Consider the following 55,393-nt stretch of genomic DNA (forward strand, 5'->3'; position numbering starts at 1 on the left):
CAGACATGCGAACACGCGCCGCTGTTGCCGTTGAGGCAGGCAAGCCGCTTGAAATCATGGACGTGGAGCTTGACGGCCCGCGGGCCGGGGAGGTTCTTGTGGAGGTGAAGGCCACGGGTCTTTGCCACACGGACGAGTTCACGCGTTCGGGCGCGGACCCCGAGGGGATCTTTCCGGCGATCCTGGGTCACGAGGGCGCGGGCGTTGTCGTGGAGGTCGGCCCCGGCGTGACGAGCCTTGCGGTGGGGGACCACGTGATCCCGCTCTACACGCCGGAGTGCCGCGAATGCGAGTACTGCCTGAACCCGAAGACGAACCTGTGCCAGAAGGTGCGCGCGACGCAGGGCCAGGGTCTTCTGCCGGATGGCACGACGCGGTTCTCGATGCTCGACGGCACGCCGATCCACCACTACATGGGCTGCTCGACCTTCGCCAACCACACGGTCGTGCCTGAGATCGCGCTGGCGAAGATCCGCCCGGACGCGCCGTTCGACAAGGTGTGCTACATCGGCTGCGGCGTGACGACGGGGATCGGCGCGGTGATCAACACCGCCAAGGCCGAGATCGGCTGCCGGGGCGTGGTGTTCGGGCTTGGCGGGATCGGTCTGAACGTGATCCAGGGGCTGCGGCTTGCGGGCGCGGACCAGATCGTGGGCGTGGACCTGAACGACGACAAGGCCGAGATGGCGCGGCGCTTCGGGATGACCGATTTCGTGAACCCGTCGAAGGTCGACGGCGACCTGGTGGCGCATCTTGTGGCGCTGACCGGGGGCGGGGCGGACTACACGTTCGACGCGACGGGCAATGTGGGCGTGATGCGCACGGCGCTGGAATGCGCGCACAAGGGCTGGGGCGAGAGCATCATCATCGGGGTGGCGCCTGCGGGTGCCGAGATCGCGACGCGGCCGTTCCAGCTGGTGACGGGGCGTGTGTGGAAGGGCACGGCCTTCGGCGGGGCGCGCGGGCGCACCGACGTGCCGAGGATCGTGGACTGGTACATGGACGGCAAGATCGAGATCGACCCGATGATCACCCACAAGCTGACCCTCGACGAGATCAACCACGGGTTCGACCTGATGCACGAAGGCAAATCCATCCGCGCCGTCGTCGAATTCTGAGGACGCGATGCAAACCATATCGGAAAACCGCAGTTTCGGGGGGGTCCAGGGGGTTTATTCTCATGCCTCTGAAGCTTGCGGCTGCGAGATGACTTTCGCGGTCTACATGCCGCCGCAGGCCAGGCAGATGCCGGTACCCGTCCTTTGGTACCTGTCGGGGCTGACCTGCACCCACGAGAACGCCATGACCAAGGCGGGTCTTCAGGAGCACGCCGCGCTGCACGGCCTTGCCGTCGTGTTCCCCGACACCTCGCCCCGCGGAGAGGGTGTGGCCAACGACGAGGCCTATGATCTGGGACAGGGCGCAGGTTTCTATGTGAACGCGACACGCACCCCGTGGCGGCCGCATTACCGGATGTACGATTATGTCGTATCTGAATTACGGGCGTTGGTGCTGGACGCCTTCGACGTCGAGGACCGGCACGGCATAACCGGCCATTCCATGGGCGGGCATGGTGCGCTGACCATCGCCATGCAGAACCCGGATCTTTACGACTCGTTGTCGGCCTTCGCTCCGATCGCCAACCCGACGCAAAGCGACTGGGGCCGCAAGCAGCTCAGCGCGTATCTGGGTGATGACGAAGCGGCCTGGGGCATCCACGACTCCGTCCTGCTGATGGGCGAGAAGGGCTGGAAAGGCGATGTGCTGGTGGATCAGGGCGCGTCGGACCAGTTTCTCGATCTGCTCAAGCCCGAAACTCTGTCCGAGGCGATGGCGCGCCGTCGTCAGCCCGGGGTGTTCCGGATGCAGGAGGGATACGATCATTCGTATTTCTTCGTGAACTCGTTCGCCGGCGACCATGTCGCCTGGCATGCGGAACGCCTGATCTGAACTGCTACGTAAGGAAAAAGACCACCATGATCAGATATCTTACAGCCGCTGTCCTGGCCGCCATCGTCCCCTGCGCCGCGCTTGCGCAGGATGGAGATGCGGCCGCCGGTGAAAAGGTGTTCCGCAAGTGCCAGGCCTGCCATGCCGTGGGCGAGGGCGCTGAAAACAAGGTCGGCCCGGCACTGAACGGTATTGTTGGCCGGACCATCGCCTCGGGCGAGGGGTTCGACTACTCCGATGTGCTGGCCGAGATGGGAAGCGCGGGAAAGACGTGGACTCCAGAGGAGCTCGGTGCTTTCCTTACAAAACCACGCGACTACGCGAAAGGAACGAAGATGTCCTTCGCCGGTCTGCGCAAGGAGGACGAGCGGGCAGACGTTATTGCCTATCTCGCGACCTTCGCGGGTTCCTGACTTCGGACCCGAAAAGGCCTGCGACATGGGCTTCTACCGCGCGCGAGGGAGGAGAGACCTTGGTGGCGCGGCGATCAATGGCAAGGGGCGGCCCTGTCGGCCCTGTCTTGGCAACCGTGCGGTATGACCCGCACATCTTGGGAGGAACGACATGAAAAGACTGACGATGTTGACATCGGGGATCGCCATTTGCTGCGCCGGAATGGCGATGGCGAACGACGATCTGATCTCGCTGATGGATGACCCGACGCAGTGGGCGATCCAGACCGGCGACTACAAGAACCAGCGGTACTCCGAGCTCGACCAGATCAACAAGGACAACGTTGGCGATCTGCAGGTGGCGTGGACCTTCTCGACCGGCGTTTTGCGCGGGCACGAAGGCTCGCCGCTCGTGATCGGCGACGTGATGTACGTCCATACGCCCTTCCCGAATATCGTCTATGCGCTCGACCTGAAGAACGAGGGCAAGATCATCTGGAAGTACGAGCCGAAGCAGGATCCGGACGTGATCCCAGTGATGTGCTGCGATACCGTGAACCGCGGTGTGGCCTATGCCAACGGTAAGATCTTCCTGCACCAGGCTGACACGAAGGTCGTCGCGCTTGACGCCGAAAGCGGCGCGGTCGTGTGGGAAGCCCAGAATGGCGATCCGTCGATCGGCGAGACGAACACCGCGACGGTCCTGCCGATCAAGGACAAGGTCATCGTCGGCATCTCGGGCGGTGAATTCGGTGTGCGGGGCCATGTTACCGCGTACAACATGGAAACCGGTGAGCAGGAATGGCGTGCCTATTCCATGGGACCGGATTCCGACATCCTGATGGACCCCGAGAACACTACCCATCTTGGAACGCCGGTCGGCGAGAACTCGGGCACCAACACCTGGGAAGGCGACCAGTGGATGATCGGCGGCGGCACCACCTGGGGCTGGTATTCGGCTGACATGGACGAGAACCTGTTCTACTACGGCACAGGCAACCCTTCGACCTGGAACCCCGCGCAGCGCCCCGGTGACAACCGCTGGTCCATGACGATCATGGCCCGTGACATCGACACTGGCGTCGCCAAGTGGGTCTACCAGATGACGCCCCATGACGAATGGGACTATGACGGCGTCAACGAGATGATCCTGACGGAACAGGAGATCGACGGCGAGCAGCGCAAGCTGCTGACCCACTTCGACCGCAACGGCCTTGCCTACACAATGGATCGCGTTTCCGGCGAACTCCTGGTGGCGGAAAAGTACGACCCGGTGGTGAACTGGACCACGGGTGTCGACATGGATCCGAACTCGGAAACCTACGGCCGTCCCGCCGTGGTGGCCCAGTACTCGACCGAGCAGAACGGCGAGGACGTCAACTCCACCGGCATCTGCCCGGCGGCGCTTGGCACCAAGGACCAGCAGCCGGCGGCCTATTCGCCCAAGACGGAGCTGATGTACGTCCCAACCAACCACGTGTGCATGGACTATGAACCGTTCCGCGTGTCCTACACCGCCGGTCAGCCCTACGTTGGCGCAACGCTCGCGATGTATCCGGCACCGGACAGCCACGGCGGCATGGGCAACTTCATCGCCTGGGATAACATCAGCGGCGAGATCAAGTGGTCCATCCCCGAGCAGTTCTCGGTCTGGTCCGGTGCTCTGGCTACTGCGGGTGACGTGGTGTTCTACGGCACGCTCGAAGGTCACCTTAAGGCTGTGGACGCTGCAACCGGCGATGAGCTTTATCGCTTCAAGACACCGTCGGGCGTCATCGGCAACGTGATGACCTACGAATCCGACGGCAAGCAGTATGTCGGCATCCTCTCGGGCATCGGCGGCTGGGCAGGGATCGGTCTTGCGGCCGGTCTGACCAACCCGAACGATGGCCTTGGCGCCGTGGGTGGCTATGCCGCGCTCAGTGACTACACCGCCCTCGGCGGCCAACTGACCGTGTTCGCCCTTCCGGACTGACGACAACGTGCAAGCTGGGGCCGGTGCGGCGTGATCCGCGCCGGCCCCATTTTTCCAGACACAGCCCAAAAGGTGATCCTAGATGATGCGCACCGCATCCCGACTTCTCGCCGCAGCGGCCGCGACCGCGCTGCTTCCCGCCGCTGTCACCGCCAGCAACTGGGACGATCAGCCGGTTAATCCCGCAGAGCATGCCGATGATGTCACCGTAGCCTATGAAGATGGCGGGCGGTACTACAACGAAGAAGATCTGCTGACCTACAACGTGGCCGAGGACGGCACGGTGGACTGGCTTACCTTCTCCGGTTTCCGGCGCTACCATTCGGAATGCCATGTCTGCCACGGGCCCGATGGCGAAGGGTCGTCCTACGCGCCCAAGATCAAGAACTCTGCCGTGCACATGGGCTATTACGACTTCTACGACGTGGTCGTGAACGGCCGCCAGAACGGCAATTCGGTGATGCCCCATTTTGGCGACAACCCGAACGTGATGTGCTACCTTGATGATATCTATGTCTATCTGAAGGCCCGTGGGATGGATGCGGTTCCGCGCGGCCGCCCGGCCAAGAAAGAAGCCAAGTCCGACGTGATCCGCGAGGACGAAGATGCCTGCATGGGCTGATCACGCCGCCCGGGTGCGGGGCGGTGCCGCAGGTGCGCTTGCGGCCTTTGCCCTGGGCCTGATGACGGCGCCGGGTGGCGCGCAGACTTCCGACCTTGTGTCGACCAGCGCGCTGCGCGTCTGCGCCGATCCGGCGAATGATCCGATGTCCAGCGAAGACGGCAGCGGTTACGAGAACGAACTGGCCGAACTTATTGCAGGCAAGCTTGATCTGCCGGTGGAGTACACTTGGTTTCCGATGGCGACAGGATTCGTTCGCCAGACCTTGATGGCCAAGCGCTGCGACGTGATCATGGCCTATGCCCAGGGTCACGAACTGGTGTTGAACACCAATCACTACCTCACGTCAGTGTATGCGCTGATCGTACCGGCGGACGGCCCGCTGGCCGACGTGGAAACCCTGTCTGATCCGCGGCTGAACCCGCTCAGAATCGGGGTGATCGCTGGCAGTCCTCCCGCGACCCACATGGCGCGCAACGGTTTGATCGGGAAGGCCAAGGGATACAACCTGTTCGTCGACAGGCGCCATGAAAGCCCCGCGCCGAACATGCTGGCCGACCTCGAAGCCGGTGAGATCGACGCTGCCATCTTGTGGGGGCCGTTGGGCGGTCCGCTGGTCAAGCGGGACCATCCGAACCTGAAGGTCATCCCGCTGGTCAAGGAAACGCTGCCGCCGAAGCTGCATTACCGTATCACTATGGGTGTGCGGCAGGGCGAGAAGGTCTGGCAACGCCAGCTCAATTCGCTGATTCGCCGCAACCAGGATGAGATCAATGCCTTGCTCCATGACGCCGGAGTGCCGTTGGTCACCGATCTGGGCGATGCCGTGATGGACCTTTCCCAATGATCCGGGCGCTGGCGGTCCTCGTGCTTGCGGGGCTGCCAGCGGGCGGGGTGGCCGAAGAGCGTCCGGTCGAACCAAGTGACTACCGCATGGATCATTACCGCGCGCCCGTGCCGATGACCCTGCGGGGCGGAACCGTGATCGGCCCGGAAGAGGCGCACGCACTCTGGGCGGATGGCGCAGCAGGGTTCATAGACGTGTTGCCGCAGGCACCTCGTCCCGCCAATCTGCCCGAAGGCACGATCTGGCGCGACAAGCCGCGCTTATCAATTCCCGGTGCAATCTGGCTGCCCAATGTCGGGTATGGACGGATCGCGGACGTGACCGCTGATTATTTTCGGCGCGGGCTGGAACTGGCGACCGACGGTGATCCTGCGCAGCCGGTGGTGCTGTTCTGTCTCGAAGACTGCTGGATGAGCTGGAACGCCGCCAAACGCGCCATCGAGTGGGGCTATTCCGCCGTCCATTGGCTGCCCGAGGGTACTGATGGCTGGCAGCTCTGGGACTACCCGCTGGAGCAGATCCTGCCGCAGGAACCGCAACCCGGCACGCCCTGAGCGGGGCGTCAGAACCCGGCCAGCTCCTTGTGCTGCTTGGTGCGGGTGCCGCGTGTATCCGTCATGGTGACATCGACGGAACGGGCTGCGCGCGGTACGGACAGCCCGATGCGCGGGTTCTCCGAAAGTGAAATGGACCCGGTCACATCGACATAGCCTCCGCCATCGAGGTCGATTTCGACCGTTTCGACATACCGCATCGGGATATACAGCAGCGAGATCTGGTCCATCTGCATCCCTGAATGGGACGGGTGCGAAATGTCCACGTCTAGCTTGGAAAGCCGACCGGTCAGCGCGGCTTCCAGCCCGCCCGCAGTGCCGGGCTGGGCGCCAAGCCGACCGACCTCCAGCACCATATCGCCCAGCGTGGCGAGCGCGGCGTCCGGGTCGCTGCCCGGCGGTGCCGCACAGGCGCCTTGGCCCGAGGTCTTCACGAAGCCCTCCGTCACCCAGAGGCGGCCATCCGTCGTCTCGGCGATCACGTGGAGTCCGGTCGGGCCGTTCACCCGCATGGTCACGTCGAAGAAGAAACCCTGCTGCGGCGCATCAAGCGCGAACACCGCCGAGACCGGCATTGGGTTTTCATCCAGCACAAGCGTAACCTTGCCAAGCCACTGCCCCTTTGGGGCGTGGACCATCGCCGCGATCTGTGTGCGCGCGTCGTCGGCGGTTCGGTATGGGGCGTCCAACGCGATCAGGTCGCTGCCGTCCAGAAGCGGGCGGTCGCCGAAAAGCTGCGCGCGCACGCTGTCCCAGGCGTCACCGGCAACAGCGGGCAGGGCGGTGACGCTGCACAGCAGCGCCGCGGCAAGGGCTGAAATTCTCATTTTTCTCCTCCCACGAGAAAGGCACCGAAGGCGCGGGGGCCGTCGCATGTCGCAATCTCTTCTACCACGCCAAGTGACGTTGCGTCGATCACCGACAGGGTGTTGCCGAACCAGTTCGCCACGGCGACGTACCGACCGTCCGCCGTGGCGTCGATGCCTTCGGGGTACTCGCCCACCTCTATCAGCCCGTTCGGGTCCAGCGTGGCAAGGTCGATCACGCTGACCGTGTCGGCGTACTGGTTGCTCACGAAGGCGCGTCCAGCGGCGAAGGCGATGCCGTAGGGCCGTTCGCCCACCGGGACGGTGGCGGTCACTCGGCCCGCCGTCGGGTCGATAACGCTGACATCGTTGCTGCCCACATTGCCGACAAACAGACGGCCGCCGGGGTCGAAGCGCAACCCGAACGGTCGCGTGCCAACTGTGACAGTCCGGTGCAGGGCCAGCGTCGCGGCGTCGAAGATCGTCACTCGGTCCGCGTCCCGGTCGGCGGAGGCAAGCCAGCGCCCGTCCCCTGACAGCGCCAGCCCGGCAGGCGCGGCACCGGTCGCAAGCTCGGCCTGCGTCGCCAGGGCAATATCGTCCAGGACCCAGATCCGGGCATTGTACCAGTCCGACACGAACAGCCGACCGCGCGCAGCGTCATGTGCAACCCCGATAGGGCCGCCGTCGGACAGCACGGTTTGCGCAAGTAGCGTTCCTTGCCGCGACCAGCGCCGCACCGCCTTACTTCCCGCGGACACGGTGAACACCGTTTCCGGCCCGGCGGCCACACCGGCGGGCTGGCCCGGCACGGCCCAGCGGTCGGTTTCCGCAGCCGCAGTCAGGTCGATCACCGACAGCGCATCTCCGTTCTGGCAGGTCACATGGGCGATTTCCGCCTCGGCAGGCACAGCCAGCAGAACCAGCGCGAGTGCCGCGTCAGCTACCCGCCGCACCGAACCGCTCGACCAACGCATCGAGCCCGGCCTGGTACACGCCCGTCACCGCGGCTATCGCGGCTTCGTCGTTCAGATGTTCGGGTGGATCATTGTTCGGATAGCCGCGGTAGAACGCGCCGCGCCATTCCACCAGCGACCCGCCGCCATCAAGCGGCGTCACCGTCAGGTGCGAGGAATAATTGGTGACCGGAAGGACCGCCACGTCGACATCCGTGATCCTGTAGGAATAGCTCATCTTCTCGGCGCTGTATTTGTAGAGCACTTCGGCGATGGTCGGCCCGTCCGGGGCGCCCAGTGACAGAACGCGCGTCGCGTCGATCTCGTTTCCGCCGGTGCCGGTCGTGGCCGCAATTGCCGGATGCCACGACATGTCCTGGAAATCGCCGACAACGGCCCAGACATCGGCGGGCGCAGCTGCCAGCTTCGTGGTCAGCGTCACCTTCTGGCGGGTTGGTCCGTGGGCCAGGGCCAGCGTCGGCACCAGCGCGGCCATGATACCTGTCTGCAGAAAGACACGTCTTTTCATTTTTTCTCCTCCGTGAAAAAGGCCGACTTCAGGATGTAGCGTATCCCGCGCGACCAGGCTTCGTCGGTGTTCGACCGGATATCAACGACCCGGCCCTTCACCGTTTCTCCGTTTTCGGCATCCCGAAGTTGCAGGTTCATCGTCAGGATCAGGTTCGATACTTTCTGCACTTCCCCGACAAGCGCGTAGTCGGCCCCGAGAGCCTTGGCCATGCGGGCATCACAGCCATAGCATTTCGCCGGATTAACGGTGCGCTCCAGATCGGCCTGAACCGGTTCAAGATTGACCAGTTCGAACCCCTCCGCCGCGAACCGCTCGGCCACCATCATTTCGATCATCCGGATCCGTGCCGTCTCCGCCGGGTCCCGGCCCAGCGTCGCGGTCTGCAGCGACTGATCGAGAAACGTTATCCCAAAAAATGCCACTCGGTCTCCGGCACGGGCGGGAGCGACCGTGGCGACCAGCGCTGCGATGATCAGGATCGGAACAAAGGACATGGCATCTCTTAGAAAATAAGAGTCGAACCCAAGTGTGGAGCCAGTAACGTCTTTCGAGCAACCGGCCCAAAAGTATCGGTTGCCACAGCCCCCGGATTTCCGAGGGTTAGCGCGATAAAACCGCCAACAAAGCGCGGTCGTGGGAGGACAACTTGAAACAGATATTGGCTGCGCTTCTGGCGGCGATGATCGGTGCCGTGTGGGCGGGTGGAGCGGTCGCGCTCGACGTTCGGGCGGCGGTGCTGCGCGTGGACTACCAGACCCTGCTACCGATTTCGCGGTACGATTTGATACCGGAAGATCTGGGCTTCGCGGGCGCGTCGGTGGGCGACAGTGACAACGCGACCACCGGTTCGTTTCTTGGTCACACCTACGAGACGCGGACCGTTGCCACCGACCCTGACGGAGCCGAGGCGGCGATGCGGTCTTTGCTGGACGAGGGGATCAGGCTGTTCGTCGTCCTTGCCCGCAGTGCCGAGTTGGCAAGCCTTTCGGATCTGGCGGCGCGGCAAGGGGCACTGGTGATCAACGCACAGTCGCCCGACGTGGCGCTGCGCAGCGACGCGTGCCGGGCGAACCTGCTTCATGTCGCGCCGTCCAGCTACATGCTGGCGGACGCAGTGGCACAGTTCGCGATCTGGAAAAAATGGGATCGCTGGTTCCTCGTGTCCGGGTCCAACGTGGAAGACACCGCGCTGGCTGACGCCTATCGCCGCGCGGCGCGCAAATTCGGCGCGCGCATCGTCGAAGAACGGGTGTTCGTGGATACTGGTGGCTCGCGCCGCACGGACTCCGGCCATGTCTTGGTGCAGCGGCAATTGCCGACCTTCATGCAGGGCGCGCGGGAACATGACGTCGTGATCGCAGCGGACGGGACTGACTATTTCGGCCGTTATCTGACCTATCATCTTTGGACGCCGCGCCCCGTCATGGGGTCGGCCGGGCTTGAACCGACATCTTTTCACGCTGCGCACGAGGCCTGGGGCGCGACCCAGTTCCAGACCCGGTTCGAAGAACTGACCGGCCGCTATGCCCGCCCGGAGGACTACAATACCTGGCTGGCCCTGCGGGTGATCGGCGAAGGGGTGACCCGTGCAAACACGGTCGATCCCGAGGAGCTGCGCGCCTACGCGCTGTCCGACGCATTCGAACTGGCCGCCTTTAAGGGCCAAAAGGTGACCTTCCGCGACTGGAACGGTCAGCTGCGCCAGCCCGTGCTGCTGTATGACGGGTCGATAACGGTCAGTGTCAGCCCGCAGGACGGCTTCCTGCACCAGTTCTCGCCGCTCGACACGCTGGGGCTGGACCGCCCCGAAACCGAATGCACCGCTTTCAACTGAGGAACTAGCCATGACGCAACACACGTTCTCTTCCTTGCTGGCCGGTCTTGTAGTCGGTGTCCTGACACCTTTCGTGGCTGCGGCTCCTGCCCTTGCCGGCAAGGCCTTCGTATCCAATGAGCGGGGCAACACGATCACCGTTCTCGATACGGAAACGTGGGAGGTGCTGGACGAGTTCTTCGGCGGCAACCGTCCGCGCGGCATCACGATAAGCCCAGACGGAACAAAGCTTTATGTCTGTGCGTCCGACGACAACCTCGTGCGCGTGTTCGATACTACCACCTATGAAGAGCTTGAAAGCCTGCCCTCCGGACCCGACCCTGAGTTGTTCATCATCGAACCATCGGGCAAGCGGCTTTACATCGCGAACGAGGACGACAACCTCGTCACCGTGACCGACACCGAAACCCGCACGATCCTTGCCGAGGTTCCGGTCGGCGTTGAACCCGAGGGGATGGGCATGAGCCCCGACGCCAAGTGGGTGGTCAACACGTCCGAAACCACCAACATGGCGCACTTCATCTCGACCGAGGACTACAAGATCAAGCACAACGTGCTGGTCGATCAGCGCCCGCGCTACGCACAGTACACAGCTGACGGAACCCGGCTCTTCGTGTCGTCTGAGATCGGGGGGACGGTGTCGGTCATGGACATCGCCGAGGATGGCACCCCGACGTTGATCAAGAAGATCGGTTTCGAAGTGCCGGGCGTCCTTCCGGAATGGCTTCAGCCGGTGGGCGTGAAGGTGACCGAAGACGGCAGCCGCGTGTTTGTGGCACTCGGACCGGCCAACCGCGTTGCGGTAGTGGACGGCGAAACGCTGGAGGTGCTCGACTACATCATCGTCGGGCAGCGGGTCTGGCAACTCGCCTTCACACCCGGCGAGGAATACCTGCTGACGACCAACGGCAATTCCAACGACATCACCATCATCGACGTGGCCAGTGAACGCGCCATCAAGTCGGTGCAGGTCGGCCAGCAGCCCTGGGGCGTGGTCGTTACACCGGACAGCTAAGACCTCATAAGGAGAGAAGACATGAAATCACCGTTTCTTGCCGTGGCGCTGACATGCGGTCTTGCCGTTCCGGCCATTGCCGCACCGCTTTGCGACGACCTGGGCTTCGCGGGGCTTCTCGCGGCATGCAACCGCGGCGATCCGATCGAGGTAACGCTGGCATCCGGCAAGCCTCTGGGCGAAGACGTGACGCTGCAATCAGGCGCCTACTACAAGATGAACATCACCGCGGACGGCTCCGCCGAACTCGCGCTTGTCGGACCGGAGTTTTTTCGGGCCATCTGGATGAACGAGATCGTCATCAACAAGATCGAAATTCGACCGATGGCTATCGACTCGCTGGAATTCGACGACGCGGGAACGGCCGAGCTTTCGTTCATTGCGATCAAGCCGGGCACGCACGTTCTTCGGATTCCCGGCTCGACCGGCGAAACGCAGCAGATCAAGATTTCAATCCAGTGACATCTAAAAGGGAAGACCAGATGAAACGACTTGCAACCGCGTGCGCGGCGCTCTTGATCGCGGCACCCGCCATGGCGCAGGACATCGCGCAGGAAACCGTCGACCAGATCATGTCTATGCTGACAGACATGAATTGCCAGATGGCTCCCGATGACATCGAACTCGAGGATGACGGCGGATACGAACTGGACGACGTGATTTGCGAGGGCGGCAACCAGTTCGACATTACCCTCGATGCCGACCTGAACGAAACCGGCCGCCGGGCCGAATAGCTCTATACTTAGCTCTGCATGGGGACTGCCGCGCGGGAGAACCCCTGCGCAGATCCCTAGTCGCGGGCGGCGCCGATGCGCTTGCCCGCAACGACATTTGAACGGGAGACCACCATGTTCGACGTCATCGCCCGCCCTGCCGCAGCCGCCCTGCTGGCACTGTTCCTCGTGTTGCCTGCCGCGGCACAGGACCTGCCGGTGATCCGTGCGGCGGTCCTCAAGATCGGCACGGTCAACTGGGAATTGTCCACCATTGCCGAGAACGGATTTGATACGGGACATGGGTTCCGGCTCGAGGTCGTGCCCTATGCCGACAACGGCGCGACACGGGTCGCGGTAGAAGGAGGCGAGGCTGACATGGCCGTCGCGGACTGGATCTGGGTCGCCCGGCAGCGCGCGGCAGGCAAAGACTACGTCTTCGTGCCTTATAGCCGCGCCGTGGGCGGGCTGGTTGCGCCCGCGGACAGCGGCGCAAAAAGCCTGAAAGATCTGGCCGGAGGAAAGATCGGTATAGCGGGCGGACCTCTGGACAAGTCGTGGCTGATCCTGCGCGCCTATGCGCAACAGGAATACGGAATGGACCTGCAGGCCGAAACCGAACAGGTCTTCGGTGCGCCGCCGCTGATCTTCAAGACGGCCCTTGGCGGCGATCTGGATGGGGCGATCAACTTCTGGCACTTTCTGGCGAAAATGAAAGCCGCGGGCATGACCGAGGTGATCTCGGTTGAAGATGCGGGCATGGCGCTTGGCCTCGATACGGACACGCCGCTGCTGGGCTACTACCTGAAGGAAAGCTTCCTTGACGCGCATCCCGGGCTCGCGCAGGCGCTGTACGCCGCCAGCCGCGATGCCAAGGACCTTCTTGCAACGGACCCCGCCGCCTGGGATGCGATCCGCCCACAGATGAATGCCGGTTCGGACGCTCAGTTCGATCAACTCAAGGCGGACTGGTTGGCCGGCACGCCCAACCGCGGTCCCGTCGACATCGACGGTGCCACCCGAATGTTGGAACTGATGAACACACTTGGCGGGGCGGACCTGGTGGGCGAAGCGACATCGGTGCCGGCGGGTCTGTTCGCCGACGTGGAATGAAGCGGAGGCACCGATGACGCAGGCGGCGGCGGGTATGGCTCCAGCCAAGGTGACGGCGCTTTCGCTGCTTTCGCTGCTGGGGCTTTGGGTCGTCGCGGCGGCGCTGAGTGCGGATCCTCAGGTGTTGCCGCAACCTTGGCAGCTTGTCCCGCCGTTCGCGCGCGAGCTTGCATCGGGCACGCTGCCCTATCACCTGGGCGCGACGCTGATGCGCGTGATCTGGGCGTTCACTCTGGCAATGGGCATCGGGCTGGCGCTCGGGTTGGCGATGGGCCGGTCCGAGCGGCTGAACCGCTGGCTTGACCCGTGGCTCGTGATCTTCCTGAACCTGCCCGCTCTTGTGCTGATCGTTTTGTGCTACCTCTGGATCGGACTGAACGAGACTGCCGCGATCCTGGCGGTGACGCTTAACAAGATCCCCAATGTGGCGACGGTGATCCGCGAAGGCGCGCGGGCGCTCTCGCCGGACCTTGACGCAATGGCTCATGTCTATCGGCTGTCGCCAGCTGCGCGTCTGCGCCACGTGGTGCTGCCGCAACTTGCCCCCTTCGTGGCCGGCGCAGCGCGGTCGGGCGTTGCCGTCATCTGGAAGATCGTGCTGGTGGTGGAGTTCCTCGGGCGCTCAAACGGTGTCGGCTTCCAGATCCACTTGTATTTCCAGTTGTTCGACGTGGCGATGGTGCTGGTCTACGCGCTGTCCTTCATAGCTGTCATGCTCGCGGTGGAATGGCTGCTGCTGCAACCCTGGGAACGCCGCGTGCGGCGCTGGAGGACCGCATGATCGAGGTGCGGATCACGGGCAAGCGGTTCGGCGACCGCCATGTGCTTGGCCCGGTCCGCTTCGATGTCGCGGCGGGCGAGACGGTTGCGCTGCTGGGGCCCTCCGGGATCGGCAAGTCCACACTGCTGCGGATCGTTGCCGGGATCGACGCCGATTTCGATGGTTTCGTCAGCCATGCCGACCCGCTGGCGATCGTTTTCCAGGAACCCACATTGCTGCCGTGGCGCAGCGCGCTCGACAACCTGTGCATTCCGCATCCCGCGCTTTGCCGATCGGCCGGCATCGCGGCGCTGGACAAGGTCGGGCTGGAAGGGCGCGGGGATGCGTTTCCCGGGCAGTTGTCGCTGGGCCAGCAGCGGCGGCTTGCGCTGGCGCGCGCCTTCGCGGGAAACCCGGCCGTCCTGGTGATGGACGAGCCTTTCGTTTCGCTGGATGCGGCCCTGACGGCGCAGATGCTCGCGCTGACCGAAGCTCTGATTGCCGAAGCGCGGCCCGCTACACTGTTCGTCACCCATGCCCGCCCCGAAGCGGAGCGACTGGCCGACCGCATCCTCGAATTGCATGGCACGCCGGCAGAGCTGGTGGCGCCGTGACAGGGCCCGGACGCAGCCCCTTGCGCCGCTCGGCGCGGCCCGCCATCCTGACCTTCCGCCGGGGCGCGGGCACAGCGAGGCGTGCGGCATGACGGACGGACTTTCGGTCAGGGACCTGGCCTTCAGCTACGGCAGCAAGGATGCGCTGAAGGGCGTATCGTTCGATCTGCCACGGGGACGGTTCTGCGCGCTGCTGGGGCCGAACGGCGCGGGCAAGTCGACGTTGGTGTCGCTGCTTACGCGGCTGCTTGTCTCGCCAGGTGGTGAGATCAGTATCGCCGGGCAGGACCTGCGGCGGACGCCCGGCCGGGCGCTGGCGCGGCTCGGTGTGGTGTTCCAGCAGCCGACGCTCGATCTCGATCTGACCGTCCGGCAGAACCTTTCCTATTTCGCGGCTTTGCACGGGCTACCCCGAAATGGCCTGCCCGCCCGGATCGAGGCCGCGTTGCGTCGGCTCGATATGGCCGAACGGGCTGACGAGAAGGTGAGGGCGTTGAACGGCGGGCACCGTCGCCGCACCGAACTTGCGCGCGCCCTGCTGCACGAACCACAGGTCTTGTTGCTGGATGAGCCGACTGTCGGGCTGGACGCTGCGTCACGAGCGGGGATCGTTGCACATGTGCACGACCTGGCGGAACAGGGTCTGTGCGTGCTTTGGACCACCCACCTGACCGACGAGGTGCGCGACACCGATCACCTTCTCGTGCTGCACCGGGGCGGCATCCTGGCCGAAGGCAGCACCGGCGACATCCGTGGTGAGCAGTCCCTGTCAGACTGGTTCCTGCAAAAGACGGGGGGCAACGCATGAGCGCTTGGCTGAACGTGCTGCGCGCCATCGTCGGCCGCGAATTCCTGCGCTTCGTGCACCAGCGCGAACGCTTCCTGTCGGCGCTGGTGCGCCCGTTGGTGTGGCTGCTGATCTTCGCGGCGGGATTTCGTGCTGCGCTTGGCGTGTCGATAATCCCGCCCTACCAGACCTACATTACCTACGAGACCTACATCGTTCCCGGCCTATGCGCGATGATCCTGCTGTTCAACGGGATGCAAAGCTCTCTCAGCCTTGTCTACGACCGCGAGATGGGGTCGATGCGGCTGCTGCTGACCAGCCCGTTCCCGCGCTGGTGGCTGTTGCTGTGTCGTCTTCTGGGGTCGAGCGCGATTTCGGTGCTTCAGGTCTATGCATTTCTTGCCATCGCCGCGCTGTTCGACATCACCATGCCGCTTATGGGCTATGTCGCGGCTGTGCCTGGCGTGTTCCTCGGTGGGATCATGCTGGGCGCGCTGGGACTGGTGCTGTCGAGCTTCATCAAGCAGCTGGAGAACTTCGCCGGGGTGATGAACTTCGTCATCTTCCCGATGTTCTTCCTGTCCTCGGCGCTCTACCCGCTGTGGAAAATGGCGGAAAGTTCGGAACTGCTGCACGACATCTGTGCGCTGAACCCTTTCACCTACGTGGTGGAACTGATCCGTTTCCTGCTCTACCTGCAGTTCAACGGTGTCGCGCTGTTGTGGGTTCTCGGTTCCACACTAGTCTTCGGGGCTGCCGCGCTTTGGGGGTATGACCCGTCGCGCGGACTGATGAAGCGCAAGTCGTAACGGCGCGGGCCGAGCTCAGGCCTCGTGTTCAGCGAAGGACACCACCCGGCATTTCCAACTCTTGATGGTCTGACCCGGATGCGTGTTGATCCATTTGGCAAGTTCCGGCTGTGCGCCCATCATGCAGGTCATCGGCGTGATGTCGGTAAACAGGAGGCTGCGTTCGCGGCATGGCCCGTCGTCGGCGGCTGCGGTTGCAAGGCATGTGACAAAGAGAAGTTCGATCATTTTACTTGTCCGATCGGCTGCTTGAGGGAATGAAATGACCATACGGCATAGGAGTCAATTTCGGATAAACCATGCTGCAACGCAGCAAATAGGTCGTGAATACTGCCATTAGATCGAGCATTTTGAGGGCATATGCACATAAAAAATGCGCTGAGTGACTGGGTTGGGCGCCGCGCAGGGCGCAGCCTGTCATTGCGGGCGCGACTCGCCGGCGGCGCCGCACTTCTGGCTGCCGGCACGCTGCTGACCGCGCTGACGCTCTATCTCGGCATGACGCGCGTTGCGGACCGACTCGATACCGCGCTTCAGGCCGAGGCGCGCATGGCCCGCTATGCGACGCTGTCCACACAGGTCTCCACCTTCCTCGTGATCGCCACGGAAGCCGTGCAAAGCGGGCTCGACCCGTTGGCGCGAGCGGATCGTGTGGCCCCTGTGGTGGACGATTTGCGCGACACTTTCCTCGCGCTTCGGGCCGATCTCGAAATTGCGGTGGCGCGGGCCGAGTCGCTGGGGCTCGACGCGCAGTCGCGCCACGCGACCCAGTCGCTGGGTCTCGCGCGGATGGAGGCGCTGCTGAACAGCGCGGTCACCGGCCTGTCGTCGCCCACCGACGACCGCGACCGTCTCAGGGCAGAGATCAACACCTTCGCGTCAAGTTTCGACCCGCTGCTGAACCACGCCGTGAATTCCGAGGCGCTGTTCCGCAATCGCAGCCTTGCGCAGATCGACCAGCTGCGTGGTAGCCTGAGCCGCGCAGCCGTGGCCATCGCGCTGCTATCGCTTGTGCTGGCGCTGGTATTCTATGTCGGTCTGATCCGTCCCCAGTTCGGGCGTCTCGACCGGCTGCGGGCCGCTGCACGACAGATCGGTCACGAAGATTTCTCGGTGTCCTTGCCGGACACCCAGGATGACGAAATCGGGCAGCTTTATACAGAAACCAACCGAATGGCCCGCGCGCTGTCCCTGCGAGAGGCGCGCCTTCGCGAGGATCGGGCGCAACTCAGTCAGACCATAGACACGCGGACTCGCGAGTTGCGCGCCGCAAACAGCGAACTGGCCCGCATCGACGAGAACCGGCGCCGTTTCTTCGCCGATGTGAGCCATGAACTCCGCACCCCGCTGACCGTCATCCTGATGGAGGCGCAACTTGGCCGAAAGGGGATGCCCGACCACGAAGCGGCCTTCGCCACGATCGAAGCGCGCGCGGCGCGGCTGAACCGCCGGATCGACGATCTGCTGCGCGTGTCGCGGTCCGACAGCGGCGTGCTTGAGCTTGACCCTGTGCCGCTCGCGCTTGGCCCACTTCTGGACGAGGTGGTTGAGGACGTCGCCGCTGAGGTCGCCACGGCCGGTCTGAATCTGACCTGTGATCCGGTGCCGAGTTGCACGATGGTGCGGGCCGACCCGAACTGGCTTAGGCAGGTGCTGGCCGGGCTTGTGCGCAATGCCGTCCGCCACGCACGTGCGGGCGGGCAGGTCCGGCTGGCACCGCTACCGGACGGTACTGGCGTCGCGGTGATCGACAATGGGCCCGGCATTCCCGCGGCGGTCCAGCCGCGTATCTTCGACCGGTTCGCGCGGGCTGGCAGCGCCAAGGACAAGGGGTTCGGTATCGGGCTCGCGCTGGCAAAGTGGGTTGTGGAGGAACACGGAGGGTCCATCGCCGTGCAAAGCCCTGTTCCGCGCGACACCGCGCTTGGTCAAGCGCCCGGCACGAAAGTTTCGGTTCGCCTTCCGGTCCCAAACGCATAAGCTCGCGCCATGACACCGCGGCTTCTCATCGTGGACGACGATCCGGGCATCACCTCGGCTCTGGCGCGGGGGCTGGCGCTGCACGGCTATTCCGCCGTGACCGAGAACCGGGCCGACCGCGCGCTTGCCCTGCTGCGGAGTGAGGCCTTTGACGGGGCGATCGTCGACGTGATGCTGGGCGACGACAGCGGGATCGACATGGTGCGCGCGGCGCGCGCGGCGGGGCTGGTCATCCCCGTGCTGATGCTGTCGGCGCTATCGGAAGTCGCGCATCGCACCGCCGGGCTGGAAGCGGGTGCCGATGATTACGTCGTCAAGCCGTTCTCGTTCGATGAACTGGTCGCGCGGCTGCGGGTGCAGGAACAGCGCGCGCGCGCGCATCGACCTGCCCCGGCCCGGCTTTGCGCCGTGGCGCGGCGACTTGAAGGGCGCGACAAGTCGGTTTCTCTGACCGAGAGGGAGTTTGACCTGCTGGCGCTGCTGGCCGAATGTCCCGGTACGCCCCGGCCAAGAGGCGAGATCTTCGATGCCCTCTGGGCGGCGGACGGATCGAGTACCGAGAACGTCGTCGACGTGTACATCGGCTACTTGCGCAAGAAGCTCGCGGGGTGCGATGCTGGCTTCCAGATACGGACGTTGCGCAATCGGGGCTTCTGTCTTGACGGCTTGCCGCCGGTACGTATCTGACGGCGCGCCACTCTCATAAAATAAGAATTCTCATGCCCGCCCCGGTCGGCTTATACCCGGTGCAGGCGGGCCGCGCGTCCGCCCCTCCCGCATCGGTGCCATGCCCGGCGCACACGGCCTCTCTCCGGTTTTCCGGTCGGGCCGGGCTTGGCACCGGCGCGCCCATCCGGCAAGGATCGGGCGGCCGCGCCAAGCCGTGATCAAGCCGCGCGGCGGCGCAGAAACCCTAGCACAGCAAGCCCGCTGAGCGCGAGCGGAAGGCCCGCGGGAAGTGGGACCGGAGTGGTCGGCACTGTGCCAAGCGTCGTGATGCTGTTCGGCAGGCCGCTGTTGCCGTTCGCGTTCCAGAATCCGTAGTTCTGGGAATACCCGTTATATCCATTCCTCACGGGAAAACCTAACTGCGTTTCATTGCACAGCATCTGCAGACGGCGCACCTGATAGGCCGGTGTGCCGTTCGGGCCGGCTCCGTCCACCACCTGGAACCGCACGTTCATGAGGAACGGATAGAGCGTCGCATCGTTGGGGTCGTAATACACCATGTTGGGCGGCTGTGGGCCGAAGCGGGTGTCGAACAGGAACTGTTGGTAGATGTTGAGCAGAACGGCCGTGGCCATGTTGCCGACCCCACCGGACGGGGTCATCGTCAGGCTCGCTGTCGGGCCGGGGTTCGGGTACCCTGCACTGGGATAAAGCGCGGCATAGCCGGTTGGCAGATCGTGTGGCAGGATCACGTCGAGCACGTAGCCCAAGATCACCGGCACTGCCCCGGACAGGTCTAGATCGAGCGTCCCCGGCACATTGGCGACTGTGCCGTTATACGTGCCCGCGCCCGTCCGTCGCCTTGGAAAGCGGTAGAGCTCCCCCCCTCGGCAGGCGCAGTCGCCGACACGTGTCGGGCACGGCAAAGGAATGGCTTGGCACACGGCGCGTGCCATTACGGCAGTCTCGGGATTGTGAGGCAGGGTCCCCGGCGTGTCGATGAGGGCGACGCTGCCGCCCTGCGTGACTGCCACGCGGTTGGCGATGGCCTGCGGCTCAGCTTGGTCGTGGGTCACGAAGATGGCTATAATGGCGAACTGGCGCAGCGGCGGGGCCAGATCGTCGCGGAGTCGGTCGCGCAGCGCAGGCCAGAGTGACGCGCAGCAGCTGACCGCTGGACAGCGATGTGACCGGCTGCGCGACGAACGGTTTCTGTCGGCACGGCGTCAGCACCTCGTCCATGCGGGTCGCTATTCCTGCCTTCGGTGGCGCTGCATCTTCAACCCATCGGCAATGTTGCCGCGCACCGACATGGTCGGGAACAGCCCGAAGGACAGCAACACCATGCCAATCCTGTTCCGTGCGCCGGGGTCGGGTTGTTCAAGCCCCGCCGCGATGCGCAGGAGCTTCGTCTTGCCAAAGCGGGACCAACAGTGTCTTCAGATACGGGGTGTGCGGCATCCAGATCAGGTTGAAATCGCCGTTTGACAGCGTCACCACCGTCAGCGCCCCGGCAAGGATGCCGGGCGGCGCAATGGGCACGATCAGCTCGTTCTCGGCCAGCGTGCTTCAGTGGTCGATGGCCGGATTGAAATTCCCGAGATCGCCGTCATTGGCCAGGTTCCTTGCGGCGGCAACGGCAAAACCCGCGAAGCTCTAGGACTGATCAAGATACCCGGCCATCCCGCAGTATTCCGGCTGTGCAAGGTCGGCGAAGAACTGTGGCACCGGTGCACCGACGAGCTATCACGCCCGAAGTGGCCGAGCGAGCCGTAAGGGATCGCGAACCGGCGGCCTTCGGGTTCTTCAGCAAGCGGGCGATGTCCCCAATGCCCTCGGGATTTTATGTTGCGGCGACGCCTTGTTTGCCGGTCTTGATGCCGGGCAGTCACGCCGTAAGATGCAACATACGCCACAGGGCTTGCTCATTGGGCCAGAGGCTGGCTCAGCGTCCGGCCGTTTCTTGGGTGTCGTGGGACATACAGGTGTCCGGCGTGTCGTCAATGGTGGCCAGCATCGACGCGCATTCGGCCCATTAAGGCGGGCAGTTTTGGCAGCTGGCACCCTCAGCCAGCGCGGAAAGCGCGATCGCGGGTGCGAGAAGCGACAGATGGCATTATGTTCCATGAGAGCATATTTGTTGGGATCGGTCTTGATAGGGTCGGACAGATAGCGGCCCGGCGGCGACCCGGTCGTTGTCAACGGGTTCCGAGCGCGGCAACGCCAGCGTGGCACCAGCACGAAAGTCGAACGGCGGGGCCGGGCGCCGCCCCGCGCACAAGGTCCGGCATGCTGCGCGCGACATTCTTGATGATGATTTTTGACTTGTGCAGCACGCGCACGATCCTTCCGGAACCAATTGCAGCCGTGCGCTACCCGCGATCCCAGAAGCCTTTTGACACCGAGGCGGTTGGTTCAGGGGGTGCGCCGCTGTACCAGCCGCCAGACCCGCAGCCCGATCAGTACCCGGCCCGTCGCCGCAACAGCCAGAAGGCAGAGCGTGGCCTTGCTGAGCGGGCCCATCGTGCCGTCGATCAGCAGCGCATGGCCAGCGCTGGCACCCACCGCGATGCCCACCGCCGTGCTGTGCCCGGCCCGCCACGCGCGCGCGGACAGGCGAGGGCGCAGCAGTGCCAGAAGCCCCGCCGTGCTCAGCGCCCACATGGCGATAACGCCAAGATGGGAAAACGCGGTTGGCGCTGCGAACGTCATCGCATCAATCATGTCGGGCGGACTGGTGATCCATAGCCCGGCGATGTGCAACGCCACAGCACCGATCAACAGCACGCCGACTGCACGGTGCACGCGCCGTCCCCGGCGCGGGGGAAGACCCGGCAGGTATCCACCGGCCAGCAACGGCTGTACCAACAGCAGCGCCAGCGCCGCGACCCCGGACAGGCCTGCCGCGATGTAGACAGGCTGTCGCCATGCGAGAAGAGGGCTTTGCGCGGCAACGACCAGCGGCACGCCCACGGCCGCCGTCAGCATGGCCCAGATCAGGATCGCCCGTGTCCGCGCCATTACTCAGACGGGCTGCAACACGAAATCCGCACTCAGGCGGGTGTCCCGCGGACTCGACATCACCGGACGCAGGAAAACAGTCTCGAAGCCCTCGCTGTCGAAGGCGAGATGTCCATGCGCTTGCCCGAAGGCCGGGACGATCTGCGGCATCTCCATCCGGAAGACGCCGTTCGCGTCAGTCAGTGTCGCACCGTGGCTGTGCGGGTCGCGTTCGTGCCCTTCGGTTGTATGGGCCCAGATCTGGATGCGTTGTCCCGGTAGGGGCGCGCCGTCGCCCGCGCGCCGCACGGTGCCGGTCATCAAGAAACCACCGCTGCCGATGCGCGAGACGATTGGCGCGCCGGGGCGGTAGTTGTTCGAACCACCCCGCATGGACCGGGTGGGGGGAAGCCCCGCTGCCCGGGCCGGAACCACGAGGCCCGCGGCACCGGTTGCAAGCGCGGCACTGCCTGCTGCGAGCAGCAGGCGGCGTGATGGCGTGGCTGTCAGCATGTCGATCCCTCCTGTTGATCCGGCGGGCGGCAACGCGCCGCGCCGCACTTCGCAATATACCTAGATGCGCCCGCTTGAGGAGCGATGCGCGCGCACGGCTTCGTGACCGTGTTTCCGAAAAGGCTTGGCGGTCGGCGGCTTGGCCTGGACCCGCGCCCAGTCAACGCCCAGATCGGGTTCAGGCCGGGCGCAGGCCGGCGCGGCGTGCCCGGCGCAGTACGGTGGACCGGTTAACTCCCAGCCGCCGGGCTGCCAGTGACATGTTGCCGTTGCAGGCCTCCAGCACGTCGGCCAGCGGGGGCGGCGCCCCCGCTGCGATCTCCTTGCCAGCCCCGCAGGGCTGCGGGCCGCAAGCTGCCGGGGCCAGCGCGGGTGCGGGCAGGTCAGGCAGGTCGATCACTGAACCCTCGGCCTGCACCAGCGCCGCTTCCAGCACCCCGGCAAGCTCGCGAAGGTTGCCCGGCCAGTCGCGGCTTTTCAGTTCAGCCCGCGCGGCGGGCGACAGCCGGAAGCTGCCCGGGCGGTGATGCGCCGCCATTCGCAGCACTCGGTCCAGCAACCAGTCGAAATCCGTGCGGCGGCGCAGCGGCGGCACGTCCAGTATGGCAGTGGCGATGCGGAAGAACAGGTCCTGCCGGAACCGCCCGGCCTGCACCGCGACGCCCGGGTCGGCGCTTGCGGCGGCGATGATCCGGGGTCGCTGGCGGGCCGGGCAGGCGGCAATGCGGTCCAGCAGGCACAGCAGCCGGGCCTGGCCCTCGGGATCAAGGTCATGGAGATTGTCCAGGAACAGCGTCCCGCCTTCGGGCAAGGTGTCGAAGCCGGGCGCGCCGATGCAGTTGACCGCCATGAATGGCCGTGGCCGCACATCGCAATCGTGGATCGCGCGGGCCAGCCGGTCCTTGCCGGTACCTGTTTCGCCCCGGATCAGCAGGGGCAGGCGGGTGGGAGCCAGCCGCGCCGCGCGGTCCAGCAGCACCGACATCGCCGGATCGCTCCCCGCCAGCGACCGCAGCGCGGCGGGCAGGCCGCTGTCGGGCAGCGCGCGCGCCTTGCGCGGGCGCTGAGGGGCGATGGCATGGCCGAACGCAGCCTGACCGTCGCGCAGGCCGATCACCCGGTCCTCGGTGGGCACGCCTCGCATGAGGTCGGGCAGGTTGTCGATGCCCAGTTCGAAGAACTGTTCGATCGGGGCGCCGAGCACCGGGCCGCCCTGCCGCGACAGCGCTTCGCCCGCGCCGCGTGTCATGCCTATGATCCGGCCCGACCCGTCCAGCGCAACGGCCGCATCCGGGTCCACGTCCAGAAGTTCGGGGCTGGACGAGAACCGAAGCACCCATTCGCCGCGATGCATCGCCATCAGGTTGGCCATTTCCACCCGCCGCGCGCTGGTCTTGACAAGATTCAGGGCAAGCGTCTGGCTGATCTTCGGCTGGGGCGAGCGCAGCAGCGAGATATCGAGCACCGCAGTCAACTCACCCACCGTGTCGAAGATCGGTGCGGCGGTGCAGGACAGCGGTGTGTGCGTCATGTCGAAATGGTCGGTCTGATGGATCGTGACCGCCTCACGCGTGGTGATGCAACTGCCGACGCCGCAGGTTCCGGCAAGATCTTCGGACCAGTCCGACCCGAGATAGAGCCCGGCCCGGCGCAACTCGTCCTCGAAGCGGGGATCGCCGAAGAAGTCCACGGTGACGCCTTTGGCGTCGGCCAACAACAGCACATAGTTCTGCCCGGCGATCTGGCGGAACAGCGCCTGGAGCCCGCTGCGGGCAATGGCGATCAGTCGTTCGGACTGTTCGCGATGCTCGCGCAGGCGGCTCGCTTCGACGATATGCGCGGGCGACGGCTTGGCCGGATCCAGCCCGTACTGTTCCACGCAGCGCCGCCACGATTGCGCCACGACGGCATCACGTCCGCTGGCGCGGCCGTTCAGGACCTGGTCGATCTCGCGCAGATGCTCCCTGTCGCTCATGCGGACCCTCCCTTCCGCGTGCGGGACAAGCTTGCCGCAGACCGGCCCGCCGCACAAGCGCGGCGGGCCGGTCTGCGGGCGGCGGCCCGGGGCGCGCGGACCCGGGCCGCGACCCCTCAGCCCAGAAGATGGGTTTCGGGCAGTCCGTAGACCGGGGTGTCCAGCCCTTCCATGCGGGCTTTCAACTGCAGCGACAGGAACTGGGAATAGTGCCGCGACTGGTGCAGGTTGCCGCCGTGGAACCACAGCGCTTCCTGCTGCGTGGGTTTCCACATGTTGCGCTGCTCGCCGACCCAGGGGCCGGGGTCCTTAGGGGTGTCGGACCCGAGGCCCCAGCACTTGCCCACCTTGTCGGCCACGTCCTGACCGATCAGGTCGGCCGCCCAGCCGTTCATCGACCCGTAGCCGGTGGCATAGACGATCACGTCCGCCTCCAGCATGGTGCCGTCCTCGAGCTGCACGCCCTCGGGCACGATCCGGTCCACATTGCCATGGGCCAGCTTGATCTTGCCATCGATGATCAGCTGGCTGGCGCCCACGTCGATGTAGTAGCCCGACCCGCGGCGCAGGTACTTCATGAACAGGCCAGACCCGTCGGCGCCCCAGTCCAGCCAGAAGCCCGCCTTTTCAAGCCCTTCATAGAATTCTTTGTCCCGTTCGCGCATCTGCTCGTAGAGCGGGATCTGAAATTCGTGCAGGATTCCATAGGGGATAGAGGCGAAGATCAGGTCGGCCTTCTCGGTCGTCATGCCCGCCCGGACGGCCTCTTCGGAGTAAAGCGCGCCAAGGCCGATTTCCATCAGACTGTCCGAGCGCACGATATGGGTGGAGGACCGCTGGACCATCGTCACGTCGGCGCCGTTCTCCCAGAGCGCGGCACAGATGTCGTGGGCCGAGTTGTTGGACCCGATCACCACGGCCTTCTTGCCCCGGTAGGCATCCGGGCCGGGGTGCTTGCTGGAATGATGCTGGTCGCCCTTGAAGCTGTCCATGCCCGGAAACTCCGGCACGTTGGCCTTGCCCGACATCCCCGTCGCCAGCACGAGCTGCTTCGGACGCAGCGTCACCTCCTGCCCGTCGCGGTCGATGACGACAGTCCATTCCCCTGTATTTTCATCAAATTTCGCGGACTTGCAGGTGGTGCGGGACCAATAGTTCAGTTCCATCACCTTGGTGTACATTTCCAGCCAGTCGCCGATCTTGTCCTTGGGCGCGAAGACCGGCCAGTTTTCGGGAAACTTGATGTAGGGCAGGTGGTCGTACCAGACCGGATCGTGCAGGCAGAGTGATTTGTAGCGGTTGCGCCAACTGTCTCCGGGACGGTCGTTCTTTTCGATGATGATGGTGGGCACGCCCAGTTGGCGCAGCCGCGCGCCAAGCGCGATGCCGCCCTGTCCGCCGCCGACGATCAGCACGTAGGGCTGCCTTTCATAGCCCAGCTCGCGCGCCTCTGCCTCGCGTTCTTCTTTCCAGGTCAACTGGTTGGGGGCGGCGCCATGTTTGGCGCCGAGCGGCCGGTCGAAGCCCTTGGGTTCCTCGAATCCTTTCAGTTCGACAAGGCTGGTCAGCAGCGTCCAGATCTGCCCGTCGCGCAGCCGCACAAGCCCGTAACCGCGCCCAACGGCGGTTTCGAAGCTGATCCAGGCGGTGGTCACGCCGCCGTCTGCGGTGGCGACCTCGCCCTCGGCGAGACGCCAGCCGGTTGGGCGCACGCCGGACAACTGCGCGCCCAGCATGTCCGCGATCTGGTCACGGCCTTCGCTGGTGTGGATGTTCCAGGTGAAGGTGACGAGGTCGCGCCAGTAACACTCCTCGACAAAACATTGGGTCGCGGCTTCGATGTCACCGGCTTCAAGGGCTTGTCCGAAGCGGGACAGGACTTCCGTCACCTCGGCGTCTGCGGTCGTGTCGAGCATTCTCTCCTCCGTTTGTTGTTGTGCTCCTCCGCCCACAGGCTGAACCCGGCGTCATCTTGCTGTCACGCGCTATCCGTGGGTGCGCGGGCGGGCCGGGCAAAAAAGCGCGGCCAGTGTTGCGCCGCGCAACACTGGCGCAACAGCACTGCGCGCGGTGCCTTGATACCGTTGCAGGCCGTACAAAACGCCGTTGGAGAGGTGTCGGAAAATTGTAGGGGTCCTGCAGCAGTCCAGTAAGGTCGCGGCGCTGCGCCGCCAGTGCCTTCAAGCGGCTTGCCCGCGCCCTGACGGATCGGGTAACCGGCACGGAAAAGCGCCCAGTCCTGCGCCATAAACGCGCCAGAACCCCTGTTCGCACACCGCCCGCGTGCCGATCCCGAAAAGGAGCCACCCTGTGCAGCCATGGATCCCCCTCGCCACGGCGACCGCCCCGCAGGGCGGCTTGCTGCGCCTTCTGCGGCGCGGCGACGAATTCTCGATCCGGCTGGAAGGCGGCAACGAGTTGATGAACAGCCGCCTCGGCGGTTCGGAGGAGGCGCTGGCGACGCTGGCGCTGACCCGGTTGGGCGTGCGGCCGTGCCCCGTTCTGCTGATCGGCGGGCTGGGAATGGGCTTCACGCTCCGGGCGGCGCAGTCGGCGCTGACGGGCCCGGCGCGACTGGTGGTGTCGGAGATCGTGCCCGAGCTTGCGGACTGGGCGGCGGGGCTGATGGCGCCGGTGTTCGGGGACTGCCTGTCTGACCCGCGCGCCGAGATCCGGATCGGCGATGTCGCGGCCGAGATCCGGGCGACGCCGGGTGGGTTCGACGCGATCCTGCTGGACGTGGATAACGGGCCGGACGGACTGACCCGCGACGCCAACGGTGCGCTTTATGGAGAGGTCGGGTTGCGGGAGGCGCGGCGCGCGCTGCGGCCGGGAGGCGTGCTAGCGGTTTGGTCGGCTGCGCCTGACGCGGGCTTTACCCGGCGCCTGACCCGCGCCGGGTTCGAAACCGAGACGCACGCGGTGCCCGCCGGGCGCGGCAGACGGGGGCCGAGGCACACCATCTGGACGGCGCGCGCGCCGGGTTCCTGACCAGGCGCCTCGCACACCGCTTTCCCTTGCGGCCGGGAGGCTTGCACGGCTAGATCGGCGGGCGGCCGCCGGCCCCGTGCGCGGGCACGGGAGGGCCGGATCATCCGGGGTGCGCCCCGCAGCCGAAGGACAGTGCCATGCGCAGCACCAAGGTCATTCATGTCGTTTCCTGCCATGCGGAGGGCGAGGTGGGCGATGTCATCACCGGGGGCGTCACGCCGCCGCCGGGCGACACGATCTGGGACCAGCGCGCGTGGATCGCGCAGGACGACGCGCTGCGCAACTTCGTGCTGAACGAGCCGCGCGGCGGTGTCTTTCGCCACGTGAACCTGCTGGTGCCGCCGCGCCACCCCGAGGCGCAGGCCGCCTTCATCATCATGGAACCCGAGGACACGCCGCCGATGTCCGGGTCGAACTCCATCTGCGTGTCCACCGTGCTGCTGGACAGCGGGATCATCCCCATGCAGGAACCGGTCACCCACATGGTGCTGGAGGCGCCCGGCGGACTGGTGCAGGTCCGTGCCGACTGCGCGGGAGGCAAGGCCGAGCGTATCCACGTGGAGAACCTGCCCTCCTTCGCCACCCGCCTGGGCGTGCCGCTGGATGTGCCGGGCCTTGGCCGCCTGACTGTTGATACGGCCTTCGGCGGGGACAGTTTCGTTGTGGTCGACGCGGCGGCGGCGGGGGTCGCGCTGCACCCGGACAACGCACGCGCCATTGCCGAAGCCGGGGTGCGGATTACCAACGCGGCGAACGCGGCTTTCCGGTTCGAGCATCCCGAGCGGCCGGACTGGACGCACCACTCCTTTTGCCTTTTCGCCGGGCCGATCACCCGCGACGGCACGGCTCTGCGGGCACAGTCGGTGGTGGCGATCCAGCCCGGCAAGCTGGACCGCTCGCCCACCGGCACGGCGGTGTCGGCGCGCATGGCGATCCTTGCGGCGCGCGGCGAGATGGGGCCGGAGGACCGGTTCACCGGCGTGTCGATCATTGGGTCCGAATTCGAAGGCCGCATCCTTGGCGCGGCGAAGGTCGGCCCGCTGGACGCGATCCGCCCCGAGATCAGCGGTCGGGCCTGGATCACCGGCACGCACCAGCACATGCTGGACCCGTCCGACCCATGGCCGGGCGGCTACCGGTTGTCGGACACCTGGCCGCGCCTTGGCTGAGGCGCGTCAGAACCGGTTCGGCGCGTAGGGCGCAAGCGGCAGCGCTGGGGTGCGTCCGGCGGCCAGGGCTGCCACCAGTTCGGCGGTGCCCGCCGACTGGGTCAGCCCGAGATGCCCATGCCCGAAGGCATAGATCACCCGGTCCGCACGGGGCGCCTTGCCGATCACCGGCAGGCTGTCGGGCAGTGAGGGGCGAAAGCCCATCCACTGGGAGCCGCCCGTCGTGTTCAGCCCGGGCAGGAAGTCCGCCGCCTTGGCGACCAGCGTTGCGGCGCGCCGCATGTTCGGCGGCAGGTCGAGCCCGCCCAGTTCCACCGCCCCGCCGACGCGCAGCCCGTCGCCGATGCGGCTGACCACGAAGCCGTGTTCGGCAAAGGTCAGATGAGTGCGGACATCGACGCTGGCGGTGGGAAAGGTCGTGTTGTAGCCGCGTTCGGTTTCCAGCGGGATGCGGTCGCCAAGACCGGCGGCCAGCCGGTGCGACCACGCGCCCGCGGCCAGCACGACCTGACTCGCGTGCAGCGGCCCGGTGGCGGTTGCGATCTCGACCCCGTCCGCGGTCTGGCGCAGGCCAAGCACCTCGGAGGTGTCGATCCGCCCGCCCGCCGCGCGCAGCCGCGCGGCCAGATGTTCGGTCCAGCGGGCGGGATCTGTGGTGTTCATCCAGTCGGGGGTGAAGCCAGCGCGCACGAAGCGGGGGCTGAGGCCGGGCTGGATTTCGGCAATGGCGCCCGGGGACTCCAGCAGCTCGAACCGGATGCCGTGCGTGCGGCGCAATTCCCACGCGGGCAGGCTTGCGCGGAAGGCTGCGGTGCCCTGATATAGTTGCAGCTGCCCTTCACGGCGCATCATCGGTTCGCCGTCGACCCGGACGATCAGCCGGTCCAGTGCCGCGCGCGACAGGTGCATCAGCCCGGCCTGCGCGGCGACCGCGGCTTCGTAGCGGGCGGGCCTGCTGGCGCGCCAGAAATGCCACATCCAGGGCGCGATGCGCGGCGCGTAGGCCAGCGGCACCGACAGGGGCCCCAACGGATCGAGCAGCCAGCCCGGCGCCTTGCGCATGACGCCGGGCGTGGCCAGCGGCTCTACGTCGCTGAAGGCGAAGGCGCCGGCGTTCCCGCGCGAGGTTTCTGCGGCCACGCCGCGCCGGTCGATCAGCCGGACCTGCCGACCCTCGGCCTGCAGCGCGAGCGCGGCGGTCACGCCGATGATGCCCGCGCCGATCACGACGATATCCGCCTTGTCGGGGCTGCTGGTCATTGCGGGATGCCGTTGCGGAACGGATCGTCCGCGTCGAACAGCAGCGTCGCCTCTGCCATGACATGAGCCTTTCCGGTGATTGACGGGATCACTCCGCCCTGTGTGCCCGCCTTCCACGACAGGGTGTAGGCGCTGCCGATAATGCTGTGCTGCACGATCTGCGCGCCCTCCGCGAGGCGGCCGTCGGCGGCGAGGCAGGCCAGCATCGCCGAACAGCCGGTGCCGCAGGGTGAGCGGTCATAGGCGTCATCGGGACAAAGCACGAAGTTGCGGCCATGAACGCCAGGCGCGTCCGGGGGACCCTGGAGGATCACGTGGTCGATGTCTGACCCGGCGGCGTGCGCGGCGGTGCGGATCGCAATGGCGGTGTCGGTGAGCGTGCGGATCGCCCCGCGATGCAGCGGCACCGGGCTGGGATCGACGATGAAGAAGCGGTTGCCGCCCCATGCGACGTCACCGGTCACCGGGCCCAGCCCGGGCACCTGCAGTGTCACGGCTGCTTCAAGGCGGTGGCTTTCGACATTGGTGACCGTAACCGTGGCGGCGTCGTGGACCTGCACGCCGACGATGCCGACCGGCGTTTCGATGCGGTGTTCACCGGGGCCGATGCGCCCCATATGCACCAGCGTCGCGGCCAGCCCGATGGTGCCGTGCCCGCACATGCCCAGCACCTCGGCCGCGTCGAAATAGATCACGCCCGCGGCGCAGCCGGGGTCCACCGGTTCGGTCAGCAGCGCACAGACCATGGCCACCTGCCCTCGCGGTTCGGCGCACACCGCTTGGGTGAAGGTGCCGTGTTCGGCAGCCAGCCTGCGGGCCCGGTCGGCCAGCGGCCCGGTGCCGAGGTCTGGTCCGCCCGACAGGATCACGCGGGTCGGCTCCCCCCCGGTGTGGCTGTCGATCACATGCATTCAGCGATCACCCCGCCCTGCTGCGACCACGCCGCGAACCACGCGTTGAACTGGTGGAACTGCGCCTCGCAAAACCGCGCCTGCGACGGCGACAGCATGTCGGTTTCGTAGATATTCAGGCGATACTCTTCCTCGCCCTTCAGAGTCATCATGTGCTTGAAATAGAGTACCAGATCGACGCCTTCGTCGAATTTCGCCAGCACGGCGAAGGCGCTTTCAAGTTCGCGGGCGCGCATGTCGGCCTCGGGGTCGCCCTGCGCCGCGCGGCGCGACAGCGCCACCTGGAGCAGCGTCTCGCGCGGGAAGATCGTGCCCACCCCGGTGATCGCGCCCACCGCGCCGCATTTGACAAATCCGTGGTACACCTCGGTGTCGACGCCGACCATCAGGATCACCTCGTCGTCGCGGGAGGTAATGTGCTCTGCCGCGTAGCTGAGATCAGCCTTGCCGCCGAATTCCTTGAACCCGATCAGGTTCGGGTGCTCGTCGCGCAGGGCGAAGAACAGGTCTGCCTTGGTGGTGTAGCCGTAATAGGGGCTGTTGTAGATGATCGCGGGCACGTCCGGCGCGGCATCGAGGATCGCCTTGAAATGCGCGCGCTGTGCGGCCACTGACAGGCCGCGCGACAGCACGCGTGGGATCACCATGAGCCCGGCTGCGCCGACCTTCTGGGCATGGGCGGCATGAGCTACCGCCGCACGCGAGTTCAGCGCGCCGGTGCCCACGACGACGGGCACGCCCGCCTCGGTCAGCCGTTCCACGCCGGTCATGCGGTCGGCATCGGTCAGCAGCGGCCAGTCCCCGCAGGATCCGCAATAGACCACTCCGGACATACCGGCCGCGACCAGTTCCTGCCCCTTGCGCACCAGCGCGTCGAAATCCGGGCTGCGATCCGCCTTGCAAGGGGTCAGCAGGGCCGGGATGGTGCCGTGAAACACGTCTTTCTTCATGGGGTGGTCCTTTCGGGTGGGTCCGTCGGGGGCGGTGTTGGTGGGAATAGTGGCAGGGGCGGGCTCTAGCGCGCGGCGGCAAGCCAGCCGGGCGGGTCGGAAGGAGCGGTGCCGGTGCGGGCGGCTTCGGAGCAATGGTCGAGCGGGCCGAAGCGCACGGCGCGGTTGCTGAGGCCCGGCGCGTAATGGGCATATTTGCCTGAATTGGTCATCAGCACCCGCGCTGCGGGTGGGAACACCGGTTCCGAGATCGAGCACCAGCACAGGTCCGGTACCAGCGTCACGCCTGCCGCGCGCAGCCTGTCGGCCACGCCGTTTGCGGTGATCGTGTCCAGCGTGCCGCGCCCCAGCGTGACGATCGCGGTCACATCCGGGTGCACGTGTCCGCCATCCATCCGCGCGGCGAAGGCGGCGCATTCGTCGGCCGAGAAATGCGGACTGCCAAGCGCCACAAGATCCACTTGCGCGGGCGCGGTGTTGAACCCGGCCCAGGCGCGCGAAAAATCGGCCGGGCCGATCGCTTTTATATCGGCGTCCGGAGCCGGGGACATGTCCGCCTCGGGCGTGTGCCCGGCGATGTGCAGCATCGGCGCCGCAGAGGTCGTGCCATAGGCCGCGCAGAGCGCCTTGAGATCGTCCTGCGAGGGGGCGAGTCCCTCCAGCCCGCGCAGCAACGGGATGCGGTCCGGCGCGGCTTGCCCTGCAAGCCAGCCCAGCATCGGCCAGAACGCATCGTCGATGGCGTCTGGCACTGCCACATCGAGGATGCGGCGCGGCGCGCGCTGGTCCTGAAGGTAGACGCCTGCCTGCGCCGCGCGCCCGGTCAGCGCGATGCACAGGTCCATGAAATCCGCATGTTTGACTGTGCGTGCGCCCAGCACGGAATTGGCGTATATCACCGCGTTGCTTTCGGCCCAGGCGATATCCTCGCCCCGTTCGGGGCCGTCCGGCAGCAGGTAGGGCGCGCAGGTGAATGACGGGCGCGCGCCCATTTCCACGTAGGCGTCCGCAAGCTGGCTGGCGGGAAGGCCGAATGCGGCATCCACGCCCTGAGTGCGCCAGTTCGCGTGGTCGACCGAGATCGCGTTCATCGTGGTCGGCACGCGCACTCGCGCGCCGGTATCGGCCATCTTGCGGGCGAAGGTCAGGAAGGCGGGACTGGCGTAGATGCAGCCGTCGATATGCACGCGCGTCACGTCGGTCAGGCGGCCCGCGCCCTGCGCGGCGGCCATCGTAGCGATGATGTCCATGGCGATGCGGGCGGCCTCGCCCTTTGCGCCGTCCAGCATGGCGCGGTCGCGGTCCTCCAGCGCGAGCGCGTCGGGATCGACCGCGCGCAGCGGCAAATCGAGCGTGCCCGCGACCAGCCGGTCCGGAGTGATAGCGGCGTGGGGTTCGCGGGCGAGCCGGTCGTAGTCGGCGGGCGCGAGGCGCAGCACCGCGATGGCGTGGCCGAACAGTCGCTGCGCCACCAGCGCGCCGAGGGTCAGAATGTCCTCGGCTTCGCGGAAGACGAGCGCACGGGGAGCGGTCCCGGCGAAGGCGAGACCCAGAAGCACCCCGCTGCCGGTGCACGAGCCGCGGCTGGTGGGCATCAGCACGATACGTCCGGCAAGGTCCTGCCCGCGCTGGGGGTGGTGTGCGTCCATGATCTGCCCGGTGGCCGGATCGACGCCGCCCCACACGCTGAGTCCTTCGGTGCACACGAGCACCGGGCCCTCCACCGTCGCGGGGACGATCACGTCGGACATGCTCGGTCCTTTCGGCCTTTGGCGGGTCGTGGCGGGCTGTGCCGGGAAATTCGCGGGCGCGATATTCCCACTCTACCTGCGCGATCCCGGTTGCTAGTGTTGTGCTTCACGCAAATATGTGCTTAAACAATCATGGTTGGTAAGAAAAGAAAAATATGGCCCGAACAGAAAAAACCTCGCGGCCCGCAGCGGTCGTTCCGGTGGCCGAGGACTGGGATGCGGAGCGGCAGCAATTGCGCGCAGAGCTTGGCGCCCGGATGAAGACGGTGCGCCAAGCCTGCGGTTTCACGCTGGAGGTCGCCGCGCAGCGCACCGGGCTTGCGGTGTCCACGATCCACAAGATCGAGAACGGGCGCGTCTCGCCCAGCTACGAGAATCTCGTGAAGATCGCGCGCGCCTACGAGATCGGGATCGAACGGCTGTTCTCGTCCGATCACGAGCAGGCCCAGACCACGCGGATGACCGTGACGCGGGCCGGGCAGGGGCGCAAGGTACGCAGCAAGAACTTCGAATACGAGGTGCTGTGCAACGCGCTGGCCGAGAAGAAGATCGTACCGCTGGTCACGCGAGTGGAACGCCGCGCGCCGCTGGCCCCGGCCGATCTCGAAGCACATACCGGCGAGGAGACGCTGTTCGTACTGTCCGGCCGGGTGGAGCTGACGGTTGAGCATTACGAACCCGTCGTGCTGGAGCCGGGCGACTGTGCCTATTTCGACAGCACCCTGAAGCACGGACTGCGGGCGATGGACGATACCGATACGCGGGTCTTCTGGGCCTGCACCTATACAGACGTGGCGGGCTGACCCCGCACGCGTTCCGACCTTTCCGACAGGAGGCCCCCGATGCCGGACCAGACCCCCGTTTCCGTGGACGCGCTTCAGGAGCGCGTGACCGCCATCTTCACCCGGTGCGGGGTGCGTGCGCCAAGCGCGGAGGCGGTGGCGAAGGTCATCGTCGCGGGAGAGCGGGACAACTGCAAGTCGCACGGGATCTACCGGATCGAGGGGTGCCTGCGGGTGCTGGCGGCGGGCAAGGTCGAAGGCGGCGCGGTGCCGCGAGTGCATGACAGCGGCAAGGCGGTGATCGAGGTGGACGCGGGCGGCGGCTTTTCCAACCCGGCCTTCGACGCTGCTGTGGACGTGCTGGCCGCGCGGGCGCGCGAGACTGGGCTGGCTGCGCTGGTGATCCGCGACTGCCTTCATTTCTCGGCGCTGTGGCACGACGTGGAGGCGCTGGCGGCTCGGGGGCTGGCGGGGCTGTCGATGTGCCCGAGCTATTCCTTCGTGGCGCCCGCGGGCGGCAAGGACCCGCTGCTGGGCACGAACCCGTTCGCCTTCGGCTGGCCGCGCGCCGGGGCGCATCCCTACGTGTTCGATTTCGCCACCTCGGTCGCGGCGCGCGGCGAGATCGAGTTGCATCGCCGCGCGGGCACACCGATCCCGGAGGACTGGGCGATCGACGCGCAGGGGCAGCCGACGACTGACCCGGAGGCGGCGCTGGCGGGGGCGATGCTGACCTTCGGCGGGCACAAGGGATCGGCGCTGTCCACGATGATCGAGTTGCTGGCCGGCGCGATGCTGGGCGAGTTCATGAGCCGCGAGGCGCTGGATTTCATGGGCCGCACCGATCTGCTGCCGCGCCATGGCGCGTTGGTGGTGGCATTTGACCCGGAAACCTTTTCCGCGCGCAGCGGGCGCGACCCTGTCGCCGAGGGCGAGAAGCTGCTGGACGCGATCGCAGGGCAGGGCGCGCGGCTGCCTTCGCAGCGGCGGTTCCAGGCCCGCGAGGTGGCGCTGGACAGCGGCATACTGCTGAGCGCGGCGGAATTGGAGCAGCTTGCCCGGTTCGAGGCCGAGGGTCTAGCCGCGCTGGACGGCTGATCCGCGACCGGCCTAGTTCCGCGCAGGGATGCTCGCGACAAGCGACGCGGTCACAAGATCGGTCAGCGTGCGCGCCACGCAAGCGCCAGAATGCTGCGCGTCACCCGATGTCGGCACGCGGCCGAGCGCGCGCCGCGCTCGTTGCGTCTCGTGCGCGGCGCTGAGGCGCCGCAGGAACCCGGCATAGGGATCGGTGCCGTCGCGCCTCGGACGGTAGTCGAGAAGCCCCTCCCGCTGGTCGGCCCGGTAGATCGTGCGGCCTTCCTTGATCGTCTCCAGCACCGCGATCGTATCGAGCGCTTCGGGGTCGATCGCGGTCGGATCCTCCGACAGGATCACGAGGTCTGCCAGTTTGCCGGTTTCGAGCGATCCTTTCCGGTCCTCTTCGAAGTGCTGATAGGCGGGCCAGATCGTCAGGGATTTCAGCGCGGTCATCACGTCGACCCGCTGGTCCGGTCCCATGATGTCGCCCGACCGCGATCGCCGTGTCACCGTAGCATCGAGGATGCGCATGCTGTCGGGAAACGCGACCGGCGCGTCGTGGTGGCTGGAAAACATCATACCGCGGGCCCTTACCCAACCGGTCGGAGAGATGTTGTCGGCCAGCGCCGGGCCGACGGTGCGGTCGCGGTGCCAGTCACCCCAGTAGAAGGTGTGCATCGGAAACAGCGAGGGGAACACGTTCAGCCGGTGATAGGCGTCCACCTGGTCCTCGCGCAGGAACTGCCCGTGGATCAGCACCGGGCGCCGGTCGGCGGGGCCATGTGCTCGCGTGGCGGTATCAATGGCGGCGATCAGCATGTCCGACGCGCCTTCGCCATTGGCGTGGGTCAGGATCTGCACGCCATTCGCGAAGGCCCAGTCGATGGCGTCGAACACCTGGGTGCCGGTCGCGGAGGCATAGCCGACGTAGTCGGCGCGCTTGCCTTCGGGCGGCTTGTAGTAAGGCCGGTCGCGCAGCGCGGTAAAGCCCTGCGGCGAGCCGTCGATCGTCAGTTTCGCGCCGCCGACGCGGAACCTGTCGGTGTAGTCACGCGCGGCGGCCTGCAGGATGAAATCGCGGTCCACCAGCACGTCGGGATAGGTTACCACGTCGATGTCCAGACCTTCATCGCTGGCTACCGACTGCATCAGCCGCGCGACCGCTGGGATGGAACGGCCCTCCTGCGCCGTAGTGTAGCCGTAGGATGCGATGAGTTCCGTGCCCGCACGGAACAGCGCGCGGTTTGCCGCCTCGTCCAGACCTCCAAGCAGCTTGCCGATGACGAGGTTGGCAGCGTTCTCCTCGAGCACGCCATCGGGTTCGGACCCGTCCGCCTTGCGGCGGATCACCCCGCCGCTGGGATCGGGCGTGTCCGCCGTGATGTCGGCCAGTTCAAGCGCGCGAGAATTGGCCACGCCGAGATGCCCGGACTGGTGGATCACGTAGACCGGCAGATCGGTGGACACTGCATCGAGTTCGTCGCGCGTCGGGTGGCGCTGTTCGGCCAGTTGCGCGTCGTCATAGCCGAAACCGAGGATCAGCCCCGCGTCGGCAACCCGGTCGGGATGCGTTTCGGCGAAGCTGCGCAGAACCTGCTGAAGGGCGGGAATGTCGTTGACGGGTCCGTCCGGCGCGGGCAGCAGGTTGGCGGACAGCGCCTGGATCCCGATCATGAACACGTGTCCATGCGCGTCCACGAAGCCCGGGACCATCGTGCGTCCGGCAAGGTCGATCACCTCGGTCCTCGGTCCGCGCAGGGCAAGCACCGTTTCCGCGTCGCCCACACGGGCGATCAGCCCGTTCCGCACGGCCAGCGCCTCGGCCCGGATGGCGCCGTCGGCCATCGTCAGGATTGGCCCGCCCAGCCAGATGCGGTCGGCTGGGTCAGTCGCGGGCTGCGGGCCCTCCGCGGTGTGCCCGGCGCGGAAATGGTCCCACGCATCGAGGATGCGTCCGTCCGGCAGGGTGCAGATCCCTCGTCGACCTTCCGGCGAGCTTTCGATGTCGTAGGCGCCGCCTTCGTCCGTGCAGAAGACTGCGGCAGGGTTCGTCTTTTCGGATGCCGTCGCTGTCGCCGTGGTGGGCGCGACGCCAACAAGGCTGGCGATCAGAAGGCAGGCGAGGATTGGCAGGGAACGGGGCATGTCGGTGGCCAGTGCGTTGGGGGCTGCTGCGGACCCCCGGCGCGCCGGGCAAGGTGGCGCGCCCGGAGGCGGGCCGCGTCCGCCGGTCGGTCATGGCCTCATTGAAAGGTGTATCGGGCCACCCTGTCCACGCGACACGGGGCCACCGGTGGCACCACCCCTGCACGGCCGGCCCCCCAAGGGGCCGACCGCCCGCACCGCGTCAGGCCGCGGCCAGTTTCTTGCGTGGGTCGTAGAACGGGCGTTCAACGACGGTTGCGCGAGTTGGGCCCGACGGGGTGACGACCTCGACCTCAGTGCCGATATGGGCGCAGTCCGCTGCCACCATTGCCAGCGCGATGTTCTTGTCCAGCCGTGGCGAGTATACCGCGGAGGTAACCTTGCCTACCGTGGCGCCATCGCGGAGCATCGGCCAGAAGGTCGTGTTCGGCCCGCTCAGTGGGTCGCAGTCGATCACCAGCCCGACCTGGCGGCGCTGCACGCCCGCATCGCGAATGCGCCGCAGCGCCGCCTTGCCGATGAAGTCTGCCTCCATGTCGAGATCGACAAGCCGGTCGAGGCCCAGTTCATAGGGGTTGGTGTGGATGTCGGCGTCGGCGTGATAGGACAGCATCCCGCCCTCGATCCGCCGGATCGAAGAGGTGTGGCCGGGCTTGAGCCCGTATTCCAGCCCGGTCGCCATGATCCGTTCCCACAGCGCGTCGCCATAGGCGCTGTCGCGCAGGTAGATCTCGTAGCCCAGTTCGCTAGACCAACCGGTGCGGGACACGACCAGCGGGATGCCGTCGAGGTCGACCTCGCGGAGCCAATAGTATTTCAGGTCCATGATGTCGTCGCCGAACAGGGCGCGCATGATCTCGCCCGATTTCGGACCCTGAAGCTGGAGCGGCGACACGTCAGGTTCGGTGATCATCACGTCGAGGCCGGAATGCACCGCGACGCCCTGTGCCCAGAGCAGGATGTCGCTGTCTGCCAGCGAGATCCAGAAATGGTTCTCGGCAAGGCGCAGCAGGATCGGGTCGTTCAGGATGCCGCCGTCGGCGTTGGTGATCAGCACGTATTTGCACTGGCCGACCGCCATCGTGGACAGGTTGCGCGGCGTGAGCATCTGCACGAAGCGCGCCGCGTCCGGTCCGGTGATTTCGACCTGCCGTTCAACCGCCACGTCGCACAGGATCGCGTCGTTCACGAGGGTCCAGAAGTTCTGTTCCGGGTCGCCGAAATCGCGCGGGATGTACATGTGGTTGTAGACCGAGAACGCCTTGGCGCCCCAGCGCACGGTGGCGTCGAAATAGGGGGATTTCCGGATCTGGGTGCCGAATCCGAATTCGTCTGCGTGCATTGTTTCCTCCCTTGCCTGTCCCGGTCCGCTTGGCCTTTGGACGATTGAACTGGCGGGCATATTGTGGCCGATCGGGTTTTCATGTGGACCAAAAAAACGGCACGCCAAGTCCGATCGGGCTGATTTATGGGCAGAGGCCGGTCCGTTCGGACGCGTGGGTCAGGGTGCGCCGCGTCCGGCCAGTTTCAGCAGGTTTGGCTGGCTGGTCTTGACGGTGCGCGTGACGATGTAGGTCATGTAGCGATCTACCCCCAGTTCGGCGTCCAGCATCGCTTCCATCAGCGTCTGGAAGGCGGCGAGCGATGGGCAGACGGAACGCAGCACGTAGTCCATGCCGCCGCCCGTTGCGATGCAGTCGGTGAATTCGTCGCGGGCGCGCACGAAGGCTTCGAAGCGGTCGAAATCCGTCTTGCGGTGGTGGGTGAGGGACACGGTGACCACGACCTGCGTGACGTCGCAGACACGGTCCAGCGCGATCTCTGCGCGGTAGCTGCGAATGAACCCCGCTGCCTTCAGCCGGTCGAGCCGGGCCCAGCAGGGAGTGGGCGAAATGTTGACGATCTCGGCAAGCTTGGTCTTGCTGAGTTGCCCATGCTGCTGGACGGCGCTGAGGATACGGATATCCGTCGCATCGAGGCCCGGTCTCTTCACGTGTTCGGCGGTCTTTCTGGGGCGATTGAATAGCGTTGCACACCAAACTAGCGCGTGGCGGCCTGCACGCGAGGCGATGTTTGCGACGCAAGGCGCCCCGTCCGCGGCGCGCGGCGCGCCCGGCGGGAGCTGCGCGTGCCGTCAGAGGCCGCGTTCAGGCGCGGGGGTGTAGGCGTTGGCGCCATGCGCACCCGCCGCCCCGAAATGGTCCAGCGTGGCCGAGAACTGTTCGTATTCGTCCTGCATCTGGCCTGCATCGACGCGGTCATAGACCGACTGCGCCGCGCGCCGTTCGATCTCGAAGTTGCGGAAGCCGCGGTTTAGATAGATGTCGTCGATATAGGATAGGGCGGTCTGGAAGTTCGGATCGTTGATGCCCATGGCGGGGTTCTGCGCCACCGCACGCAGAGCCTGCGCCTGCGCCTGTGTCGGCACGATGGAAATGCCGCGCGACAGCAGGTCCTGTTCCATGCGCTGGCGCACCGGAGCGGGCGGGTTGCCCAGCACCAGGTCGGCGGCCTCGGCAGCGATGCCGCCGGCCTGTCCGCCGGCGTTGCGGAACTGGCCGTCGAAAGCGGGCAGCCGGTCGGCCCGGTCCGACGAGGTCTGGTAATCTCCCGCGATCTCGCGCTGGCCCAAGGCGCGGGCGCGCGCGGCCAGAGCCTGCGCCTGCCGATTGGCCTGCGTGTTCAGCGGAGCCTGGTACTGCCCGCCGCCCTTGCCGCCACCGCCCCCCGCGCCGCCCGGCGGGTGTTTGGGTTTCGGCTTGGATCCGGTCTGTCCGGCATCGACCGGCATCGCGGCCATCAGGCAGGCCAGGAACGCGGTCAGGACAAGTGCAAGGGTCGGTCGGGTCATGCCTGGCCTCCTCTCATCAGGTTTTCGGGCAGATCGGCAGCGGGCGGAACGCGCCGCCATTGCCGGGCATTTGCCAGCCGGTCACCGACCAGGTTCCCTTTATTTCGTCGGTGACCTTGAACGGCCATTCGAAGGTGGTGTGCGTCGGTCCGAGTTGTTCCAGTGGTACGAGGCGCCGTTCATCGATGGACTCGTCGGTCATCAGGCTGTTCTTGAACAGGCCGCGAAACACCTTGGTCATTTTGAGAAAGCCCACGAAGCTCGATTCCGATCCACCGAGATTGCTTGCGGCGCAGAACTCCGCCGCCGTGATGATCTGCGTCTTGGGTGCGACCAGCAGCGGCAGCTTCATCTGCTTGGGCGGGTGCAGCATCGTGGACAGGTCGTCCGGCACGAGGATCGTGGGGTAAGCGCGCGACGAGGCATAGATCGTCACCGGCGTGCGCCTGCCCCAATCATCGAAACCGACCGTCACAGCCGCCGCGTCCAGATCGCTGAGATCGGGCGAGGTGAGGTCGAACACCACCTCGTCGATGCTCAGCCGGTGCACGTATGGCTCCCAGATGTCTGCGGGGTCGTCGTAGCGCGGGGCGGCCGCGGCGACAGCGCCGGTGATCGCGGCGGACAGTTCGCGCTGGACCTGTTGCACCGGCAGCGCGCGCTGGTCGGCGCCGAATACCGCGTCCTCGAAGAACACCACGTCGACAAGATCGCTGAGCGGCCGCAAGTCAAGAAAGATCGGTGCCGGGATCGACGCGCTGCCGATCTCGGTGAACGACTCGACCTGCCGTTCCAGCGAGGCGTTGGCCGACACCGACAGGTTCTCGCTGTCGGTGTATTTGCCCGAGTTTGTCCAACCCTTCACGGTGGCCGAGGCGTGCACATCGACGCTGGAGCCGTTTTCCATCAGCCCGCCGGCGGCTTCCTTGCTGTAGATCAGGCTGTTGCGGCTGCTTTGACCGCTGGTGACCGCATGGGCGTAATGGGTGCCGTAGATGTCGATCACCTCGGTCTGGTAATCGACGGTCTCGCCGCGCTTGCGCCGCATCAGGATCGACAGAAGCGTCTGCTGGAAGTCGGGATCGAGGCTCTGACGGCGCCAGTCCGACACCAGCGCATAGTCGCTCTGGAAGCTTTCGGCGAGCACGATCTGGCTGCCGGTCTCGCCGTTGGTCTTGGCGTCCTTGGTGACCTGGCTGTCGACCCCGAAGCTGAACGCCTTGTCGATGCCGGTGCTGATACCGAGCGAGGAGGCGTGCGCCTCGGAGAATTCGGAGGCGCTGCCGGTGGTCACCGTCGTGGTCGTGCTGCCCGACCTCGACGCCAGCGCGATCAGCAGGCCCTGCGGTACGATCTTCTGGAAGCGCGTGTAATAGTCCACGCTTTTGGGGCCGGGCCGCGCGAAGACGAGGTTGCGTTGTCCGCGGTTTCTGATGATGTCTCGCGGATCGACGTCGGAAATATTGTAGCCGTGGAAGCTGTAGTCGAGAACAGGCGCGGCGCCTTCCTGCGCGAAGACACCGCCAAGCGCAATGAAGTCCTGCTTGCTGCGCAAGTCGGGTCGGGGCAGCACCTTTTTCCAGGGCGTATTGCCCAGCATCATCTCGGTTTCCGACACGAAGCGCAGGATGCCACCGGTCGCGTCGGCGTAGGTGCCGTCGGGTTGCAGGCGCAGGCGGTCGGTGATGTTGCCGTATCCGATCCGGATGGTGCGGCCCCGATCCTCCATCCGCAGGCGCATGACCGAGCGGCTCACGTAGTTGCCGTGCGGGAGCCGCCCGCCACGCGAAAGCACGGTCTCGTCGCTGACCAGGATCGGCGCGTCGTTCTGGGCCTTGGGTTCCCAAAGCCCGTCCGGATTGAGTTCCGGCGGAAACACACGCGGCGTGAAATCCAGCGCATGCACGCCATCATCGTCGGACCACACCACGACAGCGTCCAGCTCGAACGCGGGAAGCGTCGTGCCGTTTGCACCGGGCCTTGGCTGCGTTGCCATTCCAATGCTCTGGAACGATACGCCGCCCGCCGTCGCCGGGTCGAAATCCGCGTTGCCGAAGCGCGGCGACACACGGCCCTCCGAAGTGGTGAAGGTCAGGTACTCCAGCGCGGCGACGTTGGTCGCGCTGATGCTGTTCGCATCCTCCTGGACCATGACGACCTTCGAGGACACCAGGGCCCTCACTTCGGCGATGGTTTCACCGTCCGCAAGTTCGAAGCTGGTCAGCGTCTGTGTGCCCGTGGCGGGCTGGGCACCGTGCCGCGCCGCGCCCGCCCGTTCTCCGAACCGGTCCTCGGTCACGAAGGTCAGCGCGTGCAGCCGGTCGCCGCCGATGCCAACGATCTTGCTGATCCGGCCGTCCTTGGGCAACAACGACACGACTGGCTCTCCCCGCTGCACGCCGATTGGCTGGCGCAGGGAGGACACGTCGTCCAGTGTCAGCGCTTCGGTGTAGAAGGCGCTGGCGCTTTCATCGGTGAATTCGCTGTACAGCCGTACGAAGGGGGCGAGATCAGGCTCATCGTCCGGAAATCCGTATTCCGACAGTGTCAGCGCCAGCGTCTGCGGATCAAGTGGCTTGTCCCAGATGCGGATGTAATGCACCTCGCCGATCAAGGGGGTGTCGCCGCGCGCGCCGCCCCCGATCTGGAGCGGTAGCCGTTCCACCGGGCCGTAGCCGATCCGCACTTCACCCAGCAGGTCCTCGCCGTCGAAGATGCGGCTGACCCCGCCGACCGTGCTGACGGCCAACTGGTAGTATCCTGGCACCGTCATATCCAGCTCCACGCGCGCCGCGCCGTCCGCGTTGCGCAATTCCAGCTGGCGGCCCTTGTCCACGATATCGAGCCGGAAGTGCGTGCGGGTGATGTCTTCGAAGGCGAAGACGGTCATGCGTTCGGGCAGGTCCTGCAGGCTCTGTTCGTCGAGATGGACCATGATTTCCACCGCGCCAACGCTTTGCGGGGTCAGGCGATCGTCGGACTCGAGCCGGATCGGCTTGCTGGCTGGTCCGAACACGACCGGCGCCCAGTCCGCCGCGCGTGCGGATGTCGCGCACAGGGCCAGCAGAAACGCGAGATAGATTGCCGTCGCTCTGGCGGGGAGACGGCCCGTCCCGCCTGCTAGATCGCGCATCAAGATCCCCTTCCCAGACGTTTGTCGCTTTGGTTAATCAAGGTCAGCATGCAGCCTGGCGCCCGGTCAACCGTTCATTGTATGGTGCCGGGTGGGAAAACCCGCCCCAGATCGGCGCGTGGTCGGCGCGCGCGGACAGGGGCGGGACGTCTTCGGCAGCCGCGCGCGCGGGCCGCCGGGGGCCATTACAGGCTGGGAAGCGGGGGCAGCGCCTGGCCCAGCCATTTCTGCGAAAGTGCGTCCAGCTCGCCGCCGAGCGTCTTGTGCAGGATGAACGTATTGGTCCAGAACAGCAGGTCGAGATTGCCCTTCTTGATCCCGATGAAGGCCGGCGATTCCTTCAGGATGAATTTGGTTTCAATGTCCATGTCGGCATCTGCCTCGCTGATCGCCGCGGCCAGCGTGTTGCCGCTGACCAGAACGTCCACTTGCCCGGATTCGAATGCCGCCCGCGTTGCGGCGTTGTCGCCGAAGCGCACGATCTCGGTTGTTTCGGGAGCCATGGCGGTCAGTTCGAGATCCTCCAGCGTGCCGCCGGTCAGGCCGACCGACATGCCGGCCAGATCCTCGACCGATGCGATGGCCTTGTCGGACGCCGCAAAGGCCCCGGAGAAGAAGGGCGCGTAGGCAGAGGAGAACCAGATCGACTTGGCGCGTTCAGGGTTCGCGCCCATCGTGGCGATCACGAGGTCAACACGGTCGGTTTCCAGGAACGGGATGCGCTGGTTGGAGGTCACTGGCACCAACTCCAGCTCGACGCCGAGATCCTCGGCGATCAATTTTGCCACGTCCACGTCGTAGCCTTCGTATTCCCCGCTTGCGCCGAGCGCGCCGAATGGCGCGAAGGATTCCGGCACGGCGATGCGTACGGTGCCGCTTTCGAGGATGTCGGACAGGTCTGCGGCGGCGGGTCCGGCAGTCAGAGGCAGCGCAAGCAGCGCGGCGGTGGCAAGGGTCTTGAAATTGAACATCGTGGTCTCCCGTTTTCTGGACATCATGCGGCTATGGGCGGTGTTTTCCTGACCGTTCCCAGCCGCTTCTCCAGGCCCAGCGAGAGCCTGGAAAGCGGAAAGCACAGCGCGAAGTAGATCAGCGCCATGAGCGGATAAATGATGAAGGGCTCCGTGCCTTCGACAGGGGCGTTGGCCCAGCGTTTGCCGACGCTCATCAGGTCGGAGAACCCGATGATATAGGCCAGCGAGGTTCCCTTTATGATCTGCACGAGGAAGCCAACGGTAGGCGCCAGCGACACACGTACGGCCTGCGGCAGCACAACAAGGCGCAATGTCTGCCAGAACCGCAGCCCCAGTGCCTCGGCGCCTTCCCACTGTCCGGTGGGGATGCTCTGCACCGCGCTGCGCCAAACCTCGGCAAGGTAAGCGCTGGTGTAGAGCGTCAGCGCCGCGCTGGCGGCGAGCCAGACATTGACGTTCACGCCCAGAAGGCGCGGCACGCCAAGGCCGAACAGGAACAGCAGCATCAGAAGCGGCGCGGACTGGAAGAACCAGATATAGGCGGTGGCGAGGCTTCGGGCGCTGCGCGCGGGCGCAATGCGCAGCAGCGTCACCAGCGCGCCGACGGTCCCGCCGCCCGCAAAGGCGATGGCCGACAGGTAGATTGTGAACTGCGTGGCGAACAGCAACTGGTAGAGGACTACACCCTCGGGCGCGCCGAGAAGTCCGGTCAGCAGGTCCTTCATCGCGCCACCTGCCAGCGGAACAGGCGGCGCTGCAGCACCGCCAGCCCGCCCTTGAAGGACAACGACATCAGGATGTAGATCAACGTCAGCGTGAAAAAGACTTCGAACGACCGGAAGGTGCGGCTGTCGATGAACTTGCCGGCCTGCGTCAGGTCATTGACCCCGATCTCGGCGATCACGCCGGTGGTCAGGAACAGGAAGATGAACTGGCTGACCAGCGACGGGTAAGTCTTTGCGACGGCCTGCGGCAGCACGATCTTGAAAAAGGTCTGGCGAGGCTTCAGACCGAGCGCCGCGGCCGCCTCGGTCTGGCCGGTGCCCACGGTGGCATAGCCCGATCGCAGGATTTCCGAGAAATACGCCGAGAAGTTCAGCGTCAGCGCCAGAAGGGCATGCGCCCAGAATGGCCATTGGTAGCCCAGCAGCGTCGGCAGGCCGAAGGCTACGAAGAACAGCTGCACGATCAGAGGCGTGTTGCGGATGAACTCCACATAGGCGGCGGCAACGTGGCGCAGAACCGACAGCCGGGCATAGCGCGCGCCGGACAGCGCCAGCGCCAGCGCCATCCCGGTCAGCGCGGCGGTGATGGTCAGCGCCGCGCTCAGCGCCGCGCCTTCGAGCAGAAGCAGCAGATAGTCGCTGCGGCGGTATATTTCGAAGAACCGAAGATCCATGTCCCGGCCATACCCGGCCCCGGCCCCGGCGTAACGCGAAGGGCGGGCCCGCCGCGTCCAGCCCCGCCGTTGCGGCAAAAGCCGCCCGCAAATCGGGCGCGATGCACATAATTCAGGCGAAACTCGGACCGTGCGACCCGGAGCTGCGGCAGATGGCGGTCAACGCACCTTGGACAGGAACGCTTGCGTTTCGGGATGCCGGGGCGCGCCGAACAACTGGTCCGGCGCGCCGATCTCGGCCATGACGCCCTTGTGAAAGAACGCCACCCGATCGGACACATCTCGCGCGAAGCTCATCTCGTGGGTGACGAGGATCATCGTCATGCCTTCCTCGGCCAGCATCTTCAGCGTCTCCAGCACCTCGCCCACAAGCTGCGGATCGAGCGCTGAGGTCACTTCGTCGAACAGCATGTAGCCGGGCGACATGGCCAGCGCGCGCGCGATTGCCATGCGCTGCTGCTGCCCGCCCGACAACCGCGAGGGATAGGTGGACAGCTTGTCGGCCAGCCCGACATGGCGCAATTGCTTCTCGGCGATCGCCTCGGCTTCGGCGCGGCCCATGCCCAGGACCTTGCGCGGGGCCAGCGTGACGTTCTCCATCACCGTCAGATGCGGGAAGGCATTGAACTGCTGGAACACGATCCCGACCTTGGTCCGCAGTTTGTTCAGGTCGGTTGAGCGGGCGTGAACCTCGGTTCCGTCGATGGTGATCTTGCCGCCGTTGATCGGCTCCAGCCCGTTGATGCAGGTCAGAAGGGTCGATTTGCCCGACCCCGACCCGCCGATCACGGTCACCACCTCGCCGCGTTCGACGGTCAGGTCGATCCCTTTGAGGACCTCCAAATCGCCAAAGGATTTGCGGACGTTCTGGATGTCAATCATTGGACCACCGTCTTTCGAGATAGCCGCCGAAACGGGCCAGCGGGAAACTGATGATGAAGTAGAACGCGCCGCAGATCAGCAGCAGGAACAGAGGCTCCTGCAGGCGCGTGATGAGGATCTGGGTGGACTTCAGAAGCTCGGTGACCTGCACCACGTACACGAGCGCGCTGTCCTTCATCACACCGAGCGCGAGGCCGATCCAGGACGGCAGCGCGACGCGGGTGGCCAGCGGCATCACGATGTAGCGCATGTCCTGGCCCCAGGTCATGCCGAGCGAGCGCGCCGCTCGGCGGGTGGTTTCAGGCACGGCCTCGATCCCGCCGCGCACGATTTCGGCGCAGTAGGCGGAGGTATAGAGCGACAGCACCATGCAGGCGACGGTGAAACCAGAAATCTGGATCTGTAGCACCATTCCGACGAAGGCGTTACCCAACACAAGCTGGATCAGCAGCGGCACGGACCGGAATATGTCCAGCACGAAAGTGAGCGGCGCGGACAGCACCGGGCCGAGTTGCGTGCGGATCACGCCGAAGAGGATGCCGAGGAGCGTGCCGATCACGACCGAGATCGCGGTCACGAGGATGGTCACGCCCGCGCCTTCGGCCAGGAACATGAGGTCGCGCAGGGTCAGCGAGGTGTCGAACATCGCGCGCTCCTCAATACCGGAAGAGGCGGGAGGCGATCAGGCGTCCGCCAAGGGTGATTGTCTTGGTAATCACGTAGAAGATCACGGCGGCGATGGCGAACAGCTCGAACGTGCGGAAGGTCAGCGCGTTCAGATCCTGCGTGACACCGTAAAGGTCGCTGTTCATGCCCACCGTCACCCCGAGCGAGGTCATCAAGATGGCCCATACCATCTGGTTCGTCATCGGCAGGAACGAGATGCGCAGCATCTGCGGCATGACGATATAGCGGAAGGCTTGTATCTGGCTCATGCCGAGCGACCGGCCTGCGCGCGACTGCGTGTCGGGTATCGCCTTCAGCGCGCCGCGGAAATTCTCGGTCAGGTAGCCAGCGTTGTTGAACGTGATGCCGACAAGAATGGATGCGAACGGACTGAGATAGAGCCCGAAACTGGCGACGCCGAAATGCGCCATGTAGATCTGGAACAGCGCGGGTGTGTTGCGGGCGATCTCGACCCAGGTCGTGGCAACGGCCATAAGCGGGCGCGAGCCCGACAGCCGCAGGACCGTCAGCAGGATTGCAAGCGCGATCCCCAGCGCCATGGACAGGACCGCGATCTGCATGGTGACCACGGCCCCGTCCAGCATCCGCGGCAAGCGGGCCATCGCCTGCCCCCATTGGAAGGTGTAATCGAACATGTGGTGTCGCGTCCGTTGCGGTGAATGAAAACGGCGGCGCGGCAGTGTCCGCGCCGCCGGGCAGAATGGCGGTCGATCAGCGGTGCGCGTTGGGGATGGTCAGGCGCGGCACCTCGCCGCCGACCCACTTCTCGTAAAGCTCCTCATAGCGGCCGGTGCGGATCTGCTGGTTCACGAACAGGTCGAGGTAGTTCAGCAGCCCGTATTCGTCGCGGCGCGCGAACAGCGCGACATAGTCGGTGTCGAACGGCGCGAAGCCGACGACTTGGATGTTCTCGAAATTGCCGGACTGCACGTTGGCCTGCGCCACGGTGGAGGTGGACACGGTGGCATCAAGCTGCCCCTGGCTGAGAGCGAGGAACACGTCGGCCTGCGTCTGGTACGGACGGAACGTGCCCTCGCCCCATTCGTTGACCTGCGCTTCCAGCGCGATCGCTTCGTAGGTGCCGGCCACGGCGCCAACGGTGAAGCCCTTCATTCCCTCGTACGAGGAAATACCGGTGCCGGTGTTCGCGGTGACCGCCATCTCGAACGCGAAATAGGGGATCGAGAAGCCGACGGTCTTCGCCCGCTCCAGCGTGTCCGAGGTGGATGCGACGCCCACATCCACGCGGCCGGACATCAGCGCCGGGATCCGTTCGGGGAAGGGGGTTTCCACGATCTCGGCCTCGACCCCAAGCGCGGCGGCGAGGTCGCGGCAGTAATCCACGTCGAAGCCGATCGGTTCGTTGTTCTCGTCGCGCATGCCCATGGGCGGGAAGTCCAGCACCACGGCGCAGCGCAGCGTGCCCGAGGCCATGATGTCGTCGAGCTTGTCCGCCTGCGCCGTTCCGGCGATGCCGACAAGGCCCGCCAGTGCGGCGAGCAGAGTGAGTTTCTTCATTGGAGTGACCTCTCTGTTGATTCTGATTCGAGCATGGGGCCGCTGGTTCTTTTTTGCAATAATTTTCCTATAAGAAAAATGCTGGCACATCAGGAAAAATGTCGCTAAGCCCGCTGCACGTGCAGGCGCCCGCCCGTTCAAGCCGTGCCGACGCGGCGGAAGGGCTGGCCGAGGCCCTGAGCGCGGCCTGGCAAGGGACCGGCAGCGCAGTACGACGACCGGGACGGACCCGGATAGGAAAGGATACGCCATGACCTTCACTCCCCACGGCCAACATCTGATCGGCGGCACTTGGACAGGCGCTGCGCAGACCGTCACCTCGACGCCGGCGCAGGGGCCCGGCCATTCTGTCAGTGTCGGCACGCCCGAGCTTGTGGCGAAGGCCGCCGCCGCCGCTGAAGAGGCATTCTGGGATTACGGCTACGGTACGCGTCAGGGCCGTGCCGCCTTCCTGACCGCCATCGCCGACGAGATCGACGCGCGTGGCGCCGAGATCACTGATATCGGAACGCGCGAGACTGGTCTGCCGCCGGCGCGCTTGGAGGGCGAGCGCGGGCGCACCACCGGTCAGCTTCGCCTGTTCGCGCAGCACGTGGCGGCAGGCGATTACCTTGACCGGCGGCACGACCCGGCGCTGCCGGACAGAGCGCCGCTGCCCCGGCCCGACCTGCGGATGATGCAGCGCCCGGTCGGTCCGGTCGCGGTCTTCGGTGCGTCGAACTTCCCGCTGGCCTTCTCGACCGCGGGCGGTGATACGGCGGCGGCGCTGGCGGCGGGCTGCCCGGTCATCGTGAAGGGCCATGAAGCACATCCCGGTACCGGTGAGATCGTGGCCGAGGCGGTTCTGGCCGCGATCCGGTCCTGCGGGGTCCCGGCAGGCGTGTTCTCGTTCGTGCAGGGCGGCAGCCGTGATGTCGGGCAGGCGCTGGTGCAGCACCCGCTGGTGCGCGCGGTCGGCTTTACGGGCTCGCTGGCCGGGGGGCGGGCGCTGTTCGACCTGTGCGTCGCGCGTCCAGATCCGATCCCTTTCTACGGAGAGCTTGGATCGGTGAACCCGATGTTTCTGCTCCCCGGTGCGCTGGCCGCACGGGCGGAGGATCTAGGCCGCGGCTGGGCCGGGTCGCTTACGATGGGGGCGGGGCAGTTCTGCACCAATCCCGGTATTGTCGTTGTCACGGACGGCACTGATGCCGAGGCATTCGTTCAGGCGGCGCTGGATGCGCTTGGAGAGACCGGACCGCAGGTGATGCTGACCGACGGCATCGCGGAGGCCTATGCCGACGGCGCGGCGACGCTGGGTAAACAGGCCGGGGTGCAGTCGGTGCTTACGTCGGTCTGCGACCGTCGCGAGGCACGACCATTCCTGTTCCGGGTCGCTGCGCGGGACTGGTTGGCCAACCACGCGCTGTCAGAAGAGGTGTTCGGCCCGCTCGGGCTGGTTGTCGTAGCGCAGGACGCTGACGAGATGGACGCGGTGGCGCGCAGCCTGGACGGGCAGTTGACCGCGACGTTGCACATGGACGAAGGCGGGAAGGACGCTGCGCTGGCGCAACGCCTCCTGCCGGTGTTGGAACGCAAGGCCGGGCGAGTGCTGGCCAACGGCTTTCCCACCGGTGTGGAGGTCTGCGACAGCATGGTGCATGGCGGGCCTTACCCGGCCTCCACCAATTTCGGCGCGACCTCGGTCGGCACGCTGTCGATCCGGCGTTTCCTGCGCCCGGTCTGCTACCAGAACATCCCGTCGGCGCTTCTGCCGGTCGATCTGGCCTGACGCGGGCAGTCCTTCGCCCCCGCGGCGGTCAGCCGCGGTAGGGGCGGATGCGGTCGGCGGAGAGGGCATAGCCCACCTCCGCCAGCTGGGTCGAGGACGACGCGCTGCCGAACATGCCGGTGACGGTGACCGCTTCGAACAGCCCGTCCGATTCATAGGGCCGTTCTGTGGTCACCAGCACCAGCTGGTTCGGCGGTGGCGGCGGCACGTGCACGCAGGCGCCCACATAGGGTACAAGCAGGAAAGCTGTCAGCCCGGTGCCCGAGAAGTCCAGCGGCACAATGAAGCCCGACAGCCGCACCGTTTGACCGTTCCAGTCCGTGCGCACGCCGCTGGACGGCGGTTGCAGGCTGGCAAGCGGGGCGGCGCCATGCTCCACAAGGCCCTGGAGCGCGGGGGGCAGACCGACTTCGCCCTCTGGCACGAGATCGCTCCAGTCCAGATCGACCGGGTTGTCCGCGCGCGCGGGCGCTGTGCCCAATCCGAAAAACGCGGCCAGCCCGAGACAGGCGACGCGGCGCGACAGGTCAGGCGTCACCATTCATAGACCTCAATACGTTCTGCGGTGATCTGGTAGCCGATCTCGGCGATGGCGGTGGATTGCAGCCGGGCGGCCAGCCGACCAGACACCCATACAGCGTCCCACAGCATGTCGCCGGGCCAGGGCGTCTCTGTCGTAACGAACACAAGCTGGTTGGGCGGCGGGGGCGGCACATGAATGCAGGCCCCGACATAAGGCACCAGCACGAAGCTGGTCACGCCCTCCGCACCGATGTCGAGCGGAATGATGTAGCCGGGCAGCTTGACCGACGCCCCGTCGAGCGCGGTGTTGAGCCGCGTTGCGTTCTCGTCGAAGATCGGGTTCCATGTGTCGTTCTGCTCGTCGATCTCGCCTTCGCCGATGATCTCGGCATAGGGCACGCCGGGTGGGATCAGGTCGTCCCAGGTGATTTCCCGAAACGGAGTGGCGAGCGCCGCGCGCGGAAGCGCGGCACCCGCGGCTGCCAGCAGCCCGAAGGCCCGGCGCGAAAGGCGCGTGCGGCGTATCATATCCGCACCATCATGCCATCGGCGAGCGACATGCGATAGGCCCGTAGCGCCGGGAGCAAGCTGGCCAGGGCCGCCCCGCCGATCACACTTGCGAGAACCCAAACCTCGCGGGCACTTGGCGGGTCGATCGGCAGCCAGATGCCGAAGCTTGCGTCGATCCACGGCCGCGCCATCGCCAGCGCGCCGTAGAGCAGAGCCATCCCCAGCAACGCGCCAAGCGCGGCCATCAGCGCCGCTTCCAGCACCAGCAGACCTAGGATCGTCACGGGCCTTGCGCCCATGGCGCGCCAGATCGCCATTTCTCGCCGCCGTTCGTTCAGGCTCGACAGGATCATCGCCATCATGCCAAGGAGCGCGGTCACGACGACCATCGCAGACACCGCCACCAGCGCCGTTTCCGCGACACCAACGATTTGCCACAATTCCTGAAGTGCGACGCCGGGCAGGACCGCCAGAAGCGGCTCTTCGGGGTAGGTATTGATCCAGCGTTGCAAGCCGAAGATCTGCAGGCGCGACTCTGTGCCGACCAGGGCGGCGGTGATCGCTGTCGGGGTCAGGTCCATTTCGCGGATCGCCTCCACTGGGGTCCGGCGTCCGGGAACCTGCGCGCCGCCCTGCCAATCGACATGGATCGCCTCGATCGCCTCGAGGCTTACGATCACGGTACGGTCCACCGGCGTACCGGTTCGCGCGACGATCCCGGCCACCCGGAACGGCTGGTCGGCATGGTCGGTGAACGAGGCCAGCCCGTGCGACACGACGATTGGATCGCCCACGGAATAGCCCAGCGTCGCCGCTACGTCGGCCCCGATCACCGCGTCGTAGAGATCATCCAGCCCGTGGCCCTGCGCCATCTCGAGCGCGCGGCCGCCGCGGTACCTGTAGCGTTCGAAGAAGGCCTGCGTGGTGCCCATCACGCGGAACTGCCGGTGGCTGTCGCCCAGTGAGATCGGCACGATCCAGTCCACCTCGGGCCGCGCCGCGATGTCGAGATAGCTTTCCCAAGTGACGTTGTTGGTGGCATTGCCGATCCGGAACACGGAATACAGCAGCAACTGCACTGAACCGGACCGCGCTCCGACGATCAGGTCGGTTCCCGAAATGGTGTCGGCGAAACTGTCGCGCGCGCCTGTGCGGACCTTTTCCACTCCCACGAACAGCCCGACCGACAGCGCGATGGCGAGCACGGTCATTCCGACCGTGAGGCCCCGCGCCAGCAGGGATCCGATGGCGAGCCGCAGGATCATGCCGCGACCCCGCGCGCTGTCGCAGCGATTTCGTCCAGCCGCAGCACGCGGTCGAAGCGTGCGCCGAGCCGGTCGTCATGGCTGACCATCAGCAGCGAGGATCCGGCCGTCGCCGCCTGGTCGAACAGCAGCCCGAGAAATACGTCTTGCGCCGCGGCATCAAGCGCCGATGTCGGCTCGTCCGCGACGATCAGGGGCGGCTGGCCGATCAGCGCGCGCGCGACCGCGACGCGCTGCTGCTGGCCGACGCTCAAGCGCCCGGCGGGCATCGCCATCACGCCGTCGGGCAGGGTCAGTGCGGCACACAGGCGCGCGGCCTCGGCCCGTGCGCCGCCCGCGCCTGCGTTGGTGGCCCGCGCGCGCCTTGCTGGCGCGAAGCGCAGCGGCAGCAGGATGTTGTCGGCCACGCTTGCATAGGGCAACAGGTTGAACTGTTGGAAGATCAGGCCGAAGTGTTCTGCCCTGAAGCCGTCTCGTGCGCCGCTGCGCAGCGCGCCGAGATCGGTGCCGCCCACGCTTACTTTGCCGGCATCGGCGGTGACGATCCCGCAAGCCAGAGACAGGAAGGTGGACTTGCCCGACCCGCTCGGCCCGAGCAGCAGCAGGCGTTCGCCTTGCGCCAGCCGGAAGTCCGGGCAGGACAGCGTGAAGCCGCCCCGCCCGGGCCATGTGAACCGCACATCACTCAGCGTGAGGGCCGCGTCGGTCATCGTCACTCCAGCGTCAGTTCCGGCGCATCTCGCACGATCTCGGTCGCGCCAGCAAGCGTGCCGGTGACGAACTGCGCCTCTATCTCGCGGGCGTTCCCGAAGCTCTCGAAGAAAGGGAAACCGATAGTCGTCAGGTCTTCGGGATGCTCGCAGGCGAAGATGTAACGTGCATGGAACTCGCTGTGCCCGGCGCTGTCCTTGTGGTCCTCGCCATGAGCATTTTGCTCATGCTCATGCTCATGCTCATGCTCATGATTGTGGGCTGCTTCCTCGGCATGGTCATGGTGTTCGCCTTCTTCGTGCTCGAGACCTCCAGTGTGCAGATGGGCCAGAACTTCGGTCAGCCGACATTCCGCCGCGTTGGGGAGAGTGACGATGTTCTCGGGTAGAAGCATGGTGCGGATCGCCGCCTCTACGGCATCCTTGTCCGCATCGGTGCTCGCTTCGTACTCGAAGCCGACGATGTCCATGCCGGGCGAGTGCAGGTTCATCTCGACGACGCTGCCCTCCACGGCAAGTTCGAGCGTGCTGACGCCGTGGACATGGGCCTCCAGCTGGCGGGTGTCCTGTGCGAGACCGGCAACGGGAACAAGGGCGCAGGCGGCAAGCGTGGCGGACAGGGTCGGCACAAGTCCGGCGGGGGTGATACGTGTCATCTAGGGTCCTTTCAGATCGCGCCCCGCAGATCTGCCTGAGGCGGACGCCGTGATCAGGGCTGGGGCATGGCGGCGGCGTCGGGGCAGTGGGAGTGGAAGAGGAAGTGAGAGCGGACTGGCCCTGTCGCATGGGCCGTATTGGCGTTGTCGGTTCTTCCGGTGCGCGATTCCCCCTTTTGGATTGGAGACGCACACTTGTTATCGTATAACATATCATTCCGCAACGGCGTCATCGTTGATTCAGGGCACGCCTTTTTTGCTGCGTCATGCGGGCAGCCGGGCCCTCGCGCGGATGCGGGACGGTACTGATCTGGATCGGAGCCTGTATGGCCGAAGCCTTCGGAACCGTTCAGTCGGCGGGAAACCACATGGTGACGGTGGTGCCGACGCCGTCGCGGGTGTCGATGGTCAGGTTCCCATCGGACTGGCGGCAATAGCCCAGCACCATCGACAAGCCCAGACCGGACCCTTCGCCCAGCTTCTTGGTGCTGAAGAAAGGTTCGGTGACATGGGTCAGCAGGTCGGGCGCGATGCCGGTACCGGTGTCGCTGACCGCAACCGTGATGTAGGAACCCGCGTCCAGCGGTTCGCCATCGGCGAAGCGCGGCATGTCCGCGTCGTTCAGGATCGCACGCGCAAGCCGGACCCGCACGATGCCGCCCTCGGGCATGGCGTCGCGGGCGTTCAGCAGCAGGTTCAGAAGTGCCTGCCGCAGCGCTGTCGCATCGAGGGTGGCCGCGAGGCCCGGCTGGGCGACGTCCAGTTCGGCCGTCACGCCCGGCATGGCGATCCGGCGGAACATGTCCAGTGTCTGCTGCGCCACGTCGTCGATGTTGCACAGGCCGGGCGACAGTTGCGACTGCCGCCCGTAGGCAAGAAGCTGGCGGGTCAGATGGGTGCCATCCGCAACGGCTGTGGTTGCATCCTGCACGGTATCGGACGCAAAGGCTTCGGGATGGGTCCGTTCGAGGTGCTTCAGGTTCCCACCAATCACGTTCAGCAGGTTGTTGAAATCATGCGCCACGCCACCGACCAGTCGACCCAGGGTGTCCATCCGCTG

At 65.9% G+C, this 55,393-nt stretch carries 56 protein-coding genes (1 of these 56 cut by a window edge); 23 read left to right on the forward strand and 33 right to left on the reverse strand.

Annotated elements, in window-relative coordinates:
- Positions 1-5 precede the first annotated feature (5 nt).
- The 7 genes from DKT77_RS01850 to DKT77_RS01880 all read left to right on the forward strand — a co-directional run bounded on the left by DKT77_RS01850 (position 6) and on the right by DKT77_RS01880 (position 6,340).
- Complete coding sequence (locus tag DKT77_RS01850; RefSeq protein ID WP_109810121.1) at positions 6-1,118, forward strand: S-(hydroxymethyl)glutathione dehydrogenase/class III alcohol dehydrogenase; 1,113 nt, start codon at positions 6-8, stop codon at positions 1,116-1,118.
- Positions 1,119-1,125: 7 nt separating this feature from the next.
- Complete coding sequence (fghA, locus tag DKT77_RS01855) at positions 1,126-1,950, forward strand: S-formylglutathione hydrolase (protein WP_109810049.1); 825 nt, start codon at positions 1,126-1,128, stop codon at positions 1,948-1,950.
- Between the two features lie 26 nt (positions 1,951-1,976).
- The gene (locus DKT77_RS01860; RefSeq protein ID WP_109810050.1) at positions 1,977-2,363 is read left to right on the forward strand and encodes a c-type cytochrome; all 387 of its coding nucleotides are present in this window, start codon (positions 1,977-1,979) and stop codon (positions 2,361-2,363) included.
- Between the two features lie 151 nt (positions 2,364-2,514).
- Positions 2,515-4,317: a methanol/ethanol family PQQ-dependent dehydrogenase gene (locus DKT77_RS01865; RefSeq protein ID WP_109810051.1), complete on the forward strand. Its 1,803-nt coding sequence runs from the start codon at positions 2,515-2,517 to the stop codon at positions 4,315-4,317.
- Between the two features lie 85 nt (positions 4,318-4,402).
- Positions 4,403-4,939, forward strand: a complete 537-nt coding sequence (locus DKT77_RS01870; protein WP_420798283.1) for a c-type cytochrome, methanol metabolism-related — start codon at positions 4,403-4,405, stop codon at positions 4,937-4,939.
- 61 nt (positions 4,940-5,000) lie between these two features.
- Positions 5,001-5,786, forward strand: a complete 786-nt coding sequence (locus DKT77_RS01875) for a substrate-binding domain-containing protein (RefSeq protein WP_238547629.1) — start codon at positions 5,001-5,003, stop codon at positions 5,784-5,786.
- Positions 5,783-6,340 (forward strand): PQQ-dependent catabolism-associated CXXCW motif protein, encoded by a 558-nt coding sequence (locus DKT77_RS01880; RefSeq protein ID WP_109810054.1) that lies wholly within the window; start codon positions 5,783-5,785, stop codon positions 6,338-6,340. The genes DKT77_RS01875 and DKT77_RS01880 overlap by 4 nt, the downstream gene beginning before the upstream one ends.
- Before the next feature lie 8 nt (positions 6,341-6,348).
- On the opposite strand, the gene DKT77_RS01885 is transcribed toward DKT77_RS01880, so the two are convergent.
- The 4 genes from DKT77_RS01885 to DKT77_RS01900 are packed head-to-tail and all read right to left on the reverse strand — an operon-like array spanning position 6,349 to position 9,128.
- Positions 6,349-7,167: a quinoprotein dehydrogenase-associated SoxYZ-like carrier gene (locus tag DKT77_RS01885; RefSeq protein ID WP_109810055.1), complete on the reverse strand. Its 819-nt coding sequence runs from the start codon at positions 7,165-7,167 to the stop codon at positions 6,349-6,351.
- Positions 7,164-8,123 (reverse strand): YncE family protein, encoded by a 960-nt coding sequence (locus DKT77_RS01890; protein WP_109810056.1) that lies wholly within the window; start codon positions 8,121-8,123, stop codon positions 7,164-7,166. The genes DKT77_RS01885 and DKT77_RS01890 overlap by 4 nt, the downstream gene beginning before the upstream one ends.
- The gene (locus DKT77_RS01895) at positions 8,086-8,631 is read right to left on the reverse strand and encodes an SRPBCC family protein (protein WP_109810057.1); all 546 of its coding nucleotides are present in this window, start codon (positions 8,629-8,631) and stop codon (positions 8,086-8,088) included. Before DKT77_RS01895 ends, DKT77_RS01890 begins: the two co-directional genes overlap by 38 nt.
- Positions 8,628-9,128 carry a DUF3280 domain-containing protein gene (locus tag DKT77_RS01900; protein ID WP_109810058.1) on the reverse strand — a complete coding sequence of 167 codons (501 nt, stop codon included), beginning with the start codon at positions 9,126-9,128 and terminating at the stop codon, positions 8,628-8,630. The genes DKT77_RS01895 and DKT77_RS01900 overlap by 4 nt, the downstream gene beginning before the upstream one ends.
- A gap of 185 nt (positions 9,129-9,313) precedes the next feature.
- On the opposite strand from DKT77_RS01900, the gene DKT77_RS01905 reads away from it, so the two are divergent.
- The 9 genes from DKT77_RS01905 (at position 9,314) to DKT77_RS01945 (ending at position 16,279) form a co-directional block, all read left to right on the forward strand.
- A complete protein-coding gene (locus DKT77_RS01905) occupies positions 9,314-10,468 on the forward strand; it encodes an ABC transporter substrate-binding protein (RefSeq protein ID WP_109810122.1) in 1,155 nt (384 codons plus the stop codon).
- A 10-nt stretch (positions 10,469-10,478) separates the two neighbouring features.
- On the forward strand, positions 10,479-11,483 hold the full coding sequence (locus DKT77_RS01910) for a YVTN family beta-propeller repeat protein (RefSeq protein WP_238547624.1): 1,005 nt from the start codon (positions 10,479-10,481) through the stop codon (positions 11,481-11,483).
- A 21-nt stretch (positions 11,484-11,504) separates the two neighbouring features.
- Positions 11,505-11,945, forward strand: coding sequence for a cupredoxin domain-containing protein (locus DKT77_RS01915; RefSeq protein ID WP_109810059.1), 441 nt, complete (start codon positions 11,505-11,507; stop codon positions 11,943-11,945).
- A 20-nt stretch (positions 11,946-11,965) separates the two neighbouring features.
- A complete protein-coding gene (locus DKT77_RS01920) occupies positions 11,966-12,217 on the forward strand; it encodes a PepSY domain-containing protein (RefSeq protein WP_109810060.1) in 252 nt (83 codons plus the stop codon).
- 114 nt (positions 12,218-12,331) lie between these two features.
- Positions 12,332-13,309, forward strand: coding sequence for an ABC transporter substrate-binding protein (locus DKT77_RS01925; protein ID WP_109810061.1), 978 nt, complete (start codon positions 12,332-12,334; stop codon positions 13,307-13,309).
- 13 nt (positions 13,310-13,322) lie between these two features.
- Positions 13,323-14,090 carry an ABC transporter permease gene (locus DKT77_RS01930; RefSeq protein WP_238547625.1) on the forward strand — a complete coding sequence of 256 codons (768 nt, stop codon included), beginning with the start codon at positions 13,323-13,325 and terminating at the stop codon, positions 14,088-14,090.
- Positions 14,087-14,683 (forward strand): ABC transporter ATP-binding protein, encoded by a 597-nt coding sequence (locus DKT77_RS01935; protein WP_109810062.1) that lies wholly within the window; start codon positions 14,087-14,089, stop codon positions 14,681-14,683. The genes DKT77_RS01930 and DKT77_RS01935 overlap by 4 nt, the downstream gene beginning before the upstream one ends.
- Before the next feature lie 88 nt (positions 14,684-14,771).
- Positions 14,772-15,491 carry an ABC transporter ATP-binding protein gene (locus DKT77_RS01940; protein WP_109810063.1) on the forward strand — a complete coding sequence of 240 codons (720 nt, stop codon included), beginning with the start codon at positions 14,772-14,774 and terminating at the stop codon, positions 15,489-15,491.
- The gene (locus tag DKT77_RS01945; protein WP_109810064.1) at positions 15,488-16,279 is read left to right on the forward strand and encodes an ABC transporter permease; all 792 of its coding nucleotides are present in this window, start codon (positions 15,488-15,490) and stop codon (positions 16,277-16,279) included. Before DKT77_RS01940 ends, DKT77_RS01945 begins: the two co-directional genes overlap by 4 nt.
- A gap of 15 nt (positions 16,280-16,294) precedes the next feature.
- On the opposite strand, the gene DKT77_RS01950 is transcribed toward DKT77_RS01945, so the two are convergent.
- Complete coding sequence (locus DKT77_RS01950) at positions 16,295-16,507, reverse strand: hypothetical protein (RefSeq protein ID WP_109810065.1); 213 nt, start codon at positions 16,505-16,507, stop codon at positions 16,295-16,297.
- A gap of 132 nt (positions 16,508-16,639) precedes the next feature.
- Between DKT77_RS01950 and DKT77_RS01955 the strand changes: the two genes are divergently transcribed.
- Together DKT77_RS01955 and DKT77_RS01960 are read left to right on the forward strand one after the other, a co-directional pair.
- Positions 16,640-18,259, forward strand: a complete 1,620-nt coding sequence (locus DKT77_RS01955) for a sensor histidine kinase (protein WP_109810066.1) — start codon at positions 16,640-16,642, stop codon at positions 18,257-18,259.
- Between the two features lie 9 nt (positions 18,260-18,268).
- Positions 18,269-18,946 (forward strand): response regulator transcription factor, encoded by a 678-nt coding sequence (locus DKT77_RS01960; protein WP_109810067.1) that lies wholly within the window; start codon positions 18,269-18,271, stop codon positions 18,944-18,946.
- A gap of 200 nt (positions 18,947-19,146) precedes the next feature.
- Here the strand turns inward: DKT77_RS01960 and DKT77_RS01965 are convergent, their stop codons facing one another.
- The 6 genes from DKT77_RS01965 to DKT77_RS01995 form a co-directional block, all read right to left on the reverse strand.
- Positions 19,147-20,004 carry a hypothetical protein gene (locus tag DKT77_RS01965; protein WP_146204937.1) on the reverse strand — a complete coding sequence of 286 codons (858 nt, stop codon included), beginning with the start codon at positions 20,002-20,004 and terminating at the stop codon, positions 19,147-19,149.
- Positions 20,005-20,308: 304 nt separating this feature from the next.
- Positions 20,309-20,470, reverse strand: coding sequence for a hypothetical protein (locus DKT77_RS01975; RefSeq protein ID WP_238547626.1), 162 nt, complete (start codon positions 20,468-20,470; stop codon positions 20,309-20,311).
- A gap of 873 nt (positions 20,471-21,343) precedes the next feature.
- Positions 21,344-21,949, reverse strand: a complete 606-nt coding sequence (locus DKT77_RS01980; protein ID WP_109810070.1) for a ferric reductase-like transmembrane domain-containing protein — start codon at positions 21,947-21,949, stop codon at positions 21,344-21,346.
- Positions 21,950-21,952: 3 nt separating this feature from the next.
- Complete coding sequence (locus DKT77_RS01985; protein ID WP_109810071.1) at positions 21,953-22,441, reverse strand: peptidase associated/transthyretin-like domain-containing protein; 489 nt, start codon at positions 22,439-22,441, stop codon at positions 21,953-21,955.
- Positions 22,442-22,619: 178 nt separating this feature from the next.
- The gene (locus DKT77_RS01990) at positions 22,620-24,416 is read right to left on the reverse strand and encodes a sigma-54-dependent Fis family transcriptional regulator (RefSeq protein WP_109810072.1); all 1,797 of its coding nucleotides are present in this window, start codon (positions 24,414-24,416) and stop codon (positions 22,620-22,622) included.
- A gap of 116 nt (positions 24,417-24,532) precedes the next feature.
- Complete coding sequence (locus tag DKT77_RS01995; RefSeq protein WP_109810073.1) at positions 24,533-26,332, reverse strand: NAD(P)/FAD-dependent oxidoreductase; 1,800 nt, start codon at positions 26,330-26,332, stop codon at positions 24,533-24,535.
- A gap of 394 nt (positions 26,333-26,726) precedes the next feature.
- Between DKT77_RS01995 and DKT77_RS02000 the strand changes: the two genes are divergently transcribed.
- Both DKT77_RS02000 and DKT77_RS02005 read left to right on the forward strand, forming a co-directional pair.
- On the forward strand, positions 26,727-27,407 hold the full coding sequence (locus DKT77_RS02000) for a spermidine synthase (protein ID WP_109810074.1): 681 nt from the start codon (positions 26,727-26,729) through the stop codon (positions 27,405-27,407).
- 137 nt (positions 27,408-27,544) lie between these two features.
- Positions 27,545-28,576, forward strand: coding sequence for a trans-3-hydroxy-L-proline dehydratase (locus tag DKT77_RS02005; protein WP_109810075.1), 1,032 nt, complete (start codon positions 27,545-27,547; stop codon positions 28,574-28,576).
- Positions 28,577-28,582: 6 nt separating this feature from the next.
- Here the strand turns inward: DKT77_RS02005 and DKT77_RS02010 are convergent, their stop codons facing one another.
- From DKT77_RS02010 to lhpI, 4 genes are all read right to left on the reverse strand, one after another.
- The gene (locus DKT77_RS02010; RefSeq protein ID WP_109810076.1) at positions 28,583-29,836 is read right to left on the reverse strand and encodes an NAD(P)/FAD-dependent oxidoreductase; all 1,254 of its coding nucleotides are present in this window, start codon (positions 29,834-29,836) and stop codon (positions 28,583-28,585) included.
- Positions 29,833-30,747, reverse strand: coding sequence for a 4-hydroxyproline epimerase (locus DKT77_RS02015; protein WP_109810077.1), 915 nt, complete (start codon positions 30,745-30,747; stop codon positions 29,833-29,835). The genes DKT77_RS02010 and DKT77_RS02015 overlap by 4 nt, the downstream gene beginning before the upstream one ends.
- Entirely contained in the window at positions 30,738-31,697 is a 960-nt protein-coding gene (locus DKT77_RS02020) for a dihydrodipicolinate synthase family protein (RefSeq protein ID WP_109810078.1), read from the reverse strand. Before DKT77_RS02020 ends, DKT77_RS02015 begins: the two co-directional genes overlap by 10 nt.
- A 65-nt stretch (positions 31,698-31,762) precedes the next feature.
- A complete protein-coding gene (gene lhpI / locus DKT77_RS02025) occupies positions 31,763-33,448 on the reverse strand; it encodes a cis-3-hydroxy-L-proline dehydratase (RefSeq protein ID WP_109810079.1) in 1,686 nt (561 codons plus the stop codon).
- Positions 33,449-33,603: 155 nt separating this feature from the next.
- Here lhpI and DKT77_RS02030 point away from each other — a divergent pair, with 155 nt between their 5' ends.
- Complete coding sequence (locus tag DKT77_RS02030) at positions 33,604-34,251, forward strand: helix-turn-helix domain-containing protein (RefSeq protein WP_109810080.1); 648 nt, start codon at positions 33,604-33,606, stop codon at positions 34,249-34,251.
- A gap of 39 nt (positions 34,252-34,290) precedes the next feature.
- On the forward strand, positions 34,291-35,328 hold the full coding sequence (locus tag DKT77_RS02035) for an Ldh family oxidoreductase (RefSeq protein WP_109810081.1): 1,038 nt from the start codon (positions 34,291-34,293) through the stop codon (positions 35,326-35,328).
- A 12-nt stretch (positions 35,329-35,340) separates the two neighbouring features.
- On the opposite strand, the gene DKT77_RS02040 is transcribed toward DKT77_RS02035, so the two are convergent.
- The 12 genes from DKT77_RS02040 to DKT77_RS02095 all read right to left on the reverse strand — a co-directional run bounded on the left by DKT77_RS02040 (position 35,341) and on the right by DKT77_RS02095 (position 48,899).
- Positions 35,341-37,455 (reverse strand): amidohydrolase family protein, encoded by a 2,115-nt coding sequence (locus DKT77_RS02040; RefSeq protein WP_109810082.1) that lies wholly within the window; start codon positions 37,453-37,455, stop codon positions 35,341-35,343.
- Positions 37,456-37,657: 202 nt separating this feature from the next.
- Complete coding sequence (locus DKT77_RS02045) at positions 37,658-38,797, reverse strand: glycine cleavage T C-terminal barrel domain-containing protein (RefSeq protein WP_109810083.1); 1,140 nt, start codon at positions 38,795-38,797, stop codon at positions 37,658-37,660.
- Positions 38,798-38,956: 159 nt separating this feature from the next.
- Positions 38,957-39,448, reverse strand: coding sequence for an Lrp/AsnC family transcriptional regulator (locus DKT77_RS02050; RefSeq protein ID WP_109810084.1), 492 nt, complete (start codon positions 39,446-39,448; stop codon positions 38,957-38,959).
- Between the two features lie 141 nt (positions 39,449-39,589).
- Positions 39,590-40,306 (reverse strand): hypothetical protein, encoded by a 717-nt coding sequence (locus DKT77_RS02055; protein WP_109810085.1) that lies wholly within the window; start codon positions 40,304-40,306, stop codon positions 39,590-39,592.
- 16 nt (positions 40,307-40,322) lie between these two features.
- Entirely contained in the window at positions 40,323-43,439 is a 3,117-nt protein-coding gene (locus tag DKT77_RS02060) for an MACPF domain-containing protein (RefSeq protein WP_109810086.1), read from the reverse strand.
- A gap of 185 nt (positions 43,440-43,624) precedes the next feature.
- Positions 43,625-44,410 (reverse strand): transporter substrate-binding domain-containing protein, encoded by a 786-nt coding sequence (locus DKT77_RS02065; RefSeq protein ID WP_109810087.1) that lies wholly within the window; start codon positions 44,408-44,410, stop codon positions 43,625-43,627.
- A 23-nt stretch (positions 44,411-44,433) separates the two neighbouring features.
- Positions 44,434-45,138, reverse strand: coding sequence for an amino acid ABC transporter permease (locus DKT77_RS02070; protein ID WP_109810088.1), 705 nt, complete (start codon positions 45,136-45,138; stop codon positions 44,434-44,436).
- Positions 45,135-45,812: an amino acid ABC transporter permease gene (locus DKT77_RS02075; protein WP_109810089.1), complete on the reverse strand. Its 678-nt coding sequence runs from the start codon at positions 45,810-45,812 to the stop codon at positions 45,135-45,137. Before DKT77_RS02075 ends, DKT77_RS02070 begins: the two co-directional genes overlap by 4 nt.
- Positions 45,813-45,971: 159 nt before the next feature.
- Positions 45,972-46,694 carry an amino acid ABC transporter ATP-binding protein gene (locus DKT77_RS02080; protein WP_109810090.1) on the reverse strand — a complete coding sequence of 241 codons (723 nt, stop codon included), beginning with the start codon at positions 46,692-46,694 and terminating at the stop codon, positions 45,972-45,974.
- Positions 46,687-47,340 carry an amino acid ABC transporter permease gene (locus tag DKT77_RS02085; RefSeq protein ID WP_109810091.1) on the reverse strand — a complete coding sequence of 218 codons (654 nt, stop codon included), beginning with the start codon at positions 47,338-47,340 and terminating at the stop codon, positions 46,687-46,689. The genes DKT77_RS02080 and DKT77_RS02085 overlap by 8 nt, the downstream gene beginning before the upstream one ends.
- Positions 47,341-47,350: 10 nt before the next feature.
- Entirely contained in the window at positions 47,351-48,016 is a 666-nt protein-coding gene (locus tag DKT77_RS02090) for an amino acid ABC transporter permease (RefSeq protein ID WP_109810092.1), read from the reverse strand.
- A gap of 76 nt (positions 48,017-48,092) precedes the next feature.
- On the reverse strand, positions 48,093-48,899 hold the full coding sequence (locus DKT77_RS02095) for an ABC transporter substrate-binding protein (protein WP_109810093.1): 807 nt from the start codon (positions 48,897-48,899) through the stop codon (positions 48,093-48,095).
- A 250-nt stretch (positions 48,900-49,149) separates the two neighbouring features.
- Here DKT77_RS02095 and DKT77_RS02100 point away from each other — a divergent pair, with 250 nt between their 5' ends.
- A complete protein-coding gene (locus tag DKT77_RS02100) occupies positions 49,150-50,670 on the forward strand; it encodes an aldehyde dehydrogenase (NADP(+)) (RefSeq protein ID WP_109810094.1) in 1,521 nt (506 codons plus the stop codon).
- Between the two features lie 28 nt (positions 50,671-50,698).
- Here DKT77_RS02100 and DKT77_RS02105 read toward each other — a convergent pair whose 3' ends face one another.
- From DKT77_RS02105 to DKT77_RS02130, 6 genes are all read right to left on the reverse strand, one after another.
- Complete coding sequence (locus DKT77_RS02105) at positions 50,699-51,211, reverse strand: DUF3299 domain-containing protein (RefSeq protein WP_109810095.1); 513 nt, start codon at positions 51,209-51,211, stop codon at positions 50,699-50,701.
- A complete protein-coding gene (locus DKT77_RS02110) occupies positions 51,205-51,720 on the reverse strand; it encodes a DUF3299 domain-containing protein (protein ID WP_109810096.1) in 516 nt (171 codons plus the stop codon). The genes DKT77_RS02105 and DKT77_RS02110 overlap by 7 nt, the downstream gene beginning before the upstream one ends.
- A complete protein-coding gene (locus tag DKT77_RS02115) occupies positions 51,717-52,967 on the reverse strand; it encodes an ABC transporter permease (protein WP_109810097.1) in 1,251 nt (416 codons plus the stop codon). The genes DKT77_RS02110 and DKT77_RS02115 overlap by 4 nt, the downstream gene beginning before the upstream one ends.
- Positions 52,964-53,677 (reverse strand): ABC transporter ATP-binding protein, encoded by a 714-nt coding sequence (locus tag DKT77_RS02120; protein ID WP_109810098.1) that lies wholly within the window; start codon positions 53,675-53,677, stop codon positions 52,964-52,966. Before DKT77_RS02120 ends, DKT77_RS02115 begins: the two co-directional genes overlap by 4 nt.
- Before the next feature lie 2 nt (positions 53,678-53,679).
- Positions 53,680-54,333, reverse strand: coding sequence for a zinc uptake protein ZrgA (gene zrgA / locus DKT77_RS02125; RefSeq protein WP_109810099.1), 654 nt, complete (start codon positions 54,331-54,333; stop codon positions 53,680-53,682).
- Positions 54,334-54,682: 349 nt separating this feature from the next.
- On the reverse strand, positions 54,683-55,393 hold the 3' end of the coding sequence (locus DKT77_RS02130) for an ATP-binding protein (RefSeq protein ID WP_109810100.1). Its footprint extends 981 nt past the window's final position; only the last 711 of its 1,692 coding nucleotides appear in the window; its start codon lies beyond the right edge, outside the window; its stop codon occupies positions 54,683-54,685.

It is taken from the genome of Meridianimarinicoccus roseus, from assembly GCF_003172915.1.
Taxonomy (GTDB): domain Bacteria; phylum Pseudomonadota; class Alphaproteobacteria; order Rhodobacterales; family Rhodobacteraceae; genus Meridianimarinicoccus; species Meridianimarinicoccus roseus.

Excerpts from the sequence above, each read along its gene's own strand:
- DKT77_RS02020 (WP_109810078.1), bottom strand. The coding sequence starts at position 31,697 with ATGAAGAAAGACGTGTTTCACGGCACCATCCCGGCCCTGCTGACCCCT.
- DKT77_RS02055 (WP_109810085.1), bottom strand. The coding sequence starts at position 40,306 with ATGACCCGACCGACCCTTGCACTTGTCCTGACCGCGTTCCTGGCCTGC.
- DKT77_RS01880 (WP_109810054.1), top strand. The coding sequence starts at position 5,783 with ATGATCCGGGCGCTGGCGGTCCTCGTGCTTGCGGGGCTGCCAGCGGGC.
- DKT77_RS01940 (WP_109810063.1), top strand. The coding sequence starts at position 14,772 with ATGACGGACGGACTTTCGGTCAGGGACCTGGCCTTCAGCTACGGCAGC.
- zrgA (WP_109810099.1), bottom strand. The coding sequence starts at position 54,333 with ATGACACGTATCACCCCCGCCGGACTTGTGCCGACCCTGTCCGCCACG.
- DKT77_RS01885 (WP_109810055.1), bottom strand. The coding sequence starts at position 7,167 with ATGAGAATTTCAGCCCTTGCCGCGGCGCTGCTGTGCAGCGTCACCGCC.
- DKT77_RS01865 (WP_109810051.1), top strand. The coding sequence starts at position 2,515 with ATGAAAAGACTGACGATGTTGACATCGGGGATCGCCATTTGCTGCGCC.
- DKT77_RS01875 (WP_238547629.1), top strand. The coding sequence starts at position 5,001 with ATGACGGCGCCGGGTGGCGCGCAGACTTCCGACCTTGTGTCGACCAGC.
- DKT77_RS01960 (WP_109810067.1), top strand. The coding sequence starts at position 18,269 with ATGACACCGCGGCTTCTCATCGTGGACGACGATCCGGGCATCACCTCG.
- DKT77_RS01900 (WP_109810058.1), bottom strand. The coding sequence starts at position 9,128 with ATGTCCTTTGTTCCGATCCTGATCATCGCAGCGCTGGTCGCCACGGTC.
- DKT77_RS02085 (WP_109810091.1), bottom strand. The coding sequence starts at position 47,340 with ATGTTCGACACCTCGCTGACCCTGCGCGACCTCATGTTCCTGGCCGAA.
- DKT77_RS01985 (WP_109810071.1), bottom strand. The coding sequence starts at position 22,441 with ATGCTGACAGCCACGCCATCACGCCGCCTGCTGCTCGCAGCAGGCAGT.
- DKT77_RS01945 (WP_109810064.1), top strand. The coding sequence starts at position 15,488 with ATGAGCGCTTGGCTGAACGTGCTGCGCGCCATCGTCGGCCGCGAATTC.
- DKT77_RS02035 (WP_109810081.1), top strand. The coding sequence starts at position 34,291 with ATGCCGGACCAGACCCCCGTTTCCGTGGACGCGCTTCAGGAGCGCGTG.
- DKT77_RS02070 (WP_109810088.1), bottom strand. The coding sequence starts at position 45,138 with ATGAAGGACCTGCTGACCGGACTTCTCGGCGCGCCCGAGGGTGTAGTC.
- DKT77_RS02060 (WP_109810086.1), bottom strand. The coding sequence starts at position 43,439 with ATGCGCGATCTAGCAGGCGGGACGGGCCGTCTCCCCGCCAGAGCGACG.
- DKT77_RS02015 (WP_109810077.1), bottom strand. The coding sequence starts at position 30,747 with ATGCATGTGATCGACAGCCACACCGGGGGGGAGCCGACCCGCGTGATC.
- fghA (WP_109810049.1), top strand. The coding sequence starts at position 1,126 with ATGCAAACCATATCGGAAAACCGCAGTTTCGGGGGGGTCCAGGGGGTT.
- DKT77_RS01915 (WP_109810059.1), top strand. The coding sequence starts at position 11,505 with ATGAAATCACCGTTTCTTGCCGTGGCGCTGACATGCGGTCTTGCCGTT.
- DKT77_RS01850 (WP_109810121.1), top strand. The coding sequence starts at position 6 with ATGCGAACACGCGCCGCTGTTGCCGTTGAGGCAGGCAAGCCGCTTGAA.
- DKT77_RS02075 (WP_109810089.1), bottom strand. The coding sequence starts at position 45,812 with ATGGATCTTCGGTTCTTCGAAATATACCGCCGCAGCGACTATCTGCTG.
- DKT77_RS01995 (WP_109810073.1), bottom strand. The coding sequence starts at position 26,332 with ATGCTCGACACGACCGCAGACGCCGAGGTGACGGAAGTCCTGTCCCGC.
- DKT77_RS01930 (WP_238547625.1), top strand. The coding sequence starts at position 13,323 with ATGACGCAGGCGGCGGCGGGTATGGCTCCAGCCAAGGTGACGGCGCTT.
- DKT77_RS02100 (WP_109810094.1), top strand. The coding sequence starts at position 49,150 with ATGACCTTCACTCCCCACGGCCAACATCTGATCGGCGGCACTTGGACA.
- DKT77_RS02010 (WP_109810076.1), bottom strand. The coding sequence starts at position 29,836 with ATGACCAGCAGCCCCGACAAGGCGGATATCGTCGTGATCGGCGCGGGC.
- lhpI (WP_109810079.1), bottom strand. The coding sequence starts at position 33,448 with ATGTCCGACGTGATCGTCCCCGCGACGGTGGAGGGCCCGGTGCTCGTG.
- DKT77_RS01905 (WP_109810122.1), top strand. The coding sequence starts at position 9,314 with ATGATCGGTGCCGTGTGGGCGGGTGGAGCGGTCGCGCTCGACGTTCGG.
- DKT77_RS01980 (WP_109810070.1), bottom strand. The coding sequence starts at position 21,949 with ATGGCGCGGACACGGGCGATCCTGATCTGGGCCATGCTGACGGCGGCC.
- DKT77_RS01860 (WP_109810050.1), top strand. The coding sequence starts at position 1,977 with ATGATCAGATATCTTACAGCCGCTGTCCTGGCCGCCATCGTCCCCTGC.
- DKT77_RS01925 (WP_109810061.1), top strand. The coding sequence starts at position 12,332 with ATGTTCGACGTCATCGCCCGCCCTGCCGCAGCCGCCCTGCTGGCACTG.
- DKT77_RS02095 (WP_109810093.1), bottom strand. The coding sequence starts at position 48,899 with ATGAAGAAACTCACTCTGCTCGCCGCACTGGCGGGCCTTGTCGGCATC.
- DKT77_RS02045 (WP_109810083.1), bottom strand. The coding sequence starts at position 38,797 with ATGCACGCAGACGAATTCGGATTCGGCACCCAGATCCGGAAATCCCCC.
- DKT77_RS02040 (WP_109810082.1), bottom strand. The coding sequence starts at position 37,455 with ATGCCCCGTTCCCTGCCAATCCTCGCCTGCCTTCTGATCGCCAGCCTT.
- DKT77_RS02120 (WP_109810098.1), bottom strand. The coding sequence starts at position 53,677 with ATGACCGACGCGGCCCTCACGCTGAGTGATGTGCGGTTCACATGGCCC.
- DKT77_RS02065 (WP_109810087.1), bottom strand. The coding sequence starts at position 44,410 with ATGTTCAATTTCAAGACCCTTGCCACCGCCGCGCTGCTTGCGCTGCCT.
- DKT77_RS01990 (WP_109810072.1), bottom strand. The coding sequence starts at position 24,416 with ATGAGCGACAGGGAGCATCTGCGCGAGATCGACCAGGTCCTGAACGGC.
- DKT77_RS02110 (WP_109810096.1), bottom strand. The coding sequence starts at position 51,720 with ATGATACGCCGCACGCGCCTTTCGCGCCGGGCCTTCGGGCTGCTGGCA.
- DKT77_RS01955 (WP_109810066.1), top strand. The coding sequence starts at position 16,640 with ATGCACATAAAAAATGCGCTGAGTGACTGGGTTGGGCGCCGCGCAGGG.
- DKT77_RS02115 (WP_109810097.1), bottom strand. The coding sequence starts at position 52,967 with ATGATCCTGCGGCTCGCCATCGGATCCCTGCTGGCGCGGGGCCTCACG.
- DKT77_RS01870 (WP_420798283.1), top strand. The coding sequence starts at position 4,403 with ATGCGCACCGCATCCCGACTTCTCGCCGCAGCGGCCGCGACCGCGCTG.
- DKT77_RS02105 (WP_109810095.1), bottom strand. The coding sequence starts at position 51,211 with ATGGTGACGCCTGACCTGTCGCGCCGCGTCGCCTGTCTCGGGCTGGCC.
- DKT77_RS02090 (WP_109810092.1), bottom strand. The coding sequence starts at position 48,016 with ATGTTCGATTACACCTTCCAATGGGGGCAGGCGATGGCCCGCTTGCCG.
- DKT77_RS01890 (WP_109810056.1), bottom strand. The coding sequence starts at position 8,123 with ATGCGTTGGTCGAGCGGTTCGGTGCGGCGGGTAGCTGACGCGGCACTC.
- DKT77_RS02080 (WP_109810090.1), bottom strand. The coding sequence starts at position 46,694 with ATGATTGACATCCAGAACGTCCGCAAATCCTTTGGCGATTTGGAGGTC.
- DKT77_RS02030 (WP_109810080.1), top strand. The coding sequence starts at position 33,604 with ATGGCCCGAACAGAAAAAACCTCGCGGCCCGCAGCGGTCGTTCCGGTG.
- DKT77_RS01935 (WP_109810062.1), top strand. The coding sequence starts at position 14,087 with ATGATCGAGGTGCGGATCACGGGCAAGCGGTTCGGCGACCGCCATGTG.
- DKT77_RS01920 (WP_109810060.1), top strand. The coding sequence starts at position 11,966 with ATGAAACGACTTGCAACCGCGTGCGCGGCGCTCTTGATCGCGGCACCC.
- DKT77_RS02005 (WP_109810075.1), top strand. The coding sequence starts at position 27,545 with ATGCGCAGCACCAAGGTCATTCATGTCGTTTCCTGCCATGCGGAGGGC.
- DKT77_RS01910 (WP_238547624.1), top strand. The coding sequence starts at position 10,479 with ATGACGCAACACACGTTCTCTTCCTTGCTGGCCGGTCTTGTAGTCGGT.
- DKT77_RS01895 (WP_109810057.1), bottom strand. The coding sequence starts at position 8,631 with ATGAAAAGACGTGTCTTTCTGCAGACAGGTATCATGGCCGCGCTGGTG.
- DKT77_RS01950 (WP_109810065.1), bottom strand. The coding sequence starts at position 16,507 with ATGATCGAACTTCTCTTTGTCACATGCCTTGCAACCGCAGCCGCCGAC.